This window comes from Xanthomonas bonasiae (assembly GCF_014836395.1).
Lineage (GTDB): Bacteria > Pseudomonadota > Gammaproteobacteria > Xanthomonadales > Xanthomonadaceae > Xanthomonas_A > Xanthomonas_A bonasiae.
The window spans coordinates 463,344-520,683 of record NZ_JACSQX010000002.1 but is presented as its reverse complement, the minus strand read 5'-3'; the positions used below and the strand labels follow the sequence as shown (position 1 = coordinate 520,683).

The following is a 57,340-nucleotide window of genomic DNA, read 5'->3' as shown; positions in this document are numbered from 1 at the left end:
CAAGGACCCCGACAGCGTGGCGGCGCTGCGGCCGTGGCTGGGCGCCGGGCGCACGGCGGTGCTAGTCGGCTCGTCCGGCGCCGGCAAGTCCACGCTCACCAACACCTTGCTCGGGGTGCAGAAGATGCGCACCGCGGCGGTGCGCGAGAACGATTCGCGCGGCCGCCACACCACCACCCACCGGGCGCTGCTGCCGCTGCCGTCCGGCGCCTGCCTGATCGACACGCCGGGCATGCGCGAGCTCAAGCCCACCGGCGAGGAAGACCTGGCCGAGGGCGGGTTCGCCGACATCGAGGCGCTGGCCGCGCAGTGCCGCTTCAACGATTGCGCGCACCAGGCCGAACCGGGCTGTGCGGTGCAGGCGGCGATCGAGCGCGGCGACATCGAGGAGGCGCGGCTGGCCAACTACATGAAGCTGCGCGACGAAGTCGCCGGTGCCGCCAGCAAGCTGGCGCAGCGCCAGGCGCAGAACGCGGACGCCGCCAGGTCGGGCCGGCCCGGCGCGGGCAAGCCCGGCGGCAAGCGGCCGACGCCGCGCAACCAGCGCCGCTGACCGGCCGCGTCCGCCCGCCACGCTTGCGATGACCGCGCTGCCTGCCGAGATCCTGCACCACGCCGCGCTGGATGCGCGCCTGGTCAAGGCGGTGCGCGGCATCCGCCTGCTGGCGCTGGCGAGCTGGCCGGCGGCGGTGCAGGCGCCGTTCCTGGACAGCGTGGCGCGCGGCCAGCCGCAGCTGCCGCAGGTGCAGTACCCGCGGCTGGATTTCGCCGACACGCGCCGCGAGTTGGCGGCGATCGCGCAGGGAGCCGATTCGACGCATCCGCTGGGCGCGTATCTGCAAGCCTCCGCGCATAGCTGGGACCTGGCCGCGGCGTTGCTCGAGTCCCTGGGCACACCGGCGGTCGGCACGTACTCGGCGCAGCTGTTCGGCGTGCCCGAGGATCCGATGCCCGGGCATGGCCCGACCACCCGCGATGCCGCCGGCCACTTCATCCGGATCGCGCAGGAGCTGGATCGCGAACTGCTGTCGGCGGAAGAGCAGGTGCCGGTGTCGGCGACGGCGCTGCGCCTGCAACTGCAGCAGGACCTGGACGAATTCTTCGGCGCGCGGGTGATCGCGGTGGAACTGGATCCGGAGTTGCTGGCCAAGGCCGCGGCCGGCGCGCACCGCATCCGCCTGTGCTCCGGCGCCTCGTTCAGCGACTACGACCGCGCGCAGCTGTTCCACCACGAGGCGCTGGTGCATTCGCTGACCGCGCTCAACGGCCGCGAGCAGGCGCATCTGCCGAGCATGGCCCTGTCGTCGCCGCGGGTCACCGCCACGCAGGAGGGGCTGGCGACCTTCGCCGAGCAGATCACCGGCAGCATCGACATCGAACGCATGAAGCGCATCAGCCTGCGCATCGAGGCGATCGCGCTGGCGCGCGGCGGTGCCGATTTCGTCGAGGTGTTCCGCTATTTCGATGCGACCGGGCAGTCGCCGGCGGAGAGCTTCTCCTCGGCGCAGCGGGTGTTCCGCGGCGTGCCGACCGGCGGTGGCGCCGCCTTCACAAAGGACACCGTGTATCTGCGCGGGCTGGTGTCGGTGCACACCTTCTTCCGCCAGGCCTTGCAGCGCGATCGCCTGCCGCTGTGCCGCTGGCTGTTCGCCGGCAAGATGGCGCTGGAGGACGTGGCCGCGTTTGCGCCGCTGTTCGAGGCCGGCGTGCTGGCGCCGCCGCGCTGGTTGCCGAACTGGGTCGCGCGCGCCAGCGGCCTGGCCGGCATGCTGGCGTTCTCGCTGTTCGCCAACCGCATCCGCATGGATCAGCTGGACAGCGCCGAAGGCGCCTGAACGCCGCCGCGTCGCGCTCACCTGCCGCGAATGCGCGCGTGCCGATACTGCGTGCCTGGCCTGCAGCGCATGGCCGCCATTTCCCCTCAAAAAGGACATCCGCATGAAGATCCTGATGGTGCTGACCTCGCACGACCGCCTCGGCGACACCGGCCACAAGACCGGCTTCTGGCTGGAGGAATTCGCCGCGCCGTACTACGTGTTCAAGGATGCCGGCGCCGAGATCACGCTGGCTTCGCCCAAGGGCGGGCAACCGCCGCTGGACCCGAAGAGCGACGCGGCCGATGCGCAGACCGCGGCCACGCAGCGCTTCAAGGCCGATGTCGATGCGCAGCAACAACTGGCGAGCACGCGGCCGCTGGCCGACGTGCGGATGGCGGACTACGACAGCGTGTTCTACCCCGGCGGCCATGGCCCGCTGTGGGACCTGGCCGAGGACCGCACGTCGATCGCGCTGATCGAGGCGTTCGAGCGCGCCGGCAAGCCGATCGGTTTCGTCTGCCATGCGCCGGGTGCGCTGCGCCGGGTCACCGCCGCCGATGGCGCGCCGCTGGTCAAGGGCCGCCGCGTCACCGGCTTCACCAACGGCGAGGAAGCGGCGGTCGGGTTGACCGATGTGGTGCCGTTCCTGATCGAGGACGAGTTCCAGCGGCTGGGCGGCCTGTACGAGAAGGGCGCCGACTGGGGCGTGCACGTGGTGGTGGATGGCCGCCTGGTCACTGGCCAGAACCCGGCTTCGTCGGAGGATGCGGCGAAGGCTTTGCTGGGCTTGGTGGGCAAGTAAGTGCTGGCGGCGCGCGGCTTTCGGCGGATGCCGGGTGCGTGTCGCAATGCTGCCTCGGGGGCGAGGCAAGGCGCCGGCTTGCCTTTTGTAGGAAGGGACTTCAGTCCCGACTGCTTTCGGAATCGGCCAGGTTGTTGCTTCGTTCGTCGCGACTGAAGTCGCTCCCACAAGGGCAATGGGCGATGCATGCCATGCCCGTTTTTCTGTAGGAGGGACTTCAGTCCCGAGCGCTTCCGGGATCGGCCAGGCCGCGGCTTCGTTTGTCGCGGCTGAAGCCGCTCCTACAGAGGCGCGTTGCCGCGCAGGCATCGCTGCGTTTTGTGGGAGGGACTTCAGTCCCGACTGCAGCGGAGCCGGATCGCGGCTGCGGCCCCGTGCGTCCGCGGTCTGGTCCTCGAAAGCGCTGCTCCCGCGCAGCGCTTTCGCGAGTCCGTGGCGTCGCCAGGACGTGCTCCGCGCTCAGTCGCGCCGCCACCAGCGCAGGCCGTAGGCCGGCAAGGTGCCGTCCCATTCCTGCAGCGTGGTCGCGTCGCGTCCGCCGTCGGCGATGGCCTGCCATTCGCCAGGGCCCAACGCACTGCGGTCCACCGCCACCGGTTGCGCACTGAAATTGTAGGCCGCGACGAAGTCTGCACCGCGGGCGATCCCGAGCAAGGCCGAATTGCCCAGCGGCAACGCCCGCAGCGGTTGCCCGGCAGCCAACGCGGCGGTCGCCGCGCGCGCGGCGATCAGCCGCCGCAGGCGGGTGTAGACCTGGCCGGGAAGGCTGCCTTGGTCGTCGCGCCGCGCCGCGCGCTCCCAGTCCATGACCGGACGGTGCAACCAACGGCCTTCGTGGCGGCGCAGCAGGTCGTTGCGATAGCTCGCGTCGTTGCCCAGCGCCAGTTCGTCGCCCATGTACAGCAGCGGGATGCCCGGCATCGCCAACGCCACCGCATACAGCAGCAGCAGGCGCCGGATCCCCAGCTCCAGGGCGCCGGCATCGCCGTCGGCCAGCGCCGCTTCGATGCCGACCAGCGCGGCGCTCATGCCGTTGCTGCCGTGCACGCCGTCGCCGCTGCTCTGGAACGCTTCGCCGCGCGCGTAGCTGCCCTGTACGCCGCCGGCGAAGAAGCGTGCGGCCTGCGCAAGATCGAACGGCGCGCCGCCGTCGCCGCCGTCCGCTTCGTGGCGCAGCACGTTCCAGCCGATGTCGTCGTGGCAGCGCACGTAGCTCAGCCACGCGCAGGCCGGCGGCAACGCCGGCGTCTGCGCGATCGCGCCCTGCACGATGTCGCCGCGCTGTTCGGCCAGCGCCACCCAGGCGGCCGCCATCAGCGTGCTGTGGTAGGCCAACTGGCATTCGTGGCCGCGTGCGTCGCCTTCGCCGAAGTAGGGTGGCAGCTGCGCCATCGGCACGATCGCCTCGGCCTTCAGCAGCACCGCGGGTGCGGCGATGTCGGTGAGCGCGCGCAGCGCCTGCAGGATGGTGTGCGCCTCGGGCTGGTTCATGCAGTCGCTGCCTTCGCGCTTCCACAGGTAGGCGGTGGAATCCAGCCGGAACACTTCCACGCCCAGGTTGGCCAGCTGCAGCAGCGCCAGGGCCATTTCGCCGAACACCGCCGGGTTGCTCCAGTCCAGATCCCACTGATACGGATAGAACGTGGTCCACAGCCACGCGTGGGCGTCCTCGACCCAGGTGAAGTTGCCTGGCGCGGTGTGGGGGAACACCTCGCCCAAAGTGCGTTCGTAGCGGTCGGGCAGGTGGCGGTCGGCGAAGTGGTGGTAATAGTCCAGGTAACGCGCGTCGCCCCGTTTGGCGGCCAGCGCCCAGGGATGGTCGTCGGCGGTGTGGTTGAGCACGAAGTCGGCGCACAGGCTGATGCCGGCCTCGCGCAGGCGCGTGGTCAGGGCGATCAGGTCGGCGTTGTCGCCGAGTCGCGGCTCGACCTGGCCGTAGTCGCTGACCGCGAAGCCGCCGTCGTTGTCGCCTTCGCGCATGCGCAGGAACGGCAGCAGGTGCAGGTAGCGCACGCCCAGTTCCTGCAGGTAGGGCACGCGTTCGCCGACCCCGGCCAGGGTGCCGGCGAAGCGGTCGGCGTAGGCGCTGTAGCCGAGCATCGACGGGTCGCCGAACCAGTCCGGCGCGCGCGCCGCATCCAGCTCGGCCAGTGCCGGCGGGCGTGCGCGGATGGTGGCGGCGACCGCATCGAGCCAACGCGGCAGCCATTGCGCGTAGTCCGGATGGTCGCCGTACAGGGCCTGCAGTGCGGCGAACAGGCGCGGGCCATGGGCGCCGTAGCGCGCGTGTGCGCCGGGCTGGGCGGCCAGGGCCGCCTGCACGCCGGCGTGATCGGGGAGGGGGGAGGCAACAGCGTTCATGATGGGCCGCGCCCGGGGGCGGGCGCGGCGGGCTCCTTGGGGGTCAGAAGTCGTAGCGCACGCCGACGCTGGCGGTACGGCCGGGGATGGAGCGCGCGCGGATGATGGCATTGTCCGGAATGCTCGCGTCCTCGGCCTCGGTTAGGCCGAAGGCGTCGAACAGGTTGTTGACGTTCAGCGACAGGGTCAGGGCATCGGTGACGCGGTAATTGCCGAACAGGTTCACCTGCGTGTAGCCGGGCATCTTCAACTGGTTGCTGTCCTGGGTGTAGGCCGAGCTGGTGCCGATCGCATTGACCCCCAGCTCATAGCGCTCGCCGCGGTAACTGGGGGTCAGCTGCCAGACGAACCTGGCCTGGCGGCGCGGCGTGTTGCCGGCGTTGGCCGGGGTGATCTGGTCCTTGTCGATCGTCGCATCGGTCCAGGTCGCGCCGCCGTTGAGGCCGAAGCCGCCGGCGCGGTAGGACGCTTCCAGCTCCAGCCCGTGCGCCTTGTAGGTGCGGTTGAAGAAGCGCTGGCTGGTGGCCTCGTAGTTCTGTTCCTGGGTGCGCGCGGCGAAGACGGTGGCGAACACGCTCAGGCCGCCGGCGCGCCACTTCAGGCCGCCCTCGAGTTGCTTGACGAAGTTCACCGCTTCGTCGGAAGACACCGAGCCGTCGTCGCGCACCACGCCGAACAGCAGGCGGTCGGCGTTGGCGCGCGCGCCGCGGCTGTAGCGGGCGAAGGCGGCCAGGTCGTCGTTGAGCATGTAGTTGCCGCCGAGCGAGTACGACAGGTAGTTCCAGTCGTAGTCCACCGGCTTGCGGTTGGCGTAGTCGATCGTCGCCACGCTGCGTTCCGGCGCCTGGATGATCCCGTCGCCATCGACGTCGAGATTGTCGACCAGCAGCCCGCCGGCGGTGTTGCCGCGTGCCCGGCCCATGTCGTAGCGCACGCTGGCGTCCACGCTCAGCGGGCCCTGGTCCCAGCCCAGCGCCACGTACGGGGCGTTGGTGGTGTAGCGCACGTCGTAATGGCGGGTGTTGTCGGTGCCCCAGTACGGCACGCCGTAGGCGTACAGCCCGTCCTGCGAGAGCAGGCTGCCGTCGGCGGCGACCACGTCGAGCAGGCGCGAACGGCTGGACACCGACTGCACGTAGGAATTCCAGGTCCAGTCCATGTCGATGACCTGGCGCGAGCTGTACAGGCCGGCCTTGAGGTTGACGTTGCCGCCATCGCCGTTGCCGAAGTCGCGCGCCAGGCTCAGATCGTTGACCGTGTTGCCGAGGTCGTTGATGCGGGTGTTGAACAGGTGGGTGCGCACCGCCTGGCCGCTGTAGGTCTGGCCGTCGGCATCGCGCAGCGTCGCGCCGGCGCCACCGATCTGCGCCGCCAGGCTGGCGGCGTCGGCCACTTCGGCCGGGAACGGCGAGACGAAGCGGCCGGAGGTGTCGGCGATGCGGAACTTGTCGGTCAGCGTCCAGCCGCCGCCGATGTCGAACTGCGCCTCGGCGCCGATCGCGCGCGACACCGGATGCATGCCGTCGCCGAGGTCGACGCGGGTGAGCCGGTTGCTGCCGTCCAGGCTGTTGCTGCTGCGGAAATACGGGCTGTACAGGGTATTGCGGCCCGGGTCGAAGCTGCCCACATCGTGGAAGTGCGGCGAACCGTCGCTGCCGCTGACCAGGGTCGGCACGGGGGTATAGGCGGCGGCGCGGTCGTTGAGGTACTTGGCGTAGACGCGCACGTAGCCGTTGTCGAACAGCCGGGTCAGGTTGGCCTTGAGCTGGCCGCCCTTGTCGGTGGCGTAGCCGGCGTCGCGCACGCCGTCGCCGCGGCGGTAGAAGCCGCCGACGTTGAACTGCCAGTGCTCGGCGAACGGCGCGCCGTAGTCGAAGTCCAGGCGCGTGTTGTCAAAGCGGCCGAGGCCGCGGCTGAGGCCGACGCTGCCGCCGGCGGTGTCGCCGGTCTTGCTGATGAAGTTGATGATGCCGCCGGGCGAGTTGCTGGCGAAGGTCGAGGCCGAGCCGCCGCGGATCGCCTCGATGCGCTCCAGGCTGTAGTCGGCGCGCAGGAAGATGTCGGCATTGCCGAAGGCGATGTCGCCGAATTCCAGCACCGGCAGCCCGTCTTCCTGCAGCTGCAGGAACTTGGCGCCGCCGGAGGCCACCGGCAGGCCGCGCACCGCGATGTTGGCGTTGCCTTCGCCGCCGCTGGATTCGGAGCGGATGCCGGGGATGTTGCGGAAGATCTCGGCGGTCGAGCGCGGCGCGGATTGCTCGATGGCTTCTGCGCCGACGGTGCTGACCGACACGCTGGACTTGAGCTTGCTCTTGGCGGTGGCGGTGCCGGTCACGAACACCGAGTCCAGGCTGACCACGTCGGCCTGCGCGGACGCGGGCTGGGCGGCAGGCGCGGCCGCGTCCTGGGCGAAGGCGGCCGGGGCGGCCAGGGCCGCGGCGACGGCCCAGGCCAGGGTATGCAGGCGGATCGAAGGGTGGTGCATCGCTATCTCTCCCGAAGCGAGGGGTGACGCGGGTAGGGCCTGCATGCGGCGTGCGGCGGCGTGGACCGGCGCGACGCCCATGCCGGACAGGCGGTGGGGTGGCGCAGTGATACGGCGTTTTGCAATCGATTGCAATTTGCACCGCAAAAAAATGCGGAAGTCGCCGCCTGTAGTAATGAAAGCCTGATTTATCAATCAAATAATGATGCAGCGCAGCGTTACAAACGATTGCATTAATCCCAACATCCGCTTCGCCGCCGTGGCGCGCCGCCCGCGGCGCCCTTGGCTTCCTGTCAGGCTGATGCGCATGCGCTCCGATCGCCCCTTGCTTCCGCTGTCGCGCGTGCTGGCGCTCAATGCCGGCTTCTTCGGCGTGCAGTACAGCTTCGGCCTGCAGCAGAGCAACATGAGCCCGATCTACAACTATCTGGGCGCCGATCACGCCAGCCTGCCGTACCTGTGGCTGGCCGGGCCGATCACCGGGCTGGTGCTGCAGCCGGTGGTCGGCGCGTTGAGCGACCGCACCGTCACCCGCTGGGGCCGGCGCATGCCCTACATGGTGGTCGGCGCGCTGGTGTGCAGCCTGTGCTTGCTGCTGATGCCCTTCAGCGTGGCGCTATGGATGGCGGTGAGCCTGCTGTGGATGCTGGACGCGGCCAACAACGTGGCGATGGAGCCGTATCGCGCCCTGGTCAGCGACATATTGGCGCCGCGCCAGCGCCCGCTCGGCTATCTCACCCAGAGCGCGTTCACCGGCCTGGGCCAGACCCTGGCCTATGTGACGCCTCCGTTGCTGGTGTGGTTCGGCATGAACCAGGACGCGGCCAATGCGCACCACATTCCCTACGTCACCATCGCCGCGTTCGCGATCGGCGCGGGATTCTCCGCGGCCTCGATCCTGCTCACCGCGCGCAGCGTGCGCGAGCCGGTGCTGCCGCCGCTGGAACTGGAGCGCCTGCGCGGCGCGCCGGTCGGGCCGTTGGCCACGCTGCGTGAGATCGCCGATGCGGTGCGGCAGATGCCGCCGACGATGAAGCAGATGGCGCCGGTGATGCTGTTCCAGTGGTATGCGATGTTCTGCTACTGGCAGTACATCGTGCTGTCGCTGTCGACCACGCTGTTCGGCACCACCGCGCCGGATTCGCACGGCTTCCGCGAGGCCGGTCTGGTCAACGGCCAGATCGGCGGCTTCTACAACTTCGTCGCCTTCGTCGCCGCGTTCGCGATGGTGCCGGTGGCGCGCCGTGTCGGCCCCAAGGCCACGCACGCGGCGTGCCTGCTCGCCGCCGGCATCGGCATGTGCCTGCTGCCGGTGATCCACGACCGCTGGCTGCTGCTGTTGCCGATGATCGGCATCGGCCTGGCCTGGGCGAGCATGATGGGCAATCCGTACCTGATGTTGGCCGACAGCATCCCGCCCGAGCGCACTGGCGTGTACATGGGCCTGTTCAACCTGTTCATCGTGCTGCCGATGCTGATCCAGATCGTGACCTTGCCGCTGTACTACGACTCGTTGCTGCACGGCGATCCGCGCAACGTGATCCGCCTGGCCGGCGCGCTGATGCTGATGGCGGCGGTGGCGATGCTGTTGGTGAGGCAGGGCCGGGATTCGGGAGTCGGGATTGGGGATTCGTAAAAGCGCAGCGTTGCGCGTTGAAATTCCGCGGCTAGGATTGAGAAACCGGGTTGGCTGGTACAGCGTCAGTGCGCACGTCCCGCTCTTGCGAATCCCCAATCCCGACTCCCCACTCCCGGCTCTTCACGCCGAATCGCGCACCACCAGGCTCACCGCCAGTTCCACCGATTGCAGCGGTTGCCCTTCGATCAGGCCGAGCACGCCATCCACCAGCAGCGTCGCCGCCTGCGCCAGGTCCTGGCGCACCGTGGTCAGTGGCGGCTGGCTGTAGGACGCCAGCGGAATGTCGTCGAAGCCGACCAGCGAGATGTCCTGCGGCACGCGGTGGCCGGCCTCGGTCAGCGCGCGGATCGCGCCCAGCGCGATCACGTCGGAGGCGGCGAACACCGCGTCGGGCGGATCGGTCTTCTTCAACATGGCCCGCGTCAACCGGTAGGCGTCTTCGCTGAGGAAGTGGCTGCGCGCATGTAGCCGCGGATCGAACTCCAGGCCGTGGTGCTCGAGCATGCGCCGGTAGCCGGCGAAGCGCGGCGCCACCTCCGGCAACTGCTCGTCGCCGAGGAAGGCGATGCGGCGGCGGCCGGTCTCGATCAGGTGCGCGGTGGCCAGCTCGCCGCCGCGCAGGTTGTCGCTGCCGATGCTGACGTAGGCCTGGCCGTCGATGCGGCTGCCCCACACCACCATCGGCAGGCCGCCGCGCGCGGCGGCGTCGAGCGCGGCATGCTCGGAACTTTGCCCGAGCATGATCACGCCGTCGGCGCGGCTGCCGCGCGCCAGGTCTTCGACCCAATGGTCCTGGTGCCGGTCCAGCTTGGACAACAGCATGCTGTACCCGCGCGCGGTCAGCGCATCGGCGAGCAGCGCCAGCATGGTCATCATGAACGGGTCTGACAGCGGCTGCTCATGCGCGTGCATCAGCGGCACCGCGACGCAGACGATGTTGGAGCGCCGCGAGCGCAGGCTGCGCGCGGCCAGATCGACGCGATAGCCGGCCTCGCTGGCCAGTTGCTTGATATAGGCGCGCGTGCGCCGGGCGACCACCGGGTTGTCGGCCAGCGCGCGCGAGACGGTGGATTCGGACACGCCGGCCATGCGCGCGATGTCGGCCATCTGCAGGCGCGCGCCCGGTGCGGCGCGGTCGGGTTTGTCGGGCATGCGATGTCGGCGCTGGCGCAGGGAGCGGAATCGGCAGTGTATGCCAGCCGCTGCGATGCGAGCGCCAACCCGTGAGGCAGCGCCGGCCTAGCCCATGTGCAAGCCGCCGTTGACCGCGTAGTCGGCGCCGGTGACGTAGGCGGCTTCGTCGGAGGTCAGCCAGCCGCACAGCGCGGCCACTTCCTCGGGCTTGCCGAGCCGGCGCAGCGGCACCGAGGTCGCCAGGCGGTCGAGCACGTCCGGCGGAAAGCTGCTGATCGAGGCGCTGGCGATGTAGCCGGGCGACACCGTGTTGACGGTGACCCCGCGCGAGGCCACTTCCTGCGCCAGCGCGCGGCTGAAGCCCTGCATCGCCGCCTTGGCGGTGGCGTAGTTGATCTGCCCGATCTGGCCCTTCTGCGCGCTGACCGCGCCGATGTTGACGATGCGACCCCAGCCGCGCGTGGTCATGCCGTCCACCACCTGCTTGGTGATGTTGAACAGCGAGTTCAGATTGCTGGCGATCACCGCCTGCCAATCCTCGCGGCTCATCTGCCGGAACAAGGTGTCGCGGCTGCCGCCGGCGTTGTTGACCAGCACGTCGATCTCGCCGACCTCGGCCTTGACCTTGGCGAACGCGGCGACGGTGGAGTCCCAGTCGGTGGCGTTGCCTTCGGAGGCGACGAAGTCGAAGCCCAGCTCGCGCTGCTCGCGCAGCCACGCCGACTTGCGCGGCGAATTGGGGCCGCAGCCGGCGACCACGGTATGTCCGTTGCGCGCCAGCTTCTGGCAGATCGCGGTACCGATGCTGCCCATGCCGCTGGTGACGTAGGCGATTCGTAGAGTCATGGAAGAACTCCTTCGGAGTTGGGGAATGGGGAGTAGGGAATGGGGAATGGTTGGAAGCGAGCGCCGCGTTTGCGATTCCCGTTTCCCCATTCCCGATTCCCGGCAGCCATCAAGCGGCCAACGGATACAGCGCGAACAGAAGGCTGCAGCCCATCAACAGCAACGACACCAGCACCGCCCACTTCATGGTGAAACGCTGGTGGTCGGCGAAATCGACCTTGGCCAGGCCGACCAGCAGATAGGTCGAGGGCACCAGCGGGCTGAGCAGGTGCACCGGCTGTCCGGCCAGCGAGGCGCGCGCCATTTCCACCGGGGTGATGCCGTAGTGGCTGGCCGCTTCGGACAGGATCGGCAGCACGCCGAAGTAGAACGCGTCGTTGGACATGAAGAAGGTGAACGGCATGCTGGCGAGCGCGGTGATCACCGCCAGGTACGGGCCCCAGGCATCGGGAATCACTGCCAGGAAGCTGCGCGACATCGCTTCGACCATGCCGGTATTGGAGAGGATGCCGGTGAACACGCCGGCGGCGAAGATCAGCGACACCACCGACAGCACGTTGCCGGCGTGGTTGACCAGGCGCCGGCGCTGCTCGGCCAGGTTCGGATAGTTGATCAGCAGCGCCAGCGCGAAGCCGATCATGAACAGCACCGGCATCGGCAGCACGCCGACCACCAGCGCCGCCATCAGCGCCAGGGTCAGCACCAGGTTCACCCACAGCAGCTTCGGCCGCTTGATGTCCTCGGCGTCTTCCACGGTCGGCAGCGCATCGCCGTCGTCGGCCACGCTGCTGTCCATCCAGGTGTCGCCCGGCAGCGCGGCCACGCCGAGGCGGCGCCGCTCCTGCATGCCCAGGTACCAGGCCAGCACCAGGATGCCGGCGATCGCCAGCGCCATCGCCGGCACCAGCGGCACGAACACGTCGGCCGGGTCCACGTGCAGCGCGGTGGCCGCGCGCGCGGTCGGCCCGCCCCACGGGGTCAGGTTCATCACCCCGCCGGCGAGGATGGTCACGCAGGTCAGGTTCAGCGCGTTCATGCCGATGCGCCGGTACAGCGGCAGCATCGCCGACACGGTGATCATGTAGGTGGTGGAGCCGTCGCCGTCGAGCGAGATCAGCAGCGCCAGCACCGCGGTGCCGACCACGATCTTCATCGGGTCGCCCTTGACCAGGCGCAGGATGCGCCGCACCAGCGGATCGAACAGGCCGGCGTCGATCATCACCCCGAAGTACAGGATCGCGAACATCAGCATCACGCCGGTCGGCGCGATCTTCTTGATCCCTTCCAGCATCATCTCGTTGATGCCGGTGCCGAAGCCGCCGGCCAGCGCGAAGGCGATCGGCACGATGATCAAGGCGACCAGCGGCGACAGCCGCTTGCTCATGATCAGGTACATGAAGGTGATGACCATTCCGAAACCGAGCGCGGTCAGCATGGGAGTTCCTCAGGGTGGTGCATGGAAAAAAATCGAACCCGACAGCAGGACAGGGCAGCCGTAGACCGCAAGCCGACAACGCATCAAGTCGCGTAATCCCGCCTTTGCGATTCCCGAATCCCGATTCCCCAATCCCGGCTCTCAGAAGTCGTACTGGAAGCGGCCGGTGATCGCGCGGGTGTGGTCGAGCGTGGTACCGGCCAGGTGGTCGCGGTTGCGGCTGTCGATCAGGTTCAGCATCAGGCGCAGGTTCGGCTTGAGGTACCAGTTGCCGGCCAGCGTCCACGACGCGGTGGAGGCGTCGAGGAAGTCCGCCTGGCCGTCCAGGTGCTGGGTGCCCCACATGCGGTCGTAGCGCAGCGCCAGTTCGAACGCGCCGCGCGGGTTGTTGACCTGCTTGATGCGGGTGAAGCGTCCGGTCTTGCTGTCGTAGCGGCGCGATTCGCCGGTCGCGAACCAGCTGACGAAGCCATAGGCGGACAGCACTTGCGCACGCTGCGCGCCATCGTCGAACAGGCCGCCGCTGAATTCGCCCTGCCACGACAGCGGGCCGCGCACCTGCGCGTACTCCAGCGACCATTTGTCCACGTCGGTATCGCGGCCGTCGGCGAAGCGCGCCAGGGTGATGCGGCTGTCGTCGGACAGATGGCCGGCCGGACGCGGGCGGATGCTCAAGGCCGGCGCGCCGTTGGCGCCGGGGTGGTCGTAGCGCTCGTGCGCCAGCGACAGGCCCAGGTGCAGCACGTCGCCATCGCGCGCGCCCGGCGCCCAGGTGCCGCGGCCGCCGAACGCATCGCCCTTGATGTTGGACACGTCGATGCTTTCCAGGCTGTAGACGCTGGCGGCCCATGTGTAGTCCTTGCCGGCGGCCTGCCACGACACCGCCTTGCGGTACAGCGGCGCCAGCGTGCTGGCCGCGCCGCTGCGCTCCAGGAACTGGCCGAAGTTGGAGCCGGTGCGGTCGTCCAGCGAGAAGTACTGCTTGAACTGGCCGACGCTCAGCGTGCCGGCGTCGAACTTTCGGGTCAGGTAGACGTCCTTGGCCTCGATGCCCTTGCCGTTGAAGTCGTCCTGCAGCCCGGCGAAATCGCCTTCGACCTTGTAGCCGAAGCCGAAGAACTTGCCGGACACGTCGATCCACAGCCGGCGGATCTCGGTATCGTCGGGATTGGGCGTGCCGCGCTGGTCGTTGTCGAACTGGGCGAAGTCCCAGTGCAGGCGGCCGCCGATCTCGGCGGTGACCGGGCCGTCGTCGTCGCCATCTGCTGCTTGCGCCAGCGCGGGCAGGGACAGCAAGGCGCAGGCGCAAGCGCCGCACAGGCTCGATTTCTTCAGGTTCACGTACCCTCCCAGGTGCGCGCAGCGCGTCGATGAGTCGGTAGCCCGCAGCGGAAGGCGCAGGCCAGCGTGGCTGCAGCCTAGTGCGGCGTAGCTGTCATCGACCTGTCGGTGGGGGAGCCAACCGTTTCAGGCGCGCCCGGTCGCCTGCGGTCGGACCGTCGGTCCAGGGGCGCTGGCGGCCGGCGCAGTGCTCGTCGTTGTGCAACCGGCGCAGTCTAGGTAGGTTATCGGCGCTGGACTTTCGGCCAGCGGGAGACCGCGTTCCCTCGTGTCGCAGCATCTCCCTGGCCCCAATCGCGCGTCATCGGAGTCGCCATGCGTAGAGTGCTCGCCGGCCTGTCGGTCCTGGTTCTCGCGGTCGGAGCGTTCATGCTTTGGCAGCGGTCGCCTGTCGCCGCACGCTCGCAGCCAGGCACCGTCGCCTCTGCTGCCGCCGCTGAGGGCGAGGCGCGCGATGCGCGCGCCGCCGGCGCCAAAGCGCGCTCAGGGACGGACCTGCTTCGAGCCGAGGAGACCTCACCCGACATCACCGAAACGTTCCCTGCACCGCAGGATCGCCCGCCGGCAGCGGCGGCGGAGATGGCGTTTCTCACGGGGAAGTCGATCGACGGCGAGACGGCGATGCGTGTCATCGGCGGCAAGGACTTCGACCTGATCCTGCAAAAGGTGGCAAGCCAGGCCGAGTCCGACGGTGTGGCCAAATCCAGGGCCTACAAGAGGAATTTCAGGGACTACTTGAGCGAGGCCGATCCCGGTTTCGCGCTCAAGGATGTCGCATGCGGAACCCATGTCTGCATGGCATCGGCTTCGAATACGCATCTCAGCGATGCGCAATTCTCCGCCGCAGTCCAGGCCATGGCCGGCGCTGTCGATACGCCGATGTATTCCATCGTCATGCAGACGTTGCCGGATCCGGCCGTGCCAGGCGCTTACCTGCACCGCCTCATCTTCACCACGGATCCGAGCATGGCGTCGATCAGCGTGCGGTCGCTGTGAACGCGCCCTCAGTGGGCGCAGCGGCGGTGGCCGTGATCTGCGATTTCGATGCTGCGCATCGTCCCGACCTCGATCGCCGGCTGCCAGCGCGGCGCAAGCGGGTTGGCAGCCGCCGGCATAATGGCATTTGCCAATCCCCAATCCCGGCTTTCCACAGCCGTACGGCTGGTCATCCCCAATGCGTCTCTTGTTAGTCGAGGACAACGCCGATCTGGCCGATGCGATCGTGCGGCGCATGCGCCGCAGCGGGCATGCGGTGGACTGGCAGAGCGATGGGCTGGGCGCGGCCAGCGTGCTGCGCTACCAGAGCTTCGACCTGGTGGTGCTGGATATCGGCTTGCCTGGGCTGGATGGCTTGCGCGTGCTGGCCGGGCTGCGCGAGCGCGGCGATACCACGCCGGTGCTGATGCTGACCGCGCGCGACGGCATCGAGGACCGGGTGCAGGCGCTGGACGTGGGCGCCGACGATTACCTTGGCAAGCCGTTCGACTTCCGCGAGTTCGAGGCGCGCTGCCGGGTGCTGCTGCGGCGCAATCGCGGCAACGCCAGCGAGGTGGTGCAGCTGGGCGGCTTCGCCTTCGACAATGCCGCGCATACGGTCAGCCTGGACGGTGCGCCGATCGAGTTGCCCAATCGCGAATACCGCCTGCTGGAGATCCTGATCGGCCGGCTCGGCCAGGTGGTGGGCAAGGACGAGATCGGCAACGGGCTGTTCGGCTTCGACGACGAGGCCGGGCCGAATGCGATCGAGCTGTACGTCGGGCGCCTGCGCAAGAAGCTGGTCGGTGCGCCGCTGCGCATCGTCACCGTGCGCGGGGTCGGCTACAAGCTGGAAGCGGCCGGGATCGATTCGCCGCCAGCGACGCCGCAGGACCCAGGCGGCGATGGCTGAGGCCGCGCTGCCGGCACCGTCGATCCGGCGCACGCTGCTGCTGTACCTGGGGGCGCTGTCGCTGCTCGGCGCGGTGGCGCTGTTCTTCGCCGCGCGCGACTACGGCCAGCGTGCGGCCAACCGTTCCTACGATCACCTGCTGGTGTCCTCGGCGCTGTCGATCGTCGATTCGGTGGCGCTGGCCGACGGGCAATGGCAGGTGGACCTGCCGTACGCGGCGCTGGACCTGTTGGCGATGGCGCCGGAGGACCGGGTGTTCTACCGGGTGTTCGATGTGCGCGGGCGCACCATCACCGGCTACGACGATCTGCCGAAGGCGCCGTCGCTGCCGCGTGCCAGCGCGGCGCCGCGCTTGTTCGACGCGTTCTACAGCGGCGAGCAGGTGCGCTTCGCGGTGGTGGCGCGGCGGGTGTCGTCGGCCGCGGCGCAGGATGAGGTGTGGGTGCAGGTCGGGCAGACCCGGCGCGCGCGCGAAGCGCTGGCGCAGGATGTGGTGCTGCACGCGCTGGTCGCGATCGCGGTGCTGTCGCTGCTGTCGCTGGCGCTGGTCTGGCTGGGGGTGTATCGCGCGTTGCGTCCGCTGCAGCGGATCGAGCGCGACCTGTCGCGGCGCGAACCCTCGGAGCTGAAGCCGCTGGCGCTGGCCGCGCCGCAGGAAATGCACCAGATGGTGGCGGCGTTGAACCGCTTCATGGCGCGCCTGGCGAGCAGCAACGAGACCTTGCGCGCGTTCATGGCCGAGGCCGCGCACCAGATGCGCACGCCGCTGGCCGCGTTGCGCGCGCAGGCGCAGCTGGCGCTGGACGACGACGATCCGCGCGACATGCGCCGCAGCCTGGAGGCGATCGAGCGCAACGCCACGCACATGAGCCGCCTGCTCAACCAATTGCTCAGCGACGCCAGCGTGATCCACCGCGCCAACCTGCAGCGCTACGCCAGCGTGGATCTGGCCGAGGTCGTGCATCAGGCGCTGCACGAAGCGCTGCCGCAGTCGCAACCGCGTCCGCGCGTGCAACTGGCCATCGCCAGCGAGCCGGCGATGGTGCGCGGCGACGCGCTGCTGCTGCGCGAGGCGATCAAGAACCTGATCGACAACGCCTGCAAGTACGGCGGCGACGGCGCGCTGCAGGTTGCGCTGACCTGCGAAGCGCGCGATTGCGTGGTGACCGTGGCCGATCACGGCCCGGGCATCGCCGCCGCCGACGCCGAGCGCGTATTCGAGCGCTTCGCGCGCGGCGAGGGCGCGGCCGCCGGCGGTGCCGGGCTCGGCCTGGCGATCGTCAAGCGCGTGGTCGACAGCCACGGCGGGCGCATCGATCTGTCCAACCGCGTCGGTGGCGGCCTGATCGCCAGCCTGCGCCTGCCCAGGTTGCACCCATGAGCTCGCATTTCCTGCTGCGTACGGCTGCCGCAGTGCTGGTCGTCCTCTTCGCCCACGCCGCGCTTGCCGCGCCCGGCGACATCCGCCGCTTCCCGGCGCAGGGCAGCGCCCAGGCGCAGCTGTGCATCCAGGGTTCCACCGACATCGAGGTGTTCGCCGCGGTGATCGGCGACTACCAGCGGCTGCACCCGCGCACCGAGGTGGTGTACCAGGACGTGATCGCCTGGGACATGTACCAGCGTTACCTGCATCCGCGGGCCGGCGCACGCTGCGCCGACCTGCTGATCAGCGCCAGCATGGACCTGCAGACCAAGCTGGTGAACGACGGCCACGCGCTCGCGCACCGCTCGCCGCAGACCGAGGCGCTGCCGGCGTGGGCGCAATGGCGGCATGAAGCGTTCGGGATCAGCTACGAGCCGGTGGCGATCGTCTACAACAAGGCGCGGCTGCCGGCGGCGCAGGTGCCGCGCACGCGCCGCCAGTTGCTGGAGCTGCTGCGCGCGCCGGGCATGCCGCTGCGCGGCAGGATCGGCACCTACGACGTGGAGCGCAGCGGCGTGGGCTATCTGTTCGCGACCCAGGACGGGCAGATCGGCAGCATGGCCGGCGCCTTGCTGGCGGCGATGGGCGACAACCAGGTGGTACTGGAAGAACGCACCGGCGTGCTGCTGGACCGGGTCAGCCGCGGCGAACTGCTGCTGGCCTACAACGTGCTCGGGTCCTACGCGCAGGCACGGATCGACGCCGGCGCGCCGCTGGCGATCGTGCAGCCGGAGGACTACACCCTGGTCGCGCTGCGCACCGCGGTGATTCCGCGCGATACGCCGCACGCGGCCGAGGCGCTCCGGTTCCTCGACTATCTGCTGTCGCCGCGCGGGCAGCAGGTGCTGTCGCGCGAGGCCTGGCTCAAGCCGATCCTGCCGGGCGCCGGCGGCACGACGCCGGCGGCGACTCCCGCATTCCGCCCGATCGCGCTGGGGCCGGGCTTGCTGGTGTACCTGGACGCACTCAAGCGCCGCCAGTTCCTGGATGCCTGGCGCAGCAGCATGCGCCGCCATCCGCCGCGCTGAACGCGCCGCGGCGGGAGCCGGCGTTCAACGCGCGAAGTGCGGCGGCTGCGCGGTGGAGTGCAGGATGCGCACGCTGTCGCCGAGCTGTTCGGGCGCGCCGCCGGCAAGCAAGGCCTGCACGCGCGGCCGGTCCGGTGCCGCGCCGGCGCCCAGCCCCACCCAGGCGTTCTTGCCGGCGCCCTTGGCCGCGTACAGGCAGCGATCGGCCAGGCCCACGCTCTGCTCCCAATCGCCCAGCGCCGGCCACGCCGCCACCAACGGCCATGGCGCGAAACCGATCGAGCAGGTCAGCGCCAGTTCGTGCTGTTCCAGCGCGAAACGCTGCGCGGCCACCGCCGCGCGCAGGCGCTCGGCCAGCGCCTCGGCGGCGCCGTCGCGCGGCAGGCGGGTGACCAGCACGAATTCCTCGCCGCCCCAGCGCACCAGCAGGTCGCGGTCGCCGCACAGCGCGCGCAGGCTGTCGGCGCAGTGCACCAGCGCGGTGTCGCCGGCCTGGTGGCCGTAGTCGTCGTTGATGCGCTTGAAGTTGTCGAGGTCGATCATGAAGAAATACAGCGCATCGGCGCTGCTGCCGGCGTCGAGCTGGGCGCGCAGCGTCGGGCATTCGCGGGCCAGCCAATCCTGCAGTTCGCGGCGGTTGGAGACGCGGGTCAGCGGGTCCAGGCGGGTGGCCGCTTCCAGTTGCGCATTGCTCTGCAGCAGCTGCTGGTTGGCGCGCTCCAGCTGCCGCGTGCGCTCGGCGACGGTGAGGTTCAGCAGTTCCACCATGTCGCGCTCGCGGTTGACCGTGCGGCGCACGCGTTGCGCGGCCAGGCCGAGCAGCAACAGGCCCAGCAGCGCGTAGCCGGCATACGCCAGCGGATGCCGCCACGGCGGCGGCCGCACCTCGATCCGCAGCGTGCGCGCGGCGCCGAACTGGCCGTCGCGTCCGGCCGCCTGCAGCTCCAGCGTGTAGCGGTCCGGCGGCAGATGGCTGACCGAGAATTCGCTGTGCGCGGTCTGCGGATAGACCCAGCCCTGGTGCAGGCCGTCGACCCGGTAGCGCAGCCGCGCCGTGCCCGGCGCGGTGAAGTCGATCGCGGTCATGCCCAGGGTGAACACGTTGTCGCGATAGTCCAGCGCGATGTCGTGCGCATACACCACGTCGGTCTCGGTCTGCCGCTTGCCGTCGTGGCTGCCTTCGCTGGCGTCGAGCACGCGCAGGTCGGTCAGCACCGCGCGTGCCGGGTTGCTGCGCAGCGGCAGCTTGCGCGGGTCGATCACGTCCACGCCCTGCGTGCCGCCGAAATACAGCAGGCCGCGGCTGTCGCGATAGCCCTGGCCGCTGTTGTATTCCTGGTTCTGCAGGCCGTCGCGGCTGCCCAGGTTCTGCACGATGCGGGTGGCCGGATCGAGCACGCTCAGGCCGTTGTTGGTGCTCAGCCACAACCGTCCCTGCGGATCCGGCAGGATGGTGTAGATGACGTTGCTGCTGAGGCCTTCGCGGTCGGTGTAGCGCACCGCGACGTCGCGCTTCAGGTCCACCGCATACAGTCCGCCGGAGAACGTGCCGACCCACAGCACGCCGTCCTTTTCGTAGAGCGACCACACCGACGGATACAGGCCGGCGCCGCCGGGGCGATAGGGCTCGGCCGGCCGGTCGCCGCGCATCCGCCACAGCCCGCAGTCGTTGCAGCCGATCCACAGCGTGCCCTGGGTGTCGCGGTACACCCGGGTCAGCGTGCGCCCGGCCAGCGGCGCCCAGCGCGGATCGTCCTGCACGCGGCCGTCGACCACCCGGGTCAGGCCGCGGCGCGTGGCCACCCACAGCGTGTCGCCTTCGCGCAGCAGGGCGTTGACGTGCGCATCGGCCAGGCCGTCCACGCGCGCCAGCGCGCCGCTGCCGTCCAGGCGCCACAGGCCGTGGCGGGTTCCCAGCCACCAGTGGCGGCCGTCGCCCTCGATGGCGCGCACCATGCGCGTGGCCAGCGCGGCCGGGACCTGCCAGGGCGCGCGGCCGCGCTCGCGCAGCAACAGCCCCTGGTCGGTGCCGATCAGCATGCGCGCGCCGTCGCGCCAGATGCTGCGCACGCTGGGACTGGGCCAGGCATGGGTGTCGCTGAGGTCTTCCTCGTCGTTGCGGATCACCGCCGACATCGGCCGCACCCGGTACAGGCCGGCGGTGTAGGTGCCGATCCACCAGGTGCCGTTGCCGTCCTGATAGAACCGGGTGATGGCGCTTTGCGGCGGCACGTCGAAGCTCAGCCGCCGCGGCGTCGCCCCATCCTTGTCCAGCTGCGTCACCGTGGCATTGGTGGAGCCGACCAGCACCCGCCCGTCGGCCAGGCGGATCAGCGCGCTGAGATCGCTGTGCCCGGCGAGCAGTTGCTGCGTGCTCCAGTGGGCGAGCGTGGCGCCTTGCGTGTCGAGCTTGAACAGCCCGGCGCTGGCCGAGGCCAGCCACAGCCCTTCCGGCCCGGATTGCAGGCCCACGCATTCGTCGATGCCGGGCGGCGCCGGCAGCGCCTGGCGTGCGCTCGCGCCGAGCAGCCACAGCCGGCAGCGCCGGTCCAGCGCCACCGCGCGCTTGCCGTCGGGCATCCAGGTCAGGCCGACCACCGGCGCATCGCCGCCCAGCGGCAGCACCCGGCTCAGCGTCGCGTCGACGCGGTCGATGCCGTGTTCGGTGCCGAGCCAGGCGCCGCCCTGCGGATCGATCAGGATGTTCATGATGCGGTTGTGCGACAGGCCGTCGGCCACGCCCAGCCGATGCCGCTTCCAGGTGGCCAGATCGATCACTTCCAGGCCGGCGTCGTTGCTGCCCAGCCACAGGCGGGTGCCGCGGGCCTCGAAGGCGAGGCTGTCGATGCTGCTGCTGAGCAGGCTTTGCCGGTCGCTGGCGTTGAGCTCGTGCCGGTAGACGCGGAACAGATGGCCGTCGAAGCGGTTGAGGCCCTCCTGCGTGGCGATCCACAGGAAGCCCTGGTCGTCGCTCTGCAGCGCGGTGATGGTGAGTTGCGACAGCCCGTCGCCCAGGCCGAAATGCTCCAGGCTGCTCGGCAACTCGGTGTCGTCGCCGTCGCTGGCGGCTGTCGCGGCGAGCGTCGCGGCCACGCTCGCGCCTGGCGCCAGCAGCGCCGCCAGCAGCGCGCAGCGGCACCCGGTCGGGCGCAGGCCGCGCAGCAGGGTCGAAAGAGTCCGGATCACGCCTCGCTATCGGCCGCCGGCGTTGCGGCTTGAACGCGGCCAATGCCGGGGGCGGTGCGATTCCTGGCGCAGGGCCGGCACGGCGGCGGCCGCGCATGCCAGACTGTAGGCATGGATGCGCCCACGATTCTGGTCGCCGACGACCATCCCCTGTTCCGCGCCGCGGTGCTGCACGCGCTGCGCCAGGCCTTGCCGCGCGCGCGGGTCACCGAGGCGTCCAGCGCCGCCACGCTGGATGCGGCGCTGGCCGCGCAGGCGCACGCCGACCTGGTCCTGCTGGACCTGGCGATGCCCGGCGCGCGCGGCTTTTCGGCGCTGCTGCACGTGCGCGGCGAACGTCCGGAGGTGCCGGTGGTGGTGATCTCCTCCAACGACCACCCGCGGGTGATCCGCCGTGCGCAGCAGTTCGGCGCGGCCGGCTTCATTCCCAAGTCCTCGCCGGCCGAGACCATCGGCATCGCGGTGGCGATGGTGCTCGATGGCGGCACCTGGTTCCCGCCGCTGACCGCCGCGCGTTCGGAAGCCGACGCGCAACTGGCCGCACGTCTGGCGCAGCTGACACCGCAGCAGTTCCGGGTGCTGCTGTGCCTGGCCGACGGCCTGCTCAACAAACAGATCGCCTACGAACTGGGCCTGGCCGAGAACACGGTCAAGGTGCATGTGACGGCAATCCTGAAAAAGCTCGAATGCCACAGCCGCACCCAGGCCGCGGTGCTGGTCAAGGCGCTGGAGCCGGAAGGCGAGGCCTGAACCCCGCGCGCGGCGATCGGCCATGCGATGGGCCGGGAGCGTTTTCCGCCGCGCCCGGATACGCGATGCTATGCACTGGCGCCCGCGCTTCCTGCGGGCGGAAAGGACCCCCGGACCATGCCTATCCGCAACGAGCAGATCGCCTACTACCCGTTCCTGCAGGAAATGCTGGACGACGACTATTTCCCTTCCTTTCTGGTCGGCAAGGGCCAGAAGATCCTGTTGCGGCTGTGCGAGGCGATCGAGGCGCAGGCCCCGCCGGACCTGCCGGCGCTGTACCGGCTCACCCATGCCGCCACCGAGGAATTCAACGCGCTGGCGCTGGAGTTCGAGGCGCACGACAGCGAGATCGAGACCGCTGCGCGCGACAACATCGGCGTGGACTTCCTGTACATCGCCAAGACTTACGGCTTCGATGCCGCCGATGCCGAGGAGTTGATCGCGCCGCGCGAGTGGTGAGCGGGGCGGGGGTGGATCGGGCGTCGGTGGGGCTATGCGCGCCGGCTGTTCCCTTCTCCCACCGGGAGAAGGTGCCCCGCAGGGGCGGATGAGGGTACGGGCGCAGCCTCGTGCATCCAACTCCGCGAGTCGCTTTCGCGCCGGACCCTCACCCCAACCCCTCTCCCGACGGGAGAGGGGCTAGTGCCTGTTCCCTTCTCCCACCGGGAGAAGGTGCCCCGCAGGGGCGGATGAGGGTACGGGCGTAGCCTCGTGCATCCAACTCCGCGAGTCGCTTTCGCGCCGGACCCTCACCCCAACCCCTCTCCCGACGGGAGAGGGGCTAGCGCTGTTCCCTTCTCCCACCGGGACCATGGCCCCCTTTTCGGGGGAAGGTGCCCCGCAGGGGCGGATGAGGGTGCGGGCGCAGCCTCGCGCACCCAACTCCGCGAGTCGCTTTTGCGCCGGACCCTCACCCCAACCCCTCTCCCGATGGGAGAGGGGCTGATGCTCCGGTGGGAGCGAGGCTCAGCCCCGTCGCAACAGCATCTGCGTCATCAGCGCGCGCAGCGCCGGCGCGCGCACCGGCTTGGACAGGAAGCCCCATCCCTGCGCCTGGGCCAGCGCGCGCAGCGCCGGATCCGGTTCGGCGGTGACCAGGATCACCCGCGGTTCGGCGTTCCAGCGCCCGCACAGCTGCGCGAACAAGGCCGGGCCGTCGCGCTCGCCCATGCGCACGTCCAGCAGCACCAGCTCCGGCGCCTGCGCCGGTTGCGCCGCGGCCAGCGCCTCTTCGGGCCCGGCGGCCAGTTCCACCCGGCACGCCCAGCGTTCCAGCAGCGCGCGGCTGGCCTCGCAGACGCGCGGGTCGTCGTCGATGCACCACACCCGGCAGCCGTGCAGGATCGGGTCGTCGCCGTTGTCGCTGGCCACCGCGGTCGGCGCCTGCGCCTGCGCCGCGGCGGCGGCGTCGCCCAGCGCCACGGTGACCGCGAACACGCTGCCGCGGCCGAGCTGCGAGCGCAGGCCGATGCGGTGGCCGAGCAGGCGGCCGATGCGCTCCACGATCGCCAGGCCGAGGCCAGCACCGCGGTCGTGGGCGACGCCGTCGCCGAGGCGGCGGAACTCTTCAAAAATCTCCTGTTGCAGCGCCTCGGGGATGCCTGGGCCCTGGTCGTGGACCTCGATGCGCAGGCTGTCGCCGTCGCGGCGGCAGCCCAGCAGCACGCGTCCGCGCGGGGTGTAACGGATCGCGTTGGACAGGAAGTTCTGCAGGATGCGCCGCAGCAGCGTCTCGTCGCTGCGCACCGCGGCGCGGGTGGGCACGTAGTCCAGGCGCAGGCCGCGGTCCTCGGCGACGATGCCGAACTCGTGCGCCAGGGTCTGCAGCAGCGGCCCCAACGCGAAGTCGCGCACCTGCGTCTTCAGCGTGCCCGCTTCCAGCCGCGAGATGTCCAGCAGGCTGTTGAGGATCGCGTCCTGCGCGACCAGCGCGTTGTCGACATGGTCGGCGATCTGTCGCGCGTCGTCGTCGTGCAGCTTGCCGCGCAAGGCGGACACGAACATGCGCGCGGCGTTGAGCGGCTGCAGCAGGTCGTGCACCGCCGAGGCGACGAAGCGGGTCTTGTAGCGATTGGCGTTCTCGGCCTCGCGCTTGGCGTCGGCCAGGTCGCGGGTGCGCTCGGCGACACGGTGCTCCAGTGCGTCGGCCAACGAACGCAGTTCGCGCGCGGCGTTCTTGTAGCTGGTGATGTCGGCGTAGCTGGTGACGAAGCCGCCGTCGGGCAGCGGGTTGCCGCGGATTTCCAGCACCGTGCCGTCGTCCTTCTCGCTCTCGCGCATGTGCGGGCGGCCGCTGCGCAGGTGGTCCAGGCGGCGCTGGATCGCCGCTTCCACCGGGCCGGGACCGAGCAGGCCGCGGCGCGCGTTGTAGCGAAACACGTCCTCGATCGGGCGGCCGATGCGGATCAGCTCCGGCGGGAAACGGAAGATCTCCAGATAGCGCGAATTCCACGCCACCAGACGCAACTGCGCATCGATGATCACCACGCCCTGCGGCAGGTGCTCCAGGCTGCGGCTGAGGCCGGTGTCGGCCTGTTGCGCGGCCTGCACCACGCCGTCCTGCGCGGTGCGCAGTTCCTGCGCATGCTGTTGCAGCAGCGATTCCAGCTCGCGCCGGCTGCGCTGGCGCAGCCGCGCCAGGCGCTGGCGTTGCTGGAACAGCAGGCCCAGGAACACCAGCGCCAGCCAGATGCCGGCCGCGGCCAGCGCGGCCGCGCGGCCGGCGGCGCGGCTGCCGCCGATGTCGTGCAGCAGGTGCAGGCGCCAGCCGCTTTCCGGCAGCGCCATGCTCTGCCACAGCAGCGGCGCCGATTGCGCGGGCGCGTCGATGCGCATCACCTGGCCGCCGTCGTCCAGCGCGGCCAGGCTGCGCCGCCGCGCCGGCAGCAAGGTCTGCCGGGCGTATTGGCGGGTGGCGAGCAGTTCGTCGCGTTCGTGCGCGCTGAGCGGCTGCAGCTGGCGGTAGCGCCAGGCGTCGCGGCTGGACAGGAACACCACGCCATGGCGATCGCTGACCAGCACCACGTCGGGCACGCGCAGCCATTCGCGTTCCAGCGCGGCCAGTTCGATCTTGATCACGATCACGCCCAGGGTGCGCCCGGTATCGTCGCGGATCGCCTGCGACAGGAAATAGCCGGGCACGCCGGTGGTCATGCCGATGCCGTAGAAACGGCCGCTGCCCTGCGCCAGCGCCTGCTTCACGTAGGGACGGAAGCTGTAGTCGGCGCCGACGTTGCTGCTGGCCAGGCGCCAGTTGCTGGCGGCCACGGCGACGCCGTCGGCGTCGATCAGGGTCAGCGTCGAGGAACGGGTGACGTCGTTGGCGCGTTCCAGCTTTAGGTTCAGCCGCTGGTGGTCGGCCGGGTCCAACGGCTGGGTCAGCGCATCGCGCAGTTCCGGATCCAGCGCCAGCACCTGCGGCAGCGTGCGGTAGCGGTCGATGCGCTGCTGCAGGGTCTGCGCGTACAGCTCCAACTGCTGGCGCAGTTGCCGGCTCTCGGCGCGCAGCGCGCGCTGTTCGGCGAAATGCCCGGCCGACAGCATCGCCAACGCCATGCCGCCGAGGGCGGCGAGCAGGAGCAGGACGAAGCGGCGATAGCGCAGGGCGGGATACATGCGGAGTGGGCGCGGTCGGGACGGTATCCTGCCAGCTTAGCGGCAGCGGCACGCGTGCTGGCGATTCGTTCCGCGGACGGTCGCAGCGTCGCCGCGATCGCGCAAACGGCCGCCGCGGACGGGGGCCGAATGCACGACGGCAGCGCCGGCCCGAGGGCGGGCCGGCGCTGCCGTCGTGGGTCTTCGTTGTGAACGCATCCGATCGGACAATGCCGATCGGGTGCCGATCAGGAGCTGCCGATCAGAACTGCACCTGCGCGCGCAGGTCGATCGAGTCCGGCTTGGTGTGCACGCCGGCGCGTTCGGCATCGGCGCGCACGTAGTTGGCCTGGAACTTGAAGTGGCTGGTCAGGTACCAGTTGGCGCCCACGGTCCAGTCGTGCTGGCGGCCGCCAAGCACCGTGCCGTCGTCCAGATCCAGGCGGCTGTAGCGCAGCAGCAGTTCGACCGCGCCGTAGGCGTTGGCCGGCTTGATGTTGGCCACGTTGCCGGCGCTGTACGGACGCGACTCGCCGGTCAGCACGTAGCTGGCGAACACGTACTGGCCATCGGCGGTGTAGTCCGGGCGACCGTTGTCGCGGGTGACCTCGGCGCGCAGCGCTTCGCCCTGCATCGAGAACGGACCCTTGATCCAGATCGCTTCTAGCCCGGTCCGGCGCACCTGGTCGGCATCGACCAGGGTGCCCGAATCGACCAGGCGCACGTCGGTCAGGCCGGCTTCCGGGCGCGCACGCAGGCGCACGCGCGGGCTGAAGCTCACGTCCAGGCCGTTGTGGTAGCCGCGCGGGTTTTCCTGCGAATACGCCAGGCCCAGATGCAGCACGTCGCCCTCGGCCTTGAACGGGGTCCACACGCCGCGCACCGCCTGGGTGGTGCCGGGGTTGTCGCCCTGCAGGTCCTTGCCGCCGTACGCGCCGGCCTGCAGCAGGTACTGCGGGCGCTCGAAGGTCCACTCCACGCCGGTGCGGCGGCCCTGGTAGATCGCCTGGATCGGCAGCGCGGTTTCCAGGAAGCTGTCGGCACGCGAACTGGTCACGCCTTCCAGGCCGACCGGCACCTTGATGTAGCCCAGCCGCACCTTGCCGTAGTCGCTGCCGAACAGCGCCTTGGTCTCGAAGCGGAAGAACACGTCCAGCCACAGCTTGGACTGGAAGTCGAAGTACACCATCGCGTCGTACACGCCCTTCTTCTTCAGCGTGGCGCCGAATTCCTTGCGGCGGAACGCGTTGTCGTCTTCCAGGCGCGCGTCGTCGTCGGAGAAGTTGTTCCAGTCGTAGCCGTAGTTGCCGGTCACGGCCAGTTCGGTGCCGTCGCTGAAGGCGACCTTGGTCGGCCAATCGTCGAACCCGCTGGCGGCAGCGGCAGGAGCGGCGGCGGTCAGGCACAGCGCAGCGAAGAGAAGGGTATGGCGCATGGTGTGGTCGTCTTCTTGATGAGGAAAAAAGCGCGCCGGCACTCGACTGACGGGACGGCAAGGCTTGCGCGGGCGGTGCAGCGTGATGCCGACCACGACCTTCCCTCGGCCGCGGTGCGGGGCGCATCGCCGGAACAACGAGCCGCCCGCATGCAATAGCGGACGAATCCGGCGGTTCTTTACAGCGGTGTTGCGATCCTGCGACGGCGCATCGCCCCTGAATACGCATGCGACGCCGGCGCGCCGGCGGCAGATCGGTACGCGACGCAGCATCGGCGGGCATTCCCATGGCCGGCATTGCGCGTCGCACCTCCCTCCCGTGAGCGTGCCGGAACACTGTAACTGCGTCGGCGGCGCCGCGAACAGGGGACTAGTACCAATAGGTTATCTGCTTAGAAGCCGGCGCCGCGTACAAAGGCAGCATTCCGCGACCTGCGTCGGGTTGCCGGTCCATACCTGTCTTCCGGAGCGCACTCATGCATATCCCAACTTCCCCGGCCGGCGGCGTCGTGCATCGGCACGTGCCGTTCTATCGGCAGCTGTATTTCCAGGTGGTGGTCGCCATCGTGCTCGGTGCGCTGCTCGGCCACTTCGAACCGGCCTTCGCCGAGAAACTCAAGCCGCTGGGCGATGCGTTCATCAAGCTGGTGAAGATGATCATCGCGCCGGTGATCTTCCTGACCATCGTCACCGGCATCGCCGGCATGACCCACCTGAAGACGGTGGGCCGGGTGTTTGGCAAGGCGATGATCTATTTCCTGTTCTTCTCCACGCTGGCGCTGGTGGTCGGCATGATCGTCGCGCACGTGGTGCAGCCCGGCGCCGGCATGAACATCAATCCTGCCGATCTGGACCAGACTGCGGTCAAGAGTTATGTCGAGAAGTCGCACGACCTGACCCTGGTCGGCTTCCTGATGGACATCATCCCGAACTCGCTGATCGGCGCCTTCACCGGCGACCAGGTCGCCAACGGCAAGCTGCTCGGTCCCAACATCCTGCAGGTGCTGTTCGTGGCGGTGCTGTTCGGCGTGTCGCTGGCGCTGGTCGGCGAGCGCGGCAAGCCGGTACTGAACCTGCTGGAGGCGCTGATCGCGCCGGTGTTCAAGCTGGTGCACATCCTGATGAAGGCCGCACCGATCGGTGCGTTCGGCGCGATCGCCTTCACCATCGGCAAGTACGGGGTGGAATCGCTGATCAACCTGGCCTGGCTGGTGGGTTCGTTTTACGTGACCTCGCTGCTGTTCGTGCTGGTGATCCTGGGCGCGGTGGCGCGCCTGTGCGGCTTCTCGATCTTCAAGCTGATCCGCTATCTGAAGGCGGAACTGCTGCTGGTGCTGGGCACGTCCTCGTCCGAATCGGCGCTGCCGTCGCTGATGGAGAAGATGGAAAAGGCCGGTTGCGAGAAGTCGGTGGTCGGGCTGGTGGTGCCCACCGGCTATTCGTTCAACCTGGACGGCACCAACATCTACATGACCCTGGCCGCGCTGTTCATCGCCCAGGCGACCAATACCGAGCTGACCCTGGGCCACCAGATCGCGCTGCTGCTGGTGGCGATGCTCAGCTCCAAGGGCGCGGCGGGCGTGACCGGTGCCGGCTTCATCACCCTGGCGGCGACGCTGGCGGTGGTGCCGGAAGTGCCGGTGGCGGGCATGGCGCTGATCCTGGGCGTGGACCGCTTCATGAGCGAATGCCGCTCGCTGACCAACTTCATCGGCAACGCGGTGGCCACCGTGGTGGTGTCGCGCTGGGAGAACGCGCTGGATCGCGATCGCCTGCGCATCGCCCTGGACGGCGGCGAAGACGCCTTGCCGGCGGTCGCGGTCGAGCCCGCCGCGCTCCGCTGAGTTTCCGCATGCTGCGCGCGCGCCGGCCTGGCCGGCGCGTCGCGTTTCCGGCCCCAGGCCTGCGCGGCGACAGCCGCAAGACAGGCTTGGTCATGGCCCAGGGAGTAGAATCCTGGGTCCTCGCGCCTCCCGACTACAGAAGCCTCGATGTCAAACGACGATTTCAAACAGGCCGCCCTCGACTATCACCGCCAGCAGCCGCCGGGCAAGATCAAGGTGGCCGCGACCAAGCCCATGCTGACCCAGCGCGACCTGTCGCTGGCCTATTCGCCAGGCGTGGCGTTCGCCTGCGAAGCGATCGTCGCCGATCCGCAACAGGCCAGCGAGCTGACCGCGCGCGGCAACCTGGTCGCGGTGATCAGCAACGGCACCGCGGTGCTGGGCCTGGGCAACATCGGTCCGCTGGCATCCAAGCCGGTGATGGAAGGCAAGGGCGTGCTGTTCCAGAAGTTCGCCGGCATCGATGTATTCGACATCGAGATCAACGAGAACGATCCGGACAAGCTGGTCGACATCATCGCCAGCCTGGAGCCGACCTTCGGCGGCATCAACCTGGAAGACATCAAGGCGCCGGAGTGCTTCATCGTCGAGCGCAAGCTGCGCGAGCGGATGAACATCCCGGTGTTCCACGACGACCAGCACGGCACCGCGATCATCGTCGGCGCGGCGGTGCTCAACGCGCTGGTCGTGACCGGCAAGAAGATCGAGGACGTCAAGCTCGCCACCACCGGCATGGGCGCGGCGGGCATCTCCTGCGTCAACATGCTGGTGTCGCTGGGCCTGAAGCCGGAGAACATCCTGGCCCTGGACCGCGACGGCGTGATCCACACCGGCCGCACCGACCTGGACCCGGACAAACAGCGCTACGCGCGCGACACCGACAAGCGCACCCTGGCGGAAATCGTCGAGGGCGCGGACATCTTCCTCGGCCTGTCGGCCGCCGGCATCCTCAAGCCGGAAATGGTGGCGACGATGGCGGCGCAGCCGGTGATCTTCGCGCTGGCCAATCCGAATCCGGAGATCACCCCGGAGGCGGCCAAGGCGGTGCGCCCGGACGCGATCATCGGCACCGGCCGTTCGGACTATCCGAACCAGATCAACAACGTGCTGTGCTTCCCGTACCTGTTCCGCGGTGCGCTCGACGTCGGCGCCACCGGCATCAACGAAGCGATGAAGATCGCCTGCGTCAAGGCGATCGCGGCGATGGCGCGGCGCGAGGCCTCCGACCTGGGCGCGGCCTACGGCGGCGAGACCCCGAGCTTCGGCCCCGATTACCTGATCCCGCGGCCGCTGGACCCGCGCCTGCTGGTCGAGCTGTCCTCGGCGGTGGCGCAGGCGGCGATGGACTCGGGCGTGGCCACGCGCCCGATCGCCGACATGGAGGCCTACCGCGACAAGCTCGGCCAGTTCGTCTACCGCACCAGCCTGATGATGAAGCCGGTCTACGACCGCGCCCGCGCCGACAAGCAGCGCGTGGTCTATGCCGAGGGCGAAGAGGAAGTGGTGCTGCGCGCGGTGCAGAGCGTGATCGACGAAGGCCTGGCGTTCCCGATCCTGATCGGCCGCCCGGACGTGATCGAGGCGCGCATCCAGCGCCTGGGCCTGCGCATCACCGCCGGCGTGGACTTCGAGGTCACCAACATCCACGACGATCCGCGCTTCAACGACTACTGGCAGTACTACCACGCGTTGACCGAGCGCCGCGGCGTCACCGTCACCGCGGCCAAGGAACTGATGCGCTCGCGGCCGACGCTGATCGCTGCGGTGATGGTCGCGCGCGGCGAAGCCGACGCGCTGCTCACCGGCGTGGTCGGCCGCTTCCACAAGAAGCTCGGCTACGCGCGCAGCGTGATCCCGCTGGAACCGCGGGTCAGCTCGACCTCGGCGATGACCGGGGTGATCAACCCGCAGGGCGCGTTCTTCTTCCTGGACACGCACGTGCAGGAAGATCCGAGCGTGGAGCAGATCGTCGAGGCCACGCTGCAGGCCGCGTACCGGCTGAAGCTGTTCGGCATCGAGCCGAACATCGCGCTGCTGTCGCATTCCAATTTCGGCAGCCACGACTCGCGCGACGCGCTGAAGATGCGCCAGGTGCGCGAGGCGCTGCTCAAGCGCAAGCCCGAACTCAACATCGACGGCGAGATGCAGGGCGACACCGCGTGGGACGAAGCGCTGCGCAAGCAGATCATGCCCAACAGCACCCTGAAGGGCCGCGCCAACCTGTTCGTGCTGCCGAACCTGGAAGCGGCCAACATCGCCTACAACCTGGTGCGTGTGTTCACCGATGGCGTGGCGATCGGCCCGATCCTGATGGGCATCTCCAAGCCGGTGCACATCCTCACCACCAGCGCCACCTCGCGCCGGGTGATGAACATGACCGCGATCGCCGCGGTCGATGCGCAGATCCGCAAGCAGCTGGAAGCGGAGAAGAGCGCGCCGTAAGCGGAGCGCTTCCGGCAGGTTCGGTGCGAATGCGCGCAGCCGCTGGTGGCTGCGCGTTTCGCTGCAGCCTTCCAGGCCGATTGGTGCGTGCGGCAGGCTGCCTGCAGCGCATCCCTGTATGCCATCGCATCGGACTTTTCCGAGTTCCCGCCAAAACGTTGCCGATGCGGCGATGGGTCACCCGGCGCGAACGCGCTTCGCGGATGGCCGAGTGAAGCGGCGGGGTCTGGTCGATCAAGCCTGGGGCGGGTCGACGTCAAGGCACGCTGGTTTGGCGCCTGGCCGCGGAACGCCGCGGACGCGCCAGCCGCACACGCGATCGAGCGCGTGAACGATTTAGGATTTGCTGCGCAAACGCCCGCCGCAGGATGCGCGAAGACACGACGCCATGCAGCGCCTGCCAACGCGTTTGCGCAGGATCGAACGCGGCGCCGCAGCGGCGCCGCACTGTGCTCAGGCCAGACGCTTGCCTACCGGCAGCGGCAGGCTTTCGTGATCGCCCTGGTTCAGCTTGGACGGCTTGCCAGTCAGCAGCACATAGGCATCGACGCCGGTAAGTTCGGCAATCTTCAGCAAATGCCGGGCATTGGGAACGGAACGATTGTTCTCCCAGTGACCCAGGGTGCTATGCGCCACGCCCAGCAAGGCCGCCAGTTCGCGCAGCGTGAAACCGGCATTGCGCCGCGCCTGCATCAATCGCACACCTATATCCACGGGACACCTCAGAGCGGCATGGTTGCGCCGCGTCCCCCGAGCATAGTGGATGTCATCGCTTGGCATCAAGCCGACAGGAAAGGACAATTTTGGGACAAGACCGGCGCGGCGTTCCCTGGCCCGGCGCGCGTGTGGGGCGGGCTGCTAGAATTCCCCGTCTCCTCCCGCCGTGTCCCACCGCCATGAGCCATACCGCCACCGCGCCCGCCAATGCAGAGAAGCGCTACAACGTGCACCGCGCCGACCTGCCGCTGAGCTGCCCGACCCCGGAAATGGCGCTGTGGAACTCGCATCCGCGGGTCTATCTGCCGGTGGACGAAGAACCCAGCCACGAGGCCAAGTGCCCTTACTGCGGCGCGGTCTTCGTGCTGGTCGACTGACCGCCGGGTCGATGCACCGCCTGACCGTGGTGCAGCTGCTGCCGGCGCTGGAGTCCGGCGGCGTCGAACGCTCCACCCTGGAAATCGCCGCGGCGCTGGTCGCGGCCGGGCATCGCGCGCTGGTGGTGTCGGCCGGTGGCCGCCTGCTGCCGGCGCTGGCCGCGACCGGCGCCGAGCACATCGCCCTGGACATCGGCCGCAAGTCGTTGCTGAGCCTGCGCCACGTGCCGACGCTGCGGCGCCTGTTCGTGCGCGAGCGGGTGGACATCGTGCATGCGCGCTCGCGGCTGCCGGCCTGGCTGGGCTGGCATGCGCTGCGCGGGTTGCCGGCGGCGCAGCGGCCGCGCTTCGTCACCACCGTGCACGGGCTCAATTCGCCCAGCCGCTACAGCGCGATCATGGCCCGCGGCGAACGCGCGATCTGCGTGTCGGCCACGGTCCGCGACTACGTGCTGCGCCATTACCCGCAGACCGATCCGACGCGGCTGCGGGTGATCCCGCGCGGCATCGACCCGGCGCAGTTCCCGCGCCGCGCGCAGCCCGATCCGGCCGCGCGGGCCTGGGCCGCGAGCGAGGCGCCGGCCACCGCCGGCAGCGGTCCGCTGCTGCTGTTGCCCGGTCGCGGCACCCGCCTGAAGGGCCATGCCGATGCAGTGCGCCTGCTCGCCGCGCTGCGCGCCGACGGCAGCGACGCACGGCTGTGGCTGCCGGGCGCGCGCGAGGCCGGGCGCGAGGCCTACCTGCAGGAGCTGGAGGCCGAGGCCGCCGCGCTGGGCATCGCCGACGCGATCGCGTTCACCGCGCCGACCGCGCGCATCGCCGAGGCCTACGCCGCCAGCGATCTGGTGCTGCAGCTGTCGCGCAAGCCGGAAGCGTTCGGCCGCACCGTGGTCGAGGCATTGGCGGTGGGGCGGCCGGTGCTGGGCTGGGCGCACGGCGGCGCCGGCGAACTGCTGGCGCAGCTGCAGCCGTCCGGTGCGGTGCCTGCGTTCGATCCCGCGGCCCTGCACGCCGCGGCAGCGCGCCTGCTGGCGCAACCGCCGGCACCGCCGGCGCAGATCCCCTACACGCTGCAGGCGATGCAGCACGCGACCCTGGCGGTGTATGACGAACTCCGGCGCTGATTCCTCCCTGCTCGCGCCGCTGACGCCGGCGCGCAGCGAACGCTGGGCCCCGGTCTGGGTGCTGGCGTTCGTGGCACTGTGGCCTGCACCTGGCCTGGCCGCGGGCGTGCTGGCGCTGGGCGCGCTGGCGACCCTGGCGCGCCTGCTGCACAGCCGCTTCCGCGGCGGCGCCAGCCTGCTCAGCGGGCCGGCGTGGGCGCTGACCACGCTGCTGTTCCTGACCTACTGGTTGCCGCAGCCGCTGTCGGCGCTGGATGCGGTGGACGTGCCGCTGGCATTGCGCGAGTCGGCGGTGGACCTGCGCTTCCTGCCGTTCCTGTGGCTGGTGGCGATGGCGGTGGCGACGCCGCGCGGCCGCCGTACCACCTTCAATGGGCTGGCGGTCATCGCCGCGATCTGGACCGTGGATGCGCTGGCGCAGGCGCTGTGCGGCACCAGCCCGCTGTTCTGGTCGATGGACCAGCTGAAGTGGGCGATCAACCACCACGGCCTGTGCACGCCGCAGGAAATCGCGCTGGCCGACCGCCTCAGCGGCGTGTTCGGCCCGTGCAACCTCAAGTTCGGCCAGGTGCTGGCCAGCCTGTCGCCGTTCCTGCTGTTCGCGGCCGGGCGCCGCGGCGGCGCCTGGGGCTGGCTGCTTGCCGCGGCGGCAGTGGGGGTGGTGCTGGTGCTGGCCGGATCGCGCGCGTCGTGGATCACCTACGCCCTGGTGCTGCTGCTGTCGGGCTGGCGCCTGCTGGGCATGCGCCGGATGCTGGCGCTGGGCGTGGCTGCGGTGCTGGTCGCCGGCGTGCTCGGCGCGCTCTCGCCGCAGGTGCGCGAGCGCTTCGCCCGCACCACGCTGGCGCTGAGCGGGCGCCCGGCCGACGTGAACGCGGCGTTGGCCGGGCGCACCCAGATCTGGGACGCCTCGTGGTGCATGATCCGCCAGCATCCGCTCAACGGCGTCGGCGTGCGCGGCTTCCGCGAAGCCTACGTGGCCTGCGACCCGGATCCGGCGCATGGCGGCGCCTGGGGCCGCGAGCCGGCCTTCCATGCGCACCAGATCGTGCTCGAAGTGCTCAGCGAGACCGGCGTGATCGGCTTGCTGCTGTGGCTGGCCGGCGCCGCGCAGGCGTGGCGCGCATGGCGCTACGCCTCGCCACAGGCGCGCGAACGGGCACGGCCGGCGATGCTGGCGCTGCTGGTGACGGTGTTCCCGTTCAACACGCACCTGGCGTTCTATTCGTCGTTCTGGGGCTCGCTGGCGCTGATGCTGGTCGGGCTGTATGTCGGCGCGCTGCTGGCCGAGGAGCGCGACGCCGAGGGCACCGCAGAAACTGTGTAGCCCCTCTCCCACCGGGAGAGGGGTTGGGGTGAGGGTACGGCGCGAAAGTGACTCGCGGAGTTGGGTGCACCAGGCTGCGCCCGTACCCTCATCCGCCCCTTCGGGGCACCTTCTCCCGATGGGAGAAGGGAACAACGCTAGCCCCTCTCCCGCCGGGAGAGGGGTTGGGGTGAGGGTCCGGCGCGAAAGCGACTCGCAGCGTGGGTGCGCGAGGCCGCGCCCGTCCCTACCTCTCGCTCAGTCGCGCTCGTAGAACGTACTGCGGCCGCCGGGCTGGCGCTTGAAGCGGCGGTGGATCCACAGGTATTGCGCCGGCGCTTCGCGCACCATCGCCTCGATCGCGGCATTGACCCGCGCGGTGTCGGCGACCATGTCCTGCGACGGGAAGTCCTCCAGCGGCGGGGCGATGCGCAGCACGTAGTCGGCGCCCTCGCGGCGGTGGAAATACGGCACCACCGCGCAGCCGGTCAGCCGCGCCAATTGGTGGGTGGCGGTGATGGTGGAGGCGGGCATGCCGAAGAACGGCACGAATACCGTGTCCTTGCCGCGCATGTCCTGGTCCGGCGCGTACCACAGGAAGCCGCCGCGCTTGAGGTGGCGCACGCTGCCGCGCAGGTCCTCGTTGGCGAACATGGCGATGGCGTAGCGCAGGCGGCCGCGCTTGACCGCCCATTCGAACACCGGGTTGCGATGGCGGCGGTACATGCCGGCCAGCGGCACGTACTGGCACAGCAGCCGGCCGCACATCTCCAGGGTCATGAAGTGGCCCGACACCAGCAGCACGCCGCGGCCCTGCGCCTGCAGCGCACGCAGGTGCTCCAGGCCTTCGATGCGGGTGCGGCGGCGGATCGGGCCGAGGCTGCCCCACCAGGCGCGCGCGAACTCGAACACGCCCACGCCCAGCGCGTCGAAGCTGTCGTGCAGCAGGCGCGTGCGCCAGGCCTCGCTCTGCTCGGGGAAGCACAGCTTCAGGTTCACCTCGGCGGCATGGCGGCGGGTGCCGGCCAGACGCAACGCGATCCAGCCGACGCCGCGGCCGAGCGCGCGTTGCAGCAGCCAGGGCAGCCGCGCGACGGCCACGGCGATGCCGAGCAGCAGCCAGGTCGGCCAGTGCCGCGGCGAGCGCGGCGGCGGCGCGGCCGTGGTGGCGGCGGACGGAAGAGCGGGGGAGGGGTCGGACATGCGCCAAGTTTAGCCGGGAGCGGGCAGCGCGGCATTGGCGCGGCGCCGCGGCGTCTTCGCTTGGTGACCACGGTCGCGATCGTCTGCCGCCGGCGCGACGCAACCCGCTATGCTTTCGCGATGCGCAACGATTTCATCGAACGGCTGCTGCGCGGCCTGTACTCGACCGTGCTGTACATGCTACTGCCGGTCACCGTCTATCACCTGGTCTGGCGCGGGTTCCGCGTGCGCCAGTACTTCCAGCGCTGGGACGAGCGCTACGCCTCGTATCCGCAGGCGCGCGGGCGGCCGCGGGTGTGGCTGCACGCGGTGTCGGTAGGCGAGGTCAACGTCGCCGCGCCGGTGGTCAACGCGCTGCGCGCGCAGCGCCCGGACATCCGCTGGGTGATCACCACCATCACCCCGACCGGGTCGGAGCGGGTGCGCGCGCTGTGGGGCGATGCACTGGACCACGTCTACCTGCCGTACGACGTGCCCGGCAGCGTCGGCCGCTTCCTGCAGCATTTCCGCCCGAGCCTGGCGCTGATCCTGGAAACCGAGCTGTGGCCGAACATGCTGTTCGGCTGCCGCGACCGCAACATCCCGGTCTACGTGCTCAACGCGCGGCTGTCGGCGCGCTCGCTGCGCGGCTACCGCCTGCTGCGGCCGCTGATCGGACGCGCGCTGCGCACCGTCACCTGCGTGGCGGCGCAGTCGCAGGCCGACGCCGAACGCTTCATCGAGCTCGGTGCGCATCCGCAGCAGGTGCGTGCGCTGGGCAACCTGAAGTTCGACATCGCCGTGCCCGCGCAGCTGCCGGCGTTCGTCGCCGCGTTCGGCGAACGTGTGGCGAAGACGCGGCCGGTGTGGATCGCCGCCAGCACCCACGAAGGCGAGGAGGCGGCGGTGATCGAGATGCACCGGCAGTTGCGTCGGCACTTGCCGGACCTGTTGCTGCTGTGGGCGCCGCGCCATCCCGAACGCTTCGCCAAGGTCGAGGCGCTGGCGCGCGACCAGGGCTGGCGCGTGGCCACGCGCCGCCAGCAGCAGTGGCCCGGCGCCGAGGACAACGTGTTCGTGATCGATACGCTGGGCGAACTGATGATGTTCTACGCCTGCGCCCAGGTCGCCTTCGTCGGCGGCAGCCTGCAGCCGATCGGCGGGCACAACCTGCTGGAGCCGGCCGCGGTCGGCACGCCGTCGGTGAGCGGGCCGCACCTGCACAACTTCGCCGAGATCTCGCGGCGCATGCGCGAGGCCGGTGCGGTGGCGATCTGCGAAGACGCTGCGGCGGTCTGCGCGGCGCTGCACGAATTGCTCGGCGACGCGGCCGCGCGCGCGCGCATGGCCGAAGCCGGCTGTGCGCTGGTCGCCAATGGCCGCGGCGCGCTGCAGCGGGCGCTGCACCTGATCGCCGAGCATCTGCCGCCGGTGGCGCACGACGCGCCCGCGAACGAGTAGCGCGGTTCGACGCAGGCATTGTAGGAGCGGCTTCAGCCGCGACAGAATCTATCGGTAACGCTGTCGCGGCTGAAGCCGCTCCTACAAGTGACATCCTGATCTTGAGCGGACGTCGCTGGCGCAATCAGGCGTTCTTTCCGCCATTGCGCCGCCCCATGCAAAAACGGCGGACCCGAAGGCCCGCCGTTCGCGGTCGTACAGTTGCCGGCGCAGCGTTACTGGGTGCTGCTGCCGGAGTTGAGCTTGGATTCGGCGCTCTGCGTCAGCAGCGCGTTGATCGACTGCACTTCGGCCACGTCCAGCGAGCCCAGCGCCTGGCTCAGCAGCAGGCGGTTCTGCAGGAAGTTGTAGCGCGACTGCGCGTAGTTCAGCTGCGCCTGGTACAGGGTGCGCTGGTTCTGCACCACGTCCAACACGGTGCGCGTACCCACTTCCAGGCCGACCTGCGAGGCGTCGTACGCGGCCTGCGCCGAGACCACCGCCAGGCGCCGCGCCTCGATTTCGCTGATGCCGGCGACGACGGTCTGGTAGGCGTTGCGGGTATTGCGGTCGAGCGCGCGCTTCTGCTGCTCGAACGTGTCCTGGGCGATGTCGCGCTGCGACAGGGCCTGGCGCACCGCCGACTGGGTCGCGCCGCCGGCGAAGATCGGGATGTTCAGGGTCAGGCCGATGACGTTGCTGTCGCTGCGCGGCGAGTTGCTGCCGGACACGCCGTCGCCCCAGCTCGCGTCGCGGCCGACGCTGGCCGACAGGTTCAGCGTCGGCAGATGGCCGGCGCGCGCGGTGGCGACGTTGTCTTCGGCTTGCTGCACCTGGTACTGGTAGGCGCGCAGCGACGGGTTCTTGTCCAGCGCCGAGGCGATCAGGCTGTCGATGTTGCCGCTGTCGGCCGGCAGCTGCGGACGGAAGTCCTCCGGCAGGCTGCGCAGGTCGTGCACCGGCTGCCCGGTGATCTCGGTCAGCGCCTGGTACAGGTCCTGCAGCGAGTTGCGCGCGGTGATCGTGTCGGCGCGCGCCTGGTCGTATTCGGCGCGCGCTTCGTGCACGTCGGTGATCGGTGCCAGGCCCACTTCCAGGCGCTTGTCGGCGTAGTCGAACTGCTTCTTGGCGGCGGCTTCGTTGGTTTCCGCGGCGACCAGCGACTCGATCGCCACCAGCACGTTGAAGTAGGCGGCCGAGGTGCGCACGATCAGGTCGTCGTTGGCCGATGCCAGCGTGTAGTCGGCGGCCAGGCTGCGCGCCTTCTGCGCGCGCAGGGTCGAGAACTGGGCGAAGTTGACCAGCGTCTGCTGGCCCTGGATCGCGTAGCTGCGGCTCTTGCCGGTGCCGGCCAGTTCGCCGCTGGCGCGCTCGATCTCGCTGTGGCTGCGCTGCAGCGAGGCGGAGCCGTTGATCTGCGGCAGCAGCGCCGCGCGCGCCTGCACCGCGCCTTCCTTTTCGTACAGCCGGTTCGATTCCGCGCTGGCCAGCTGCGGGTCGCTATTGCGGGCCATTTCGTAGACTTGCAGCAGGTCCGTGGCGTTGGCGGCCAGCGGAAACAGTGCGGCGGCCAGCGCCAGAACGAGGGATCGGCGGATCATTGCGGCTTCCTTGATGGATCAGAATGTGAACTGGGGGACTGGCGCGGCGCCACGCAGGTAGTACGCCAGGTCGGTTTCGAACAGCGATTCCACGCGCGGCGCGCCGGCGTCGGCGTGGACCAGCACCGCGTCCATGGCCGGGGCGCGGCCGCGGACCGCGAACAGGCGGCCGCCGGGCCGCAGCCAGGCCAGGAACTGCGCCGGGATCTCGGTGACCGCAGCGGTGATGCAGACTACGTCGAAGCGGCGCTCGCTGTGCCAGCCGAACGCGTCGGCGGTCTCGATGCGCACGTTGCTGCCCAGCCCGGCGGCATCCAGGTTGGCGCGCGCGGCGGCGGCCAGGGCCGGCTCGATCTCCAGGCTCACCACCTCGCGGCCGAGCTCGCCCAGGCAGGCGCTGATGAAGCCGCTGCCGGTGCCGATCTCCAGCACGTCCTCGCCCGGCTGCAGGTCCAGCGCCTGCAGCATGCGGCCTTCGATCACCGGCTTCATCATGTACTGGCCGTGCCCCAGCGGGATTTCCAGATCGGCATAGGCCACCGCGCGGTGGCTTTCCGGCACGAAGGTCTCGCGCGGCAGCCGCGCCAGCACGTCGAGCACGCGCAGGTCGAGCACGTCCCAGGGACGCACCTGCTGTTCAACCATCGTTTCGCGGGCTTGGGAGTAGTCGATCGTCATCTGGGGCATCCAACGCGGTGGGTCGCGCATTTTAGCCGGCGCGGAGGCCGTGCGTATGCTGCAGCATCGCCGCAGCGGTGCCGCCGCGCGCAGTGCCGGAAGTCATCGGGCCGCCCGGCCGGCGCGGGCTCAGCGCGCCGCATAGGCGCGCAGGAAGAAATCCACGCTGGCCTCGACATGGGCCTGGATCCGCACCTGGCTGGGATCGCGGCACAGGCCGCACATCATCAGCGAGTGCAGTTCGCCCTTGATCAGGCAGAAGAACTGGGAGGCGGCCAGGCCCAGGTCGGCGATCTCCAGTTCGCCGGCCGCCACGTGCGCCTGCAGCAGCTGCGCCAGGTCCTGCTGGGTACGTTTGGGACCGGCATTCCAGAACATCTCGCGCACGTGCTCGTCGCCGGTGCCCGGGGCCAGCATCATGCGGTGCGTGGCCATGGCCGCCTCGCTGCTGATCATGGCGAAGAAGGCTAGGCCGATCTCCACCAACTGGGCGCGCAGCGGGCCTTTCAGCGCATGCCCGAACAGGTCGTCGGGCAGCAGCGCCTGGCACTGCGCGCGCACCGCTTCGGCGAAAAGGGTCTCCTTGTCGCCGTAATGGCTGTAGACGGTGAGCTTGGACACCCCGGCGCGGGCGGCGATGCCGTCCATGCTGACCCCGCCGAAGCCCAGCTCGGTGAACATGTGCTTGGCCGCTTCCAGGATCGCCGCACGCTTGCCCATGTCCTTCGGACGGCCCGGCCCGGCGGCGCGGGAAGAGGCTTTGGGGGAGGGAACGGGTTTGCTGACCATGGCGGCAATACTAGACCAGTCGGTTCGATATTTATACTATACCGTTAAGTATACTATTTAGTATGTCAGCTTCGCGCGCCGGGACTCCGATCGAGCGGTTCAGCGTGCGGCAGGCTTGGTTCAGGGTTTGGCGCCTGCGCAATGATTTGCTTATGCGCGCCTTACATTCGCCTAACGTTCGGCTCATGGTCGGCTAATCGGCGCCGCCGACGATGCCGCCATGGCCATCGTCCCCGACTCCCCCGCATCCCATTCCCGCTTCGCCAGTGCCGTGCTGATCGGTCTGGGGCATCCCGAGCGCGATGCCGTGGAAGCGTTCATCGCCCGCGTCTACCGCCAGCGCTACGGCGCGGTGCTGCGCGGCTTCCTGCCGCATCTGCTGGCCTACTACGACGCCGACGGCGGGTTGCGGGCCGCACTGGGGCTGCGCTGCGCCAGCGAAGGCGAGCTGTTCGTCGAGCACTATCTCGAGCGACCGGCCGAACTGGCCATCGCCGAGCGGATGCCGCGGCGGGTGGCGCGCAGCGAGCTGGTGGAGGTGGGCAACTTCGCCGCCGAGCAGGCCGGCGATGCGCGCGCGATGATCCAGGCGCTGACCGGCACCCTGCACGCGGCCGGGCTGCGCTGGGTCCTGTTCGTGGCCACCCGGCAGTTGCGCAATACCTTCGACCGGCTGCATCTGGCGACGGTGGACCTGGGCGAGGCGCGCGGCGAGCGCCTGCGCGGGGATCCCAGCGACTGGGGCGACTATTACGCCGCGCAGCCGCGGCTGACGTTCGGCGACATCGCCGCCGGGCATGCGTTCCTGCAGCGCGCCGCCGCGCCGCGCGCGGACGCGATGTCCCTGTTCCACGCTGGTCCGTTCCAGCCCTGCCTGGCGGGTGCGCCGTGAGCGGGCCCGGTTTCGCCGAGGTGCTCGGCCAGTTGCGCGGCGACCAAGAGCGTCTGCTCACCGGCCACGGCGCGATCCGCGAGGGCGAACTGGCCGACCGGATCCGTGCGTTGGCCGACGCGTTGCAACGGCACGATCTGCACTGCGTCGCCAGCCGCCTGGACAACGGCAGCGACTGGCTGGCGCTGGACCTGGCGATCCGCCTGCGTGGCGGCGTGCATGTGCCGCTGCCGACGTTCTTCAGCGAGGCGCAGGCGCGCTACGCGCTGCACAGCAGCGGTGCGCAGTGCCTGGTCGCCGGTGCGGGCATGCCCGCACCGGCGCAGGGCGTGCCGCTGCATCTGCCGCTGTCGGCCCCGGGCCTGGCGTGCTGGCGCCTGGCGCCGATGCCGGTGGCGCTGCCTGCCGGCACCGGCTGCATCACCTATACCTCCGGCACCACCGGCCAGCCCAAGGGGGTATGCCTGGAGGCGGGCGCGCTGCTGCAGGTGGCCGCGTCCCTGGCCGATGCGGCCTCGGCGCTGGCGCCGCGCCGCCACCTGTGCCTGATGCCGCTGTCCACGTTGCTGGAGAACGTGGCCGGGGTCTATGCCACGCTGTTGTCCGGCGCGCAGATCGCAGTGCCGTCGCTGGCCGAGATCGGCTACAGCGGCGCCGCCGGACTCGACATTCCGACCTTGATCGCCTGCCTGCACCGCTACCAGCCGCACAGCGTGATCCTGGTGCCGCAGCTGTTGCTGGCGCTGGTGATGGCGGCCGAACAGGGCGTGGCGCTGCCGGCCTCGCTGCGCTACCTGGCGGTCGGTGGCGGCCGGGTCGGTCCGGGTCTGCTGCGTCGCGCCGCGGCGCTGCGGTTGCCGGTGTTCGAAGGCTACGGACTGACCGAGTGCGCCTCGGTGGTGGCGCTGAACCGGCCCGAGGCGCAGCGCGCCGGCAGCGTCGGCCGCGCGCTGCCGCATGCGCGGGTCAGCGCGATCGACGGCGAACTGTGGGTCGACGGCGTGCGCTGCCTGGGTTACCTCGGCGCGGAGGGGCCGCCTGCCGGCGCCATCGCCACCGGCGACCTGGGCCATGTCGACGACGAAGGCTTCGTCCACGTCACCGGCCGCCGCAAGCATGTGTTCATTACCGCCTACGGCCGCAACGTGTCGCCGGAATGGGTGGAAAGCGAACTGTTGCAGCACCCGCACATTGCCCAGGCGGTGGTCTGCGGCGAAGCGCGCGCGCACAACCTGGCGGTGCTGTGGCCGCGCAACCCCGCGCTGGACGATGCGGCGATCGCGCGCGCGCTGGCCGAGGTCAACGCCGGCCTGCCGGACTACGCGCGCGTGTCCGGCTTCGTCCGCGCCAGCGCGCCATTTACCGCCGCCGACGGCCTGCTCACCGGCAACGGCCGCCCGCGCCGCGACGCGATCCTGCAGCGCCATGCCGATGCCATCGCGCAGCGCTACGCCGAACTCGAACCCCTTTCCTCCCACGGAGCTTCCCGATGACCTTCCATGAGCGCTTGCTCGCCGAGACCCAGGCCGAACGCGCCGCCATGATCTCGATCCCGATCATCCAGTCGGCGCTGGCCGGGCAGATCGCGCGTGAGGACTACCTGGCCTTCCTCGGCCAGGCCTACCACCACGTGCGCCACACGGTGCCGCTGCTGATGGCCTGCGGCGCGCGCCTGCCGGCGCGGCTGGAGTGGCTGCGCACCGCCGTCGCCGACTACATCGAGGAGGAACTGGGTCACCAGGAATGGATCCTCGACGACCTGGCCGCGTGCGGCGCCGATCGCGCCGCCGCCGCCGCGTCCGAACCGGCCGCCGCGACCGAGCTGATGGTGGCCTACGCCTACGACACCATCGCCCGCGGCAACCCGGTCGGTTTCTTCGGCATGGTGATGGTGCTGGAAGGCACCAGCGTGGCGCTGGCCACGCGCGCGGCCGAGAGCATCGAGACCACGCTGGGCCTGCCGCGCAATGCCTTCAGCTACCTGCGTTCGCACGGCGACCTGGACATCGAGCATGTGGGTTTCTTCGTCGGGTTGATGGACCGGCTCGACGACCCCGACGACCAGCGCGCGGTACTGCACGCGACCAAGCGCTTTTACGGCCTGTACGGCGACATCTTCCGCAGCCTGCGCGCGCTGCCGGCGCCGCGCATGGCGGAGGCGGCGTGATGGACCTGCGCGGCCGGAGCGTGGTGTTGACCGGTGCCAGCGGCGGCATCGGCGCGGCGTTGTGCGACGAACTGGTCGCCGCCGGCACCCGGGTGCTGGCGGTGGGGCGCGACCCGCTGCGGCTGGCGCAGGTGGCCAGCCGCCATCCGCAGGGCCAGGTGCTGGCGTTGCCGGCGGACCTGTGCAACGACAGCGGCCGCGCGCAATTGCTGGCGGCGGCGCGCGCGCTGCAGGCGCCGCCGTCGCTGCTGCTGATCGCGCATGCGCAGAGCGGCTTCGGTCTGTTCGCCGAACAGTCCGAGCAGGAACTGCGGCGCATGCTCGAAACCAATCTGCTGGCGCCGATGCTGCTGGTGCGCGCGCTGCTGCCGTTGCTGCAGGCGCAGCCGCAGGCGGCCGTGGTCGCGGTCGGTTCGACCTTCGGCAGTCTGGGATTTCCGGGCTTCGCCGGTTACAGCGCCAGCAAGTTCGGTCTGCGCGGCCTGTTCGAGGCGCTGGCCCGCGAATACGCCGACAGCCACGTGCGCTTCCAGTACCTGGCGCCGCGCGCCACCCGCACCGCGTTCAACACGGCCCAGGTCGATGCGCTGAACCAGGAACTGAAGGTCGGCGCCGACACGCCCGAGCGGGTGGCGCGCGCCTTGCGCGAGGCGATCGAGCGCGGCGACAGGCGGCTGCAGATCGGTTGGCCGGAAAAACTCTTCGCACGCCTCAACGGCGCCTTGCCCGGTCTGGTCGATCGCAGTCTGAAAGCGCAACTGCCCGTGGTGCGGCGCCATGCCGCCCGGGTTCCTTCCGATCTTGGAGACCTCCGATGAAGACTTGCCGCCGTTGCCTGCTCTTGCTCCTGTCGCTGCTGCCGCTGGCCGCGGCGGCGGCCACGCCGCTGTCGCCCGCGGTCGCCGCGGTGCGCGAGCAATGGGCGCAGGTCGCCTACCAGACGCCCAAGCCGCAGCGCGTGCAGGCCTATTCGGCGTTGGCCACGCATGCGGCGGCGGCCAGGCAGGCCGCGCCGCAGGATCCGGCCGCGCTGATCTGGGAAGGCATCGTGTTGTCGAGCGAAGCCGGCGAGCGCGGCGGCCTCGGCGCGCTGAGCCTGGTCAAGCGCGCCCGCGCCGATTTCGAGCAGGCGCTGAAGCTCGATCCGGCCGCGTTGAACGGCTCGGCCTGCACCAGCCTGGGCGCGCTGTACTACCAGGTACCGGGCTGGCCGGTCGGTTTCGGCGACGACGCCAAGGCGCGCACGCTGTTGCTGCAGGGCCTGCACTACGACCCCGACGGGATCGACGCGAACTACTTCTATGGCGATTTCCTGCGCGACCAGAAGGACTGGAATGGCGCGGCGGCGGCGCTGAAGAGGGCGTTGGCGGCGCCGCCGCGGCCGGGCCGCGAACTGGCCGACCGTGGCCGCCACCAGCAGATCCAGGCCGCCCTGCAGGAGGTCGAGCCGCACCTTGCCAGCCATTGAGCGGCCGCCCACACTGACCCACATGCGCATCTTGCTGGTCGAGGACGATCTGTCGCTGGGCGAAGGCATCCGCACCGCGTTGCGCCGCGCCGCCTATTCGGTGGACTGGGTGCAGGACGGCGCGGCGGCGCTGATCGCGATCGGCGACGGCGGTATCGACCTGGTGCTGCTGGACCTGGGCTTGCCGCGCATGGACGGGCTGGAGGTGATCCGGCAATCGCGCCAGGCCGGCGCCGACGTGCCGATCCTGGTGCTGAGCGCGCGCGAGCGCCCGGCCGACCGCGCGCTGGGCCTGGACCTGGGCGCCGACGACTACCTCGGCAAGCCGTTCGACACCACCGAACTGCTGGCGCGCACCCGCGCGCTGCTGCGGCGCAGTGCCGGGCGCGCCACGCCGCAATTGGAGATCGGCGCGCTGTACCTGGATCCGGAGCGGCTGGCGGTGCGCTGGCGCGGCCGCGCGCTGGACCTGACCCGGCGCGAGTTCGCGCTGCTGTGGCTGCTGGCCGAACGCCACGGCCGCGCCATCGCGCGCGAGGCGATCCAGCAGCGCCTGTACGGCTGGGACGAGGATGTGGCCAGCAATGCGGTCGATGTGCACGTGCACCAACTGCGGCGCAAGCTCGACCCGGCGCTGATCCGCACCGTGCGCGGGGTCGGCTATGCGCTGGACGAACAGGCCGCGGCCGCGGTGGCGGCGCCATGAGTTCGATGCGGCGGATGCTGCTGGGCGGTCTGCTCGGGGTGGTGACCCTGGTGTTCGCGGTGGCCGCATTGCTCAGCTACCGGGCCGGCCTGCAGGAGGCGGGCGAGATGTTCGATGCCAAGTTGGTGCAGTCCTCGCGGGTGCTGATGAGCCTGGTCGACGAACCGCTGGGCGAGCTGACCCGGCTCGGCCCGGCCGGCGAGCCGATCGTGATCCGCGGCTGGCACGGGCAGGCGCAAGGCGTGGGCGAGGCGCTGGCGTTCCGCACCGGCCATGCCTACGAAAGCAAGCTGGCGTTCCAGGTCCGCGACGACCGCGGCCACTTGCTGCTGCGCTCGGACAGCGGCCCGACCCGGCAGTTGGCCCCGCTGGTCGCCGGCTACGCCGACGTGACCCTGGATGGGCGCCGCTGGCGCACCTTCAGCCTGCACTCGGCCGGCGGGCGCTGGTTCCAGACCGGCGAGCAGGCCGACATCCGCCGCGAGCTGGCCGAAGACATCGCATTGGGCACGGCCTTGCCGCTGCTGTTGGCGCTGCCGGTGCTGGCGCTGCTGGTGTGGGCGGTGGTGAACTGGGCCAGCCGCGCCTTGAGCCGGGTCTCGCAGGCGATCGGCGAGCGCGACCCGCAGCGGCTGGAACCGTTGCCGCTGCACGGCGTACCGCGCGAGATCCATGGGCTGGTGGTGGCGGTCAACGACCTGATGCGGCGCCTGGAGGCCGCGCTGGCGCGCGAGCGCCGCTTCATCGCCGATGCCGCGCACGAACTGCGTACCCCGATCGCCGCGCTGAAGGTACACGCCGACAATCTGGGCCAGGCCCGCGACGCCGCCGAACGCGACGAATCGCAGCGGCACCTGGATGCCAGCGTGCGCCGGGTGGAGCGGCTGGTCGCGCAGTTGCTGACGCTCAGCCGGGTCGAACCGGGCGCCGCCGAGCCCACGCAGGGGCGGCTGGCGCTGGACGGCCTGGTCGCGCTGCAGGTGGACGATGCGCAGCCGCTGGCGGCGCGGCGCCAGCAGCGGCTGCGGATGCTGTGCAACGACCCGGTCATGCTGCTCGGCAACGAGACGGGCCTGTCCGCGCTGGTGCGCAATCTGATCGACAACGCGCTGCGCTACGCGCCGCCGGGCGGGCAGGTGGAAGTCGCCCTGCGTGGCGACCATGCCTGCGCCTGGTTCACGGTCGAGGATTCCGGCCCCGGTGTCGCCGAGGCGGCGCGCGAGCGCGTGTTCGAGCGCTTCCACCGCGAACTCGGCAGCGGCGTGGAGGGCAGCGGACTGGGCCTGGCGATCGCGCGCGAGGTGGTGAACGCGCACGGCGGCGACATCGCGCTCGATACCTCGCCGACCCTGGGCGGGCTGCGGGTCAGCGTGCGCCTGCCGTTGCGCTGAGTGGTGTGGCGGGACGGCCGCCGTTCGGCAATGTGAGGAACGTCCTGACATCGGCGGCGAACATGTAGTGATAAATTGGCTTCTCGTGCGGTTTGGAAACCGCGTGCTGCCGAGGGCATGATTCGGGAAGCAATGGAGCAGGGGGACCGGCGTCACACTACCATCGGCAGCGCACCTGCGCTGCGCCGACGCCTGCGCGGGCGCATCGGTTTGTTCCTGATGCTGCTGTGCGCCTGCTGCGCGGCAGGTGCTGCCGTGGCCCAGGCAACGCGGCCGGTGACCGCGGGCAGCATCACCGACCGGCCGACGGTGGTGCGCTGGACGATGGACGAAGGCCTGCCGCACAACCTGGTGCATGCGCTGGCGCAGGACCGCGACGGCCTGCTGTGGATCGGCACCTGGGAAGGCGTGGCGCGCTTCGATGGCCGCGCCTTCACCGTGTTCGACCGGCAGAACACGCCGGGCATGGAGATGTCCGGCGTGTTCGCGATCGTGCCCGAACGCGATGGTGGGGTGCTGGTCGGCACCGCCTACGACGGCGTGTTCCGCTATGCCGGTGGCGCCTGGGAGCACCTGGGCGATGCGCATGCGCAGCGGCTGCAGGTGGCGTCGATGCTGCGCGACCGCAGCGGTGCGCTGTGGGTGGGTAGCGAGGACGGCTTGTTCCGGATCGAGGCCGATGGCCGCCTGAGCGTGGCCGGTGCCGCCGCCGGGCTGCCGAAGACCCGGATCGCCGCGCTGCTGCAGCAGACCGATGGCAGCGTGCTGGTCGGCACCGCGCAGGGGCTGTTCCGCCTCGACCCGGCCACCGGCCGTGCGCGGCGTTGGGGGCGGACGGAGGCGATGCGCACGGCGCCGGTACGGCGGCTGAGCCGCGACCGCGACGGCGGGCTGCTGGTCGCCGGCGACGCCGGCGTGTTCTGGCTGCACGCCGACGGCGCGCTGCAGTGGTTGCGCCAGGGCCAGCGCGTGGATGCCGCGTTGCAGGATCGCCAGGGCCAGTTGTGGATGAGCCTGTCCAGCGGCCAGTTGCTGCGGCGCTCGTCGAGCGGGGTCAGCGAGGAGATGTTGTCGATCTCCGGCGTGGTCAGCCCGGCGCTGATCGAGGACCGCGAAGGCCTGATCTGGGCCGGCAGCACCGACGGCCTGTTCCGCATCGCCGTGGGCGATGCCGGCGGCCTGACCCGGCACGACGGCCTCGGCGGCGACTACGTGCGCGTAGTGCAGCAGAGCGCCGATGGCGCGGTCTGGATCGGCCATGCCGCCGGCCTCGATCGCTGGCAGCACGGCCGCATCGCCACGTTGCGCATCGCCGCCGCCGGCCGCGATCCGTCGGTGCTGGCGCTGGCCGCGGCCAACGACGGCGGCATGTGGGTCGGTACCTACAACCAGGGAGTGCTGTTGCTGGCGCCCGACGGTGCGGTCCGGCAACGGCTCGGCACCGAGGCCGGCATCCCGCAGGCCATGGTGCGGGCGCTGTTGCAGGATGCGGACGGCGGGCTGTGGGTCGGCGGCAACGCCGGCCTGGCCTATCGCAACCGTGGCCGCACCCGCCTGTACACCCTGGCCGACGGGCTGCCGGCGCTGCAGGTGCAGGCGCTGTACCGCGATCGCGCCGGCGTGCTGTGGATCGGCACCAGCGACGGCATCGCGGCGCTGTCGGCCGACGGCACGCTGCGCCGCTGGCCCGCCGGCGCCGCGTTTCCCGCGCACAACGCGTTCGATTTCCTGGAGGACGCCGACGGCGCGCTGTGGATCGCCAGCGACCGCGGCCTGCTGCGGTTGCGCGACGGCCGCTTCCGCACCTACGACCATCGCGTCGGGCTGCCGCGCGACAAGCTGTTCCGGGTCATCGACGATGGCCAGGGCCATCTGTGGGTGACCAGCAACCAGGGCGTGTTCCGCATCGCCCGCGACAGCATCGCGCAGCTCGATGCCGGGCGCCGCACGCAACTGGCGGTGGACGTGGTCGATCGCAGCGACGGCATGCCCGGCAGCCAGGGCAACGGCAGCAGCGCGCCCGCCGGCTGGCTGAGCCGCGACGGCATCTTGCTGATCCCGACCTCCGCCGGCCTGGCGCTGATCGACCCGGCGCTGCCCAGCCGGCATTCGCTGCGCGCGCCGGCGGTGGTGATCGAGCGGCTGCAGGTCGATGGCCGCGAGCAGCCGCTGCGCGCCGACTACCGCTTGCCCGGCAGCGTCGGCCGGCTCAGCGTCGACTACGCCGGCTTGAGCTTCCGCTCGCCGGACAAGGTGCGCTACCGCTATCGCCTGCATGGCTTCGACCGGCAATGGATCGATGCCGGCAGCAGCGAGGAGGCGGTCTATACCAACCTGCCGCCTGGCGACTACCGGCTGGAAGTGCAGGCGACCACCAATGCGATGGACTGGTCGCGCAGCGATCTGGTGGGGCGCGCCTCGCTGCAGCTGGACGTGGTGCCGCCGTTCTGGCAGCGCGGTCCGTTCGTGGTGATCGCGGCGATCGCGTTCAGCGGCCTGCTGCTGTGGTGGTACCGCGGCCGCAGCCATCGCTACCTGCGCCGCCAGCGCCGGCTCAATCGCATCATCGCCGAGCGCACCCACGAGCTGCGCGCGAAGAACCTGGCGCTGAAGCTGGCCGATTTCGAACGCGAGGAGCTGGTGCGCAAGCTCGCCTACCAGGCCGGCCACGACGCGCTGACCGGCCTGCCGAACCGGCGCACCGCCGATCCGCACCTGACCGCGGCGCTGGAGCACGCGCGGGCCACGCAAACGCCGCTGTGCGTGGCGCTGCTGGACATCGACAACTTCAAGCGGATCAACGACAGCTACGGCCACGAGATCGGCGACGAAGTGCTGCGCCGGGTCGGCGAGGTGCTGCGCGCCACGCTCGGCGAACACGCCTTCGCCGCGCGCCACGGCGGCGAGGAGTTCCTGCTGGTGTTGCCGGGCCTGGACCGCGAACAGGCGCGGGCGCGGCTGGACGACCTGCGCCACCGCGTCGCCGCGATCGTGGTCCACGATGTCGATGGGCGCACGGTGCAGTGCACGGCCAGCGTCGGTTTCGCCTGTGTCAGCCCGGCGCTGCAGAGCCGGCGCGAATTGCTGGTGCTGGCCGACCAGCGCCTGTACCAGGCCAAGCACGAAGGCCGCGACCGGGTGGTCGGCTAGGGCGTAAAGCGCAGGTGCACCCTTGCAGGAGCCGCTTCAGCCGCGACACACAGCACGGCGAGCCTGCGGCGCGGAATCCTGTCGGGGCTGAAGCCCCTCCGACAGGAGATATCCGCGTCGCCCGATGTGAGCGTTCGGCCGCTGCCTATCCGCGCAGTGGCCGAACGCAGTTACCAATCCCCAATCCCTACTCCCGAATCTCGGCTTCCACCGACCCATGCGCCTGCAACTGCTCCACCACCGCGCGCGCGGCCGCATTGGTGGAAATGCCATGGCCCGGGGCGGCGAGGTCGGCGGTGAAGGCGTGCGCGTTGAGCGCGGCGTCCACCGCCTGCTCGATCGCCTCGGCTTCGGCGTTCAGGCCCAGCGAATGGCGCAGCAGCAGCGCGGCGCTGAGGATGGTGGCGTAGGGATTGGCGATGCCCTTGCCGGCGATGTCCGGAGCCGAGCCATGGATCGGCTCGTACAGGCCGATTTTGCCTTCGCCCAGCGACGCCGACGGCAGCAGGCCCAGCGAACCGGCGAGCATCGACGCCTCGTCGGTGAGGATGTCGCCGAACATGTTCTCGGTGACGATCACGTCGTACTCGCGCGGCTTGGCCAGCAGGTGCATGGCCATCGAATCGACCAGCTGGTGCTCCAGGCGCACATCCGGGAATTCGTCGCGGCCGATGCGCGTGGCCACGTCGCGCCACAGCCGCGAGGTCTCCAGCACGTTGGCCTTGTCCACCGAGGTGACGTGGTTGCGGCGCTGCTGCGCCAGGCGGAACGCGCTGCGCAGGACCCGCTCGATCTCCTCGACGCTGTAGCGGCACAGGTCGCTGGCGTCGGTGGCGGTGCGGGTCTTGTCGCCGAAATAGATGCCGCCGGTCAACTCGCGCACCACCACGATGTCCACGCCGGTGAGCAGGTGCGGCTTGATCGGCGAGGCGTCCAGCGCTGCCGGATGCGGCTTGACCGGGCGCAGGTTGGCGAACAGGCCCAGGCCGCGGCGGATCGCCAGCAGGCCCTGTTCGGGACGGATCGTGGCGTTGGGATCGGACCACTTCGGCCCGCCGACCGCGCCCAGCAGCACCGCGTCGGCCTGCTGGCAGGCGGCCAGCGTCGCCGCCGGCAGCGGTTCGCCGTGGCGGTCGATGGCAATGCCGCCGATGTCGTGCTCGTGGAATTCGAAGGTGTGCTGGTAGCGGCGGGCGATGGTGCGCAGCACCGAGACCGCCGCGGCGGCGACTTCGGGGCCGATGCCGTCGCCGGGCAGGACGACGATGTCAGCGTGCATGGGTGGCCTCGTACTGTTCGATGGCGGGTTGGCGCAGCAGCAGGTAGCCGAGTTCGTCGACGCCTTCGAGCAGGCAGGTCTGCGAGAACTCGTCGAGCGGGAACGGATAGACGCGGCCGTCGGGCGTGCGCAGTTCGCGCGCGGCCACGTCCACTGTCAGCGCGTCGTCCGGGCGCTGCATCAGGGTCTGCACGTCGGCCTCGTCCAGCACGATCGGCAGCAGCCCGTTCTTGAGGCTGTTGTTGCGGAAGATGTCGGCGATCTCGCTGCTGACGATGGCGCGCAGGCCCAGATCGGTCAGCGCCCACGGCGCGTGCTCGCGCGAGGAGCCGCAGCCGAAGTTGCGCCCGGCCAGCAGGATCTGGCGGCCGGCGTTGTGCGGCTGGTTGAACGCGAACTCCGGGTTGGGCGTGCCGTCGGCCTGCCAGCGCCAGTCGTTGAACGCGTTGCGGCCGAGGCCGGCGCGCTCGGTGGTGGACAGGAACCGCGCCGGAATGATCTGGTCGGTATCGATGTTGGTCTGGCGCAGCACCACGCTGGCCGAGGTGAGGGCGGCGAATCCGGCCATCAGCAGGTCTCCTGGGACACGGTGGCGGGAGCGGCGACGGCCGCGTCGGGCAGCGATGCCGGCGGCAGCGCCGGAGTGGGGACGTGCGGCGGCAGCAGCGGCTTGCCGCGATGCGCGAAGGCGCGGGTGGTGGCGGCGACGAAGGTCAGCGTGGCCGCGAACGCGGCGATGTGCGGCACCATCACGCGACCTCCGCGAACAGCGTGCGCGGGTCGCTGACCTTGCCGTTCACCGCGGCCCAGGCCGCGGTCATCGGCGACGCCAGCAAGGTGCGCGAGCCGGGACCCTGGCGGCCTTCGAAATTGCGGTTGCTGGTGCTCACCGCCAGTTGCCCCGGCGCGACCAGGTCGCCGTTCATGGCGATGCACATCGAGCAGCCGGATTCGCGCCACTCGGCGCCGGCGGCGCGCACCACCTCGTGGATGCCCTCGGCCTCGGCCTGGCGCTTGACGATCTCCGAGCCCGGCACCACCAGCATGCGCACGTTCGGCGCGACGCGGCGGCCGCGCAGCACCTGCGCCACTTCGCGCATGTCGCTGAGCCGGCCGTTGGTGCACGAGCCGACGAACACCACGTCCACCGGGGTGCCGATCAGCGCGTGGCCGGATTCGAAATGCATGTAGTCCAGGCCCTTCTGCGCGGCCGCGTCCTGCGCCGCCGGAATCGGCACGTCCACCGCGATCGCGGTGCCCGGGTGGGTGCCCCAGGTCAGGGTCGGGCGGATGTCGCGCGCGTCGATGCGCACGTCCACGTCGAAGCGCGCGCCCGGATCGCTGCGCAGCTGCGACCAGCGCTGCACCGCGGCGTCGAACTCCGCGCCCTTCGGACCGCGCGGGGTGTTCGCCATCCAGTCGAAGGTGACCTGGTCCGGCGCGACCATGCCGGCGCGCGCGCCGGCCTCGATCGACATGTTGCACAGGGTCATGCGCTGCTCCATGTCCATCGCGGCGATGGTGGAGCCGCGGTACTCGAGCACGTGGCCGGTGCCGCCGTTGACCCCGATCACGCCGATGATGTGCAGGATCACGTCCTTGGCGCCGACGCCCGGCGCCAGTGGCCCGTCGACGGTGATCGACATGGTCTTGGCCTTGCGCTGCAGCAGGCATTGCGTGGCCAGCACGTAGCCGACCTCGCTGGTGCCGATGCCGAACGCCAATGCCCCGAAAGCGCCATGCGTGGAGGTGTGGCTGTCGCCGCAGACGATGGTCATGCCGGGCTGGGTGAAGCCCTGCTCGGGCGCGATCACGTGCACGATGCCGCGATTGTCCGAGGCCATGTCGAACAGCTCGATGCCGTAGTCGGCGCAGTTGCGCGCGAGCATGTCCACCTGCGCTTCGGAGGCCTTGGTGTAGTACGGCAGCTTGCCGTCGGCGCCGCGCGGCAGGGTCGGCGTGGAATGGTCCATCGTCGCCTTGGTGCGGTCGGGACGGCGCGGCTTCAGGCCGCGCGCCTTCAGTTCGGTGAACGCCTGCGGCGAGGTCACCTCGTGGATCAGGTGCAGGTCGATGTACAGCACCGCCGGGGCGGTGCCGCTTTCGGGGACGACGACGTGCGCGTCCCACAGTTTGTCGTACAGGGTGCGGGGGGTCGAAGACATTACGGGACTACCTGGCAGGGACGCTGGGCAAGGAGGGGGAGCGGTGAGAAGGGTGCATCGCGACGATGACGCTGGCGTGGCCGCTCAGGCGGCCGCCGTCGCGGCGCCGGCATGCGTGCCCTGGCGCTGGCGCAGCACGCGGTTGGCCACGTCCAGCCAGGCCAGCGCGCTGGCCTCGATGATGTCGCGGCTGGTGCCGCTGCCGTCGTATTCGGTCTCGCCGTGGCGCACGCTGAGGTTGGCCTCGCCGCGCGCATCGGCGCCGATGCCGACGCTGTGCACCTGGTAGCTGTCCAGGGTCAGCTGCACGCCGGTGGCCGCGGCCAGCGCGGCGAACAGCGCATCCACCGGGCCGTCGCCTTCGGCGCGCTCGCTGACCCGCTGGCCATCCGGATCGGACAGCTCGACCTGCGCGCTGGCGCGCTGGCCGCGGTCGCTGACGGTCATCGACGACAGCCGGTAGCCCTGGCTTTCCGGCGCGTCCTGCATCATCGCCTGCAGGTCGGCGTCGTTGACCACGCGCTGCTGCTCGCACAGCGCCTTGAACGCCTCGAACGCCAGGTTCAGTTCGGCCTCTTCCAGCACGTAGCCCAGCGCGCGCAGGCGCTGCTCGACCGCGGCGCGGCCGCTGTGGCGGCCCAGCACCATCTGCGAGGACTCCCAGCCCACGTCTTCCGGACGCATGATCTCGTAGGTGCCGCGGTGGCGCAGCATGCCGTGCTGGTGGATGCCCGACTCGTGGGCGAAGGCGTTGCCGCCGACGATCGCCTTGTTGCGCTGTACCGGCATGCCGACCAGCCGCTGCAGCAGCTGCGAGCTGGCGACGATGCGCTGGGTGTTGATCGCGGTGTCGATCTCGTAGAACGCGTTGCGCACCTTCAGCGCCATCGCGATCTCTTCCAGCGCGCAGTTGCCGGCGCGCTCGCCGATGCCGTTGATGGTGCATTCCACCTGCCGCGCGCCGCCTTCCACCGCGGCCAGCGAGTTGGCCACGGCCAGGCCCAGGTCGTTGTGGCAGTGGGTGCTGAAGATCACCCGCTCGGCGCCGGGCACGCTGGCGATCAGCCGCGCGAACATGCCGCGGATCTCTTCCGGGGTGGTGAAGCCGACCGTATCGGGCAGGTTGATGGTGGTGGCGCCGGCGGCGATCGCCACTGCGGTCACTTCGGCCAGGAAGTCTTCCTCGGTGCGGGTGGCGTCCTCGGCCGAGAACTCCACGTCGTCCACGTACTGGCGCGCCAGCGACACGTGCTTGCGCACCGATTCCAGCACCTGCTCGCGGCTCATCCGCAGCTTGTGCTCGCGGTGCAGCGGGCTGGTCGACAGGAACACGTGCAGGCGCGGCTTGGCCGCCGCCTCCAGCGCGCGCGCGGAGGTCTCGATGTCGGTGGCCAGGCAGCGCGACAGCACCGCCAGGGTCGGCTCGCGCAGTTCGCGGCCGATCAGCGCCATCGCCTCGCGGTCGGACTGCGAGCTGGCCGGGAAGCCGGTCTCGATGACGTCCACGCCCAGCTCGGCCAGGGCGCGCGCCATGACCAGCTTCTGCGGCGGAGTCATGCTGCAGCCGGGGGATTGCTCGCCGTCGCGCAGGGTGGTGTCGAAAATGCGGATGCGGGGGGTCTGGGAAGAAGGAGAAGTGTTCACCAGATGGTTTCCTCTACGGCGGCGGTGGCTGGCGGATGGGAGAGCGAAGACGCGGGGCGAGCGGGAGCGGGCGGGGCGGCGGCACGTTGGTTGCGAAGTCGCTCGGCATTGCGGCGGCGCGGCTTGCGTGGCGCGCGCGGGCGCACCTCCGACAGCAGCGTCGCCAGCACGCCGGCGTCGATGTTGCCACCGGACACCACCGCGCATTTGCGCTTGCCGGAGACGCGGCGGCCGGCCGCCAGGGCCAGCGCGCCGGCGCCCTCGGCGATGACGTGCTCCTCCAGCGCCAGGCGGACCAGCGTTTCGCGCAGTTCCGCCTCGCGCACGATCACCACGTCGTCGAGCAGGCTGGCGCACAGCCGGCGGGTGATGAACCCGGGGATTTTAACCTTGACGCCGTCGGCCAGGGTGGGCACCGGGTCGATCGCGCGGATATCGCCGCGGATCGCCCGCGCCATGGAATCCACGCCCTCGACCTGCGCGCCGACGATGCGCACGCCCTGCGAGCGCAGCGCCAGGGCCACGCCGGAGGCCAGGCCGCCGCCGCCGATCGGCACGATGACCACGTCCGGGGCGTGCGCGGCCAGCTCGATGCCGACCGTGCCCTGGCCGGCGATCACGTCCGGGTCGTCGAACGCGGACAGGAAGCGGTAGCCGTTCTGCTCGGCCAGTTCGCGGGCGAAGGCGTAGGCCTCGTCGTAGCTGTCGCCATGCTGGCGCACGGTGGCGCCCCAATGGGCGACGCCGGCGATCTTGGTCTGCGGCGCGCCGTGCGGCATCACCGTGATCGCCTGCACGCCCAGCCGGTGCGCGGCCCAGGCCACGCCCTGCGCATGGTTGCCGGCCGAGGCGCAGATGATGGTGCGCTCGTCGCCGCGCTCCAGCCCGGCCAGCAGCGCATTCAGCGCGCCGCGCACCTTGTAGGAGCCGGTGCGCTGCAGGTTCTCCAGCTTCAGCCACACGCCGAAACGCTCGGCGTAGTGCACCGGCGTCGGCGGCAGGTAGCGGCGCAGCCGCGCCTGCGCGGCCAGCACGTCGGCGACGCTGACCGCTACGTCGCCTACGTCGGGTTCCTGCGGGGCGGGGCGGCCGGTGTCAGGCATGAAGGGGCCGGGATTGGGGATTGGGGAGTAGGGATTCGACATGCGAATCCCGTGCCCGAAGAAGCGACCTCCCTGGAAGAAGACTCCTCCGCATCGTCGCCCGGCCCTGCCGCGCAGCCGGCATGAAGCCCGAGACCATGGAACTGCCAGCGCAGCCTCCGAATCCCGAATCTCCAATCCCCATTGCCGGCCTCATCATGGCACCACGTCCAACGCAGTCACCCGCACCGACTCGCAGTCGTACACCTTCTCCATCTGCAGGCGCAGGCTCTCGCCGGGGCGGGTGCCGTCCACCACCATCTGCAGGTGCCAGCGGCCGGCATCGTCGGCCACCGGCGCGCCGCTGATCGACAGCGGCGCGAAGCCGCGCCGTTCGGCCATGCCGATCGCGCGCAGCAGCGCGCCTTCGGCCGGCTTCAGCACCAGGTCAAGCTGGTATCGCATGGGGGATCTCCTGGCGCTGGGTCGCGGGGTTGCTCTCCAGCATGGTGCTGTTGGCGGTGTTCGGCGGCACCAGCGGCCACACGTTGGCGCGCGCGTCGATGGCCACGTGCAGCAGCGCCGGACCCGGCTGCGCCAGCAGCTCGGCCAGGCCTTCCTCGACCTGGCCGCGCGCGGTGATGCGCTTGGCCGGGATGCCGAACACCTGCGCCAGCGCGGCGAAGTCCGGGTTGTCGGACAGGTCGATCTCGCTGTAGCGCTCGGCGAAGA

At 70.4% G+C, this 57,340-nt stretch carries 48 protein-coding genes (2 of these 48 only partly in view); 25 read left to right on the top strand and 23 right to left on the bottom strand.

The window, feature by feature from the left end:
- From rsgA to H9658_RS04965, 3 genes are all read left to right on the top strand, one after another.
- Positions 1-553, top strand: the 3' end of a protein-coding gene (gene rsgA, locus H9658_RS04975; RefSeq protein WP_191824552.1) for a ribosome small subunit-dependent GTPase A. Its footprint begins 563 nt before the window's first position; 553 of the gene's 1,116 nt are visible here — the last part of the coding sequence; the start codon falls outside the window, past its left edge; the stop codon is at positions 551-553.
- Positions 554-581: 28 nt separating this feature from the next.
- Positions 582-1,835 carry a flavohemoglobin expression-modulating QEGLA motif protein gene (locus H9658_RS04970; protein ID WP_191824551.1) on the top strand — a complete coding sequence of 418 codons (1,254 nt, stop codon included), beginning with the start codon at positions 582-584 and terminating at the stop codon, positions 1,833-1,835.
- 103 nt (positions 1,836-1,938) lie between these two features.
- Complete coding sequence (locus H9658_RS04965) at positions 1,939-2,619, top strand: type 1 glutamine amidotransferase domain-containing protein (protein WP_191824550.1); 681 nt, start codon at positions 1,939-1,941, stop codon at positions 2,617-2,619.
- 459 nt (positions 2,620-3,078) lie between these two features.
- On the opposite strand, the gene H9658_RS04960 is transcribed toward H9658_RS04965, so the two are convergent.
- Both H9658_RS04960 and H9658_RS04955 read right to left on the bottom strand, forming a co-directional pair.
- Positions 3,079-4,980, bottom strand: a complete 1,902-nt coding sequence (locus H9658_RS04960; protein WP_225209740.1) for an alpha-amylase family glycosyl hydrolase — start codon at positions 4,978-4,980, stop codon at positions 3,079-3,081.
- 43 nt (positions 4,981-5,023) lie between these two features.
- Entirely contained in the window at positions 5,024-7,465 is a 2,442-nt protein-coding gene (locus H9658_RS04955; protein WP_225209739.1) for a TonB-dependent receptor domain-containing protein, read from the bottom strand.
- Positions 7,466-7,525: 60 nt separating this feature from the next.
- Here H9658_RS04955 and H9658_RS22860 point away from each other — a divergent pair, with 60 nt between their 5' ends.
- Both H9658_RS22860 and H9658_RS04950 read left to right on the top strand, forming a co-directional pair.
- On the top strand, positions 7,526-7,702 hold the full coding sequence (locus H9658_RS22860; protein ID WP_225209738.1) for a hypothetical protein: 177 nt from the start codon (positions 7,526-7,528) through the stop codon (positions 7,700-7,702).
- A gap of 70 nt (positions 7,703-7,772) precedes the next feature.
- Positions 7,773-9,101 (top strand): MFS transporter, encoded by a 1,329-nt coding sequence (locus tag H9658_RS04950; RefSeq protein ID WP_191824549.1) that lies wholly within the window; start codon positions 7,773-7,775, stop codon positions 9,099-9,101.
- 123 nt (positions 9,102-9,224) lie between these two features.
- Here H9658_RS04950 and H9658_RS04945 read toward each other — a convergent pair whose 3' ends face one another.
- From H9658_RS04945 to H9658_RS04930, 4 genes are all read right to left on the bottom strand, one after another.
- Entirely contained in the window at positions 9,225-10,256 is a 1,032-nt protein-coding gene (locus H9658_RS04945; RefSeq protein ID WP_179567149.1) for a LacI family DNA-binding transcriptional regulator, read from the bottom strand.
- A gap of 87 nt (positions 10,257-10,343) precedes the next feature.
- Positions 10,344-11,084: an acetoacetyl-CoA reductase gene (gene phbB / locus H9658_RS04940; RefSeq protein WP_179567147.1), complete on the bottom strand. Its 741-nt coding sequence runs from the start codon at positions 11,082-11,084 to the stop codon at positions 10,344-10,346.
- A gap of 109 nt (positions 11,085-11,193) precedes the next feature.
- On the bottom strand, positions 11,194-12,519 hold the full coding sequence (locus H9658_RS04935) for a CitMHS family transporter (protein ID WP_191824548.1): 1,326 nt from the start codon (positions 12,517-12,519) through the stop codon (positions 11,194-11,196).
- Between the two features lie 141 nt (positions 12,520-12,660).
- Positions 12,661-13,860, bottom strand: coding sequence for an OprO/OprP family phosphate-selective porin (locus H9658_RS04930; RefSeq protein ID WP_191824547.1), 1,200 nt, complete (start codon positions 13,858-13,860; stop codon positions 12,661-12,663).
- Between the two features lie 315 nt (positions 13,861-14,175).
- On the opposite strand from H9658_RS04930, the gene H9658_RS04925 reads away from it, so the two are divergent.
- The gene (locus H9658_RS04925) at positions 14,176-14,856 is read left to right on the top strand and encodes a hypothetical protein (protein ID WP_191824546.1); all 681 of its coding nucleotides are present in this window, start codon (positions 14,176-14,178) and stop codon (positions 14,854-14,856) included.
- Positions 14,857-14,864: 8 nt separating this feature from the next.
- Here H9658_RS04925 and H9658_RS04920 read toward each other — a convergent pair whose 3' ends face one another.
- Positions 14,865-15,029 carry a hypothetical protein gene (locus tag H9658_RS04920; RefSeq protein ID WP_191824545.1) on the bottom strand — a complete coding sequence of 55 codons (165 nt, stop codon included), beginning with the start codon at positions 15,027-15,029 and terminating at the stop codon, positions 14,865-14,867.
- 5 nt (positions 15,030-15,034) lie between these two features.
- On the opposite strand from H9658_RS04920, the gene H9658_RS04915 reads away from it, so the two are divergent.
- From H9658_RS04915 to H9658_RS04905, 3 genes are read left to right on the top strand one after another with little or no spacing between them, the layout of a single operon-like run.
- Positions 15,035-15,748: a response regulator transcription factor gene (locus H9658_RS04915; RefSeq protein WP_179567141.1), complete on the top strand. Its 714-nt coding sequence runs from the start codon at positions 15,035-15,037 to the stop codon at positions 15,746-15,748.
- Positions 15,741-17,129, top strand: coding sequence for a sensor histidine kinase (locus H9658_RS04910; RefSeq protein WP_191824544.1), 1,389 nt, complete (start codon positions 15,741-15,743; stop codon positions 17,127-17,129). The genes H9658_RS04915 and H9658_RS04910 overlap by 8 nt, the downstream gene beginning before the upstream one ends.
- Positions 17,126-18,199, top strand: coding sequence for an ABC transporter substrate-binding protein (locus H9658_RS04905; protein ID WP_191824543.1), 1,074 nt, complete (start codon positions 17,126-17,128; stop codon positions 18,197-18,199). The genes H9658_RS04910 and H9658_RS04905 overlap by 4 nt, the downstream gene beginning before the upstream one ends.
- Before the next feature lie 24 nt (positions 18,200-18,223).
- On the opposite strand, the gene H9658_RS04900 is transcribed toward H9658_RS04905, so the two are convergent.
- A complete protein-coding gene (locus H9658_RS04900) occupies positions 18,224-21,385 on the bottom strand; it encodes a diguanylate cyclase domain-containing protein (protein ID WP_318241174.1) in 3,162 nt (1,053 codons plus the stop codon).
- Between the two features lie 111 nt (positions 21,386-21,496).
- Here H9658_RS04900 and H9658_RS04895 point away from each other — a divergent pair, with 111 nt between their 5' ends.
- Positions 21,497-22,135, top strand: a complete 639-nt coding sequence (locus H9658_RS04895; RefSeq protein ID WP_191824542.1) for a LuxR C-terminal-related transcriptional regulator — start codon at positions 21,497-21,499, stop codon at positions 22,133-22,135.
- A gap of 117 nt (positions 22,136-22,252) precedes the next feature.
- Positions 22,253-22,594: a DUF5713 family protein gene (locus H9658_RS04890; RefSeq protein WP_053839186.1), complete on the top strand. Its 342-nt coding sequence runs from the start codon at positions 22,253-22,255 to the stop codon at positions 22,592-22,594.
- Between the two features lie 507 nt (positions 22,595-23,101).
- Here H9658_RS04890 and H9658_RS04885 read toward each other — a convergent pair.
- Positions 23,102-25,750, bottom strand: a complete 2,649-nt coding sequence (locus tag H9658_RS04885) for a hybrid sensor histidine kinase/response regulator (protein WP_191824541.1) — start codon at positions 25,748-25,750, stop codon at positions 23,102-23,104.
- 241 nt (positions 25,751-25,991) lie between these two features.
- Positions 25,992-27,164: an OprO/OprP family phosphate-selective porin gene (locus H9658_RS04880; protein ID WP_179567122.1), complete on the bottom strand. Its 1,173-nt coding sequence runs from the start codon at positions 27,162-27,164 to the stop codon at positions 25,992-25,994.
- Between the two features lie 476 nt (positions 27,165-27,640).
- Between H9658_RS04880 and H9658_RS04875 the strand changes: the two genes are divergently transcribed.
- Positions 27,641-29,008, top strand: coding sequence for a dicarboxylate/amino acid:cation symporter (locus tag H9658_RS04875; protein ID WP_191824540.1), 1,368 nt, complete (start codon positions 27,641-27,643; stop codon positions 29,006-29,008).
- Between the two features lie 147 nt (positions 29,009-29,155).
- The gene (locus H9658_RS04870) at positions 29,156-31,450 is read left to right on the top strand and encodes an NADP-dependent malic enzyme (protein ID WP_179567118.1); all 2,295 of its coding nucleotides are present in this window, start codon (positions 29,156-29,158) and stop codon (positions 31,448-31,450) included.
- Between the two features lie 453 nt (positions 31,451-31,903).
- Here the strand turns inward: H9658_RS04870 and H9658_RS04865 are convergent, their stop codons facing one another.
- Entirely contained in the window at positions 31,904-32,152 is a 249-nt protein-coding gene (locus tag H9658_RS04865) for a helix-turn-helix domain-containing protein (protein ID WP_318241173.1), read from the bottom strand.
- Between the two features lie 194 nt (positions 32,153-32,346).
- On the opposite strand from H9658_RS04865, the gene H9658_RS04860 reads away from it, so the two are divergent.
- The 3 genes from H9658_RS04860 to H9658_RS04850 are packed head-to-tail and all read left to right on the top strand — an operon-like array spanning position 32,347 to position 34,995.
- The gene (locus tag H9658_RS04860; protein WP_179567116.1) at positions 32,347-32,544 is read left to right on the top strand and encodes a zinc-finger domain-containing protein; all 198 of its coding nucleotides are present in this window, start codon (positions 32,347-32,349) and stop codon (positions 32,542-32,544) included.
- 11 nt (positions 32,545-32,555) lie between these two features.
- Positions 32,556-33,668, top strand: a complete 1,113-nt coding sequence (locus H9658_RS04855; protein ID WP_191824539.1) for a glycosyltransferase — start codon at positions 32,556-32,558, stop codon at positions 33,666-33,668.
- Positions 33,649-34,995: an O-antigen ligase family protein gene (locus tag H9658_RS04850; RefSeq protein ID WP_191824538.1), complete on the top strand. Its 1,347-nt coding sequence runs from the start codon at positions 33,649-33,651 to the stop codon at positions 34,993-34,995. The genes H9658_RS04855 and H9658_RS04850 overlap by 20 nt, the downstream gene beginning before the upstream one ends.
- 237 nt (positions 34,996-35,232) lie before the next feature.
- Here H9658_RS04850 and H9658_RS04845 read toward each other — a convergent pair whose 3' ends face one another.
- Positions 35,233-36,177, bottom strand: coding sequence for an LpxL/LpxP family Kdo(2)-lipid IV(A) lauroyl/palmitoleoyl acyltransferase (locus H9658_RS04845; protein WP_191824537.1), 945 nt, complete (start codon positions 36,175-36,177; stop codon positions 35,233-35,235).
- A gap of 120 nt (positions 36,178-36,297) precedes the next feature.
- Between H9658_RS04845 and waaA the strand changes: the two genes are divergently transcribed.
- Entirely contained in the window at positions 36,298-37,617 is a 1,320-nt protein-coding gene (gene waaA / locus H9658_RS04840) for a lipid IV(A) 3-deoxy-D-manno-octulosonic acid transferase (protein ID WP_191824536.1), read from the top strand.
- Positions 37,618-37,832: 215 nt separating this feature from the next.
- Here waaA and H9658_RS04835 read toward each other — a convergent pair whose 3' ends face one another.
- From H9658_RS04835 to H9658_RS04825, 3 genes are all read right to left on the bottom strand, one after another.
- Positions 37,833-39,197, bottom strand: coding sequence for a TolC family outer membrane protein (locus tag H9658_RS04835; RefSeq protein WP_179567106.1), 1,365 nt, complete (start codon positions 39,195-39,197; stop codon positions 37,833-37,835).
- A gap of 18 nt (positions 39,198-39,215) precedes the next feature.
- Positions 39,216-39,875, bottom strand: a complete 660-nt coding sequence (locus H9658_RS04830) for a protein-L-isoaspartate O-methyltransferase family protein (RefSeq protein ID WP_179567104.1) — start codon at positions 39,873-39,875, stop codon at positions 39,216-39,218.
- A 129-nt stretch (positions 39,876-40,004) separates the two neighbouring features.
- A complete protein-coding gene (locus tag H9658_RS04825; protein WP_179567102.1) occupies positions 40,005-40,664 on the bottom strand; it encodes a TetR/AcrR family transcriptional regulator in 660 nt (219 codons plus the stop codon).
- A gap of 220 nt (positions 40,665-40,884) precedes the next feature.
- Here H9658_RS04825 and H9658_RS04820 point away from each other — a divergent pair, with 220 nt between their 5' ends.
- The 8 genes from H9658_RS04820 to H9658_RS04785 all read left to right on the top strand — a co-directional run bounded on the left by H9658_RS04820 (position 40,885) and on the right by H9658_RS04785 (position 50,438).
- Positions 40,885-41,556, top strand: a complete 672-nt coding sequence (locus H9658_RS04820) for a thermostable hemolysin (protein WP_191824535.1) — start codon at positions 40,885-40,887, stop codon at positions 41,554-41,556.
- A complete protein-coding gene (locus H9658_RS04815; RefSeq protein WP_191824534.1) occupies positions 41,553-43,049 on the top strand; it encodes an AMP-binding protein in 1,497 nt (498 codons plus the stop codon). The genes H9658_RS04820 and H9658_RS04815 overlap by 4 nt, the downstream gene beginning before the upstream one ends.
- A complete protein-coding gene (locus tag H9658_RS04810; RefSeq protein WP_191824533.1) occupies positions 43,046-43,723 on the top strand; it encodes a TenA family transcriptional regulator in 678 nt (225 codons plus the stop codon). The genes H9658_RS04815 and H9658_RS04810 overlap by 4 nt, the downstream gene beginning before the upstream one ends.
- Positions 43,723-44,541 carry an SDR family oxidoreductase gene (locus H9658_RS04805; protein WP_179567094.1) on the top strand — a complete coding sequence of 273 codons (819 nt, stop codon included), beginning with the start codon at positions 43,723-43,725 and terminating at the stop codon, positions 44,539-44,541. The genes H9658_RS04810 and H9658_RS04805 overlap by 1 nt, the downstream gene beginning before the upstream one ends.
- Positions 44,538-45,191 (top strand): tetratricopeptide repeat protein, encoded by a 654-nt coding sequence (locus tag H9658_RS04800; RefSeq protein WP_191824532.1) that lies wholly within the window; start codon positions 44,538-44,540, stop codon positions 45,189-45,191. Before H9658_RS04805 ends, H9658_RS04800 begins: the two co-directional genes overlap by 4 nt.
- A 22-nt stretch (positions 45,192-45,213) precedes the next feature.
- A complete protein-coding gene (locus H9658_RS04795) occupies positions 45,214-45,897 on the top strand; it encodes a response regulator transcription factor (RefSeq protein WP_191824531.1) in 684 nt (227 codons plus the stop codon).
- A gap of 17 nt (positions 45,898-45,914) precedes the next feature.
- Positions 45,915-47,288: an ATP-binding protein gene (locus H9658_RS04790; RefSeq protein ID WP_191824591.1), complete on the top strand. Its 1,374-nt coding sequence runs from the start codon at positions 45,915-45,917 to the stop codon at positions 47,286-47,288.
- 255 nt (positions 47,289-47,543) lie between these two features.
- Complete coding sequence (locus H9658_RS04785; protein WP_455275809.1) at positions 47,544-50,438, top strand: two-component regulator propeller domain-containing protein; 2,895 nt, start codon at positions 47,544-47,546, stop codon at positions 50,436-50,438.
- 187 nt (positions 50,439-50,625) lie between these two features.
- Here the strand turns inward: H9658_RS04785 and leuB are convergent, their stop codons facing one another.
- The 8 genes from leuB to ilvG all read right to left on the bottom strand — a co-directional run.
- Positions 50,626-51,717 (bottom strand): 3-isopropylmalate dehydrogenase, encoded by a 1,092-nt coding sequence (leuB, locus tag H9658_RS04780; RefSeq protein ID WP_191824529.1) that lies wholly within the window; start codon positions 51,715-51,717, stop codon positions 50,626-50,628.
- Complete coding sequence (leuD, locus tag H9658_RS04775; RefSeq protein WP_179567079.1) at positions 51,707-52,285, bottom strand: 3-isopropylmalate dehydratase small subunit; 579 nt, start codon at positions 52,283-52,285, stop codon at positions 51,707-51,709. The genes leuB and leuD overlap by 11 nt, the downstream gene beginning before the upstream one ends.
- Positions 52,285-52,467 (bottom strand): hypothetical protein, encoded by a 183-nt coding sequence (locus H9658_RS04770; RefSeq protein ID WP_179567077.1) that lies wholly within the window; start codon positions 52,465-52,467, stop codon positions 52,285-52,287. Before H9658_RS04770 ends, leuD begins: the two co-directional genes overlap by 1 nt.
- Positions 52,467-53,882, bottom strand: a complete 1,416-nt coding sequence (leuC, locus tag H9658_RS04765; RefSeq protein WP_191824528.1) for a 3-isopropylmalate dehydratase large subunit — start codon at positions 53,880-53,882, stop codon at positions 52,467-52,469. The genes H9658_RS04770 and leuC overlap by 1 nt, the downstream gene beginning before the upstream one ends.
- An 84-nt stretch (positions 53,883-53,966) precedes the next feature.
- The gene (locus tag H9658_RS04760) at positions 53,967-55,526 is read right to left on the bottom strand and encodes a 2-isopropylmalate synthase (RefSeq protein ID WP_179567073.1); all 1,560 of its coding nucleotides are present in this window, start codon (positions 55,524-55,526) and stop codon (positions 53,967-53,969) included.
- Positions 55,523-56,629, bottom strand: coding sequence for a threonine dehydratase (locus H9658_RS04755; RefSeq protein ID WP_179568015.1), 1,107 nt, complete (start codon positions 56,627-56,629; stop codon positions 55,523-55,525). Before H9658_RS04755 ends, H9658_RS04760 begins: the two co-directional genes overlap by 4 nt.
- 195 nt (positions 56,630-56,824) lie before the next feature.
- Positions 56,825-57,073: an ACT domain-containing protein gene (locus tag H9658_RS04750; RefSeq protein ID WP_179567071.1), complete on the bottom strand. Its 249-nt coding sequence runs from the start codon at positions 57,071-57,073 to the stop codon at positions 56,825-56,827.
- A protein-coding gene (gene ilvG / locus H9658_RS04745; RefSeq protein WP_191824527.1) for an acetolactate synthase 2 catalytic subunit crosses the window boundary here: on the bottom strand, positions 57,057-57,340 show its 3' end. Its footprint extends 1,438 nt past the window's final position; the window shows 284 of its 1,722 coding nt (coding positions 1,439-1,722); the start codon falls outside the window, past its right edge; the stop codon is at positions 57,057-57,059. Before ilvG ends, H9658_RS04750 begins: the two co-directional genes overlap by 17 nt.

Coding starts and splice junctions, on each gene's coding strand:
- H9658_RS04755 (WP_179568015.1), bottom strand. CDS start 56,629: ATGCCTGACACCGGCCGCCCCGCCCCGCAGGAACCCGACGTAGGCGAC.
- phbB (WP_179567147.1), bottom strand. CDS start 11,084: ATGACTCTACGAATCGCCTACGTCACCAGCGGCATGGGCAGCATCGGT.
- H9658_RS04835 (WP_179567106.1), bottom strand. CDS start 39,197: ATGATCCGCCGATCCCTCGTTCTGGCGCTGGCCGCCGCACTGTTTCCG.
- H9658_RS04935 (WP_191824548.1), bottom strand. CDS start 12,519: ATGCTGACCGCGCTCGGTTTCGGAATGGTCATCACCTTCATGTACCTG.
- H9658_RS04945 (WP_179567149.1), bottom strand. CDS start 10,256: ATGCCCGACAAACCCGACCGCGCCGCACCGGGCGCGCGCCTGCAGATG.
- H9658_RS04920 (WP_191824545.1), bottom strand. CDS start 15,029: ATGACCAGCCGTACGGCTGTGGAAAGCCGGGATTGGGGATTGGCAAAT.
- H9658_RS04810 (WP_191824533.1), top strand. CDS start 43,046: ATGACCTTCCATGAGCGCTTGCTCGCCGAGACCCAGGCCGAACGCGCC.
- H9658_RS04880 (WP_179567122.1), bottom strand. CDS start 27,164: ATGCGCCATACCCTTCTCTTCGCTGCGCTGTGCCTGACCGCCGCCGCT.
- leuD (WP_179567079.1), bottom strand. CDS start 52,285: ATGGCCGGATTCGCCGCCCTCACCTCGGCCAGCGTGGTGCTGCGCCAG.
- H9658_RS04890 (WP_053839186.1), top strand. CDS start 22,253: ATGCCTATCCGCAACGAGCAGATCGCCTACTACCCGTTCCTGCAGGAA.
- H9658_RS04845 (WP_191824537.1), bottom strand. CDS start 36,177: ATGTCCGACCCCTCCCCCGCTCTTCCGTCCGCCGCCACCACGGCCGCG.
- H9658_RS04820 (WP_191824535.1), top strand. CDS start 40,885: ATGGCCATCGTCCCCGACTCCCCCGCATCCCATTCCCGCTTCGCCAGT.
- H9658_RS04870 (WP_179567118.1), top strand. CDS start 29,156: ATGTCAAACGACGATTTCAAACAGGCCGCCCTCGACTATCACCGCCAG.
- H9658_RS04915 (WP_179567141.1), top strand. CDS start 15,035: ATGCGTCTCTTGTTAGTCGAGGACAACGCCGATCTGGCCGATGCGATC.
- H9658_RS04960 (WP_225209740.1), bottom strand. CDS start 4,980: ATGAACGCTGTTGCCTCCCCCCTCCCCGATCACGCCGGCGTGCAGGCG.
- H9658_RS04770 (WP_179567077.1), bottom strand. CDS start 52,467: ATGGTGCCGCACATCGCCGCGTTCGCGGCCACGCTGACCTTCGTCGCC.
- H9658_RS04855 (WP_191824539.1), top strand. CDS start 32,556: ATGCACCGCCTGACCGTGGTGCAGCTGCTGCCGGCGCTGGAGTCCGGC.
- waaA (WP_191824536.1), top strand. CDS start 36,298: ATGCGCAACGATTTCATCGAACGGCTGCTGCGCGGCCTGTACTCGACC.
- H9658_RS04830 (WP_179567104.1), bottom strand. CDS start 39,875: ATGACGATCGACTACTCCCAAGCCCGCGAAACGATGGTTGAACAGCAG.
- H9658_RS04895 (WP_191824542.1), top strand. CDS start 21,497: ATGGATGCGCCCACGATTCTGGTCGCCGACGACCATCCCCTGTTCCGC.
- H9658_RS04905 (WP_191824543.1), top strand. CDS start 17,126: ATGAGCTCGCATTTCCTGCTGCGTACGGCTGCCGCAGTGCTGGTCGTC.
- H9658_RS04800 (WP_191824532.1), top strand. CDS start 44,538: ATGAAGACTTGCCGCCGTTGCCTGCTCTTGCTCCTGTCGCTGCTGCCG.
- H9658_RS04825 (WP_179567102.1), bottom strand. CDS start 40,664: ATGGTCAGCAAACCCGTTCCCTCCCCCAAAGCCTCTTCCCGCGCCGCC.
- H9658_RS04885 (WP_191824541.1), bottom strand. CDS start 25,750: ATGTATCCCGCCCTGCGCTATCGCCGCTTCGTCCTGCTCCTGCTCGCC.
- H9658_RS04750 (WP_179567071.1), bottom strand. CDS start 57,073: ATGCGATACCAGCTTGACCTGGTGCTGAAGCCGGCCGAAGGCGCGCTG.
- H9658_RS04805 (WP_179567094.1), top strand. CDS start 43,723: ATGGACCTGCGCGGCCGGAGCGTGGTGTTGACCGGTGCCAGCGGCGGC.
- H9658_RS04875 (WP_191824540.1), top strand. CDS start 27,641: ATGCATATCCCAACTTCCCCGGCCGGCGGCGTCGTGCATCGGCACGTG.
- H9658_RS04910 (WP_191824544.1), top strand. CDS start 15,741: ATGGCTGAGGCCGCGCTGCCGGCACCGTCGATCCGGCGCACGCTGCTG.
- H9658_RS04795 (WP_191824531.1), top strand. CDS start 45,214: ATGCGCATCTTGCTGGTCGAGGACGATCTGTCGCTGGGCGAAGGCATC.
- H9658_RS04925 (WP_191824546.1), top strand. CDS start 14,176: ATGCGTAGAGTGCTCGCCGGCCTGTCGGTCCTGGTTCTCGCGGTCGGA.
- H9658_RS04955 (WP_225209739.1), bottom strand. CDS start 7,465: ATGCACCACCCTTCGATCCGCCTGCATACCCTGGCCTGGGCCGTCGCC.
- leuC (WP_191824528.1), bottom strand. CDS start 53,882: ATGTCTTCGACCCCCCGCACCCTGTACGACAAACTGTGGGACGCGCAC.
- leuB (WP_191824529.1), bottom strand. CDS start 51,717: ATGCACGCTGACATCGTCGTCCTGCCCGGCGACGGCATCGGCCCCGAA.
- H9658_RS04850 (WP_191824538.1), top strand. CDS start 33,649: ATGACGAACTCCGGCGCTGATTCCTCCCTGCTCGCGCCGCTGACGCCG.
- H9658_RS04965 (WP_191824550.1), top strand. CDS start 1,939: ATGAAGATCCTGATGGTGCTGACCTCGCACGACCGCCTCGGCGACACC.
- H9658_RS04970 (WP_191824551.1), top strand. CDS start 582: ATGACCGCGCTGCCTGCCGAGATCCTGCACCACGCCGCGCTGGATGCG.
- H9658_RS04950 (WP_191824549.1), top strand. CDS start 7,773: ATGCGCTCCGATCGCCCCTTGCTTCCGCTGTCGCGCGTGCTGGCGCTC.
- H9658_RS04860 (WP_179567116.1), top strand. CDS start 32,347: ATGAGCCATACCGCCACCGCGCCCGCCAATGCAGAGAAGCGCTACAAC.